The following is a 55,261-nucleotide window of genomic DNA, read 5'->3' on the forward strand; positions in this document are numbered from 1 at the left end:
GCTTGTTGGCAGTTGCATCGTCGGAATGGGTGATATCGCGCGGCTTTGCGCTTGCCACCCCATTATTGTCGGTGATCGTGTTGCCCTTGGCGAACTGACCGCGTGCATCCTGCTCGATGGTGGTCTTCTTGTCTGTTTCGTCTGTTTCGTCTGTTTCGTCTGGTTTGTCGGTATTGGTCATAATGAAACTCCATATGTCTTGTCAGAAATGTGAGGCCTGTCCATACAATGAGAGTGCTTGAAGCAGGGCAAAGGTCTGCTGTGAAAACAAAAAACAGGGCGTCGTGGCGATTACGATTTACAGAACACGGGTTCACTTGCGATGCTCGACTGCGTGTTTTTACGTATTTCCAGACGGAAAACGACGACGACACTTTTGCGCCGAGAAATACGTTAAAACAAGGATTTAGAGCAATGCAGGTGAACCGGATGCGCTTTAGAGAATCGGCTTTCCACCAGTGACGGCGATGGTGGCGCCGGATGTATAGCTTGAAAGCGGATCGGCGAGCATGACATAGGCAGTGGCAAGTTCGGCGGGCTGGCCGGGCCGCTTCATCGGCACGCTTTTCCCGAAATTGCGCACATGGTCTTCCTCGAGTGTCGCTGGGATGAGGGGTGTCCAGATCGGGCCGGGCGCCACGGCATTTGCTCGAATACCTTTCTCAGCCAGCATTTGCGCCAGACCGGCGGTGAAATTCTGGATGGCGCCCTTGGTGGTGGCATAGGCGAGCAGCGAAGGGTTTGGAGTGTCCGAATTGATAGAGGCTGTGTTGATGATCGAACTTCCGGGTTTCATTCGCGTCACGGCAGCCTTTGTCAGGTAGAACATGGCGTGGATATTGACGCGGAACGTTAATTCCCACTCCTCGTCGGAGATGTCGCCAATCTCGCTGAAGCTGGCCTGATGGGCCGCATTATTGACGAGAATGTCGATGCCGCCCAGATCACTCACAACCGTTTCGATCAACCGGCGGCAGTGCTCTGCATTCTGGATGTCACCCCTGATTGCCAAGGCTTTGCGGCCGGCCTGCCGGATCCATTGACAGGTTTCTGCGGCATCTTCTTCCTCGCAGAGATAGGAAATGGCGACATCTGCTCCTTCGCGGGCATAGGCAATGGCAACGGCCCGTCCGATGCCGCTGTCGCCGCCGGTAATCAGAGCCTTGAGCCCCTCCAGCCTGCCGGAGCCGCGATAGCTTTCCTCTCCATGATCGGGGCGTGGCACCATGTCGCCGGTCGATCCGGGCATGGCGATTTTCGGGGTGTCGAAGGGGGGTGTCGGGTAGCGGTCCAAGAAATTGCCCTCATATGCGTTGTTGCATTGAAGACCCGAACAACACCTCCGCCAGCTTGTTCCCGATAAAATCAGAGAGAGAGCATAATACCTGTATGCACGAGGTCGCCCTCCAGACAGTAGCGACCTTCGACCGTAAAGCCGCTTGTAAATTCCGGCGAAAGCGATTTCTTCAGCGTGGCCGTGAAGCGACCGGGGGCGGCGGCGCTGAGATGGATGGAGGCGTCCGCGAACCAGAACATCTCACCCACCAGCGGGTGAAGGCACTTGAACAGGCTTTCCTTGGCGGAGAAAACCAGCGTTGCATGGTATTGCGGACCATGCGGCCAAAAAGAGGGCATGGTTTCTTCCGGATTGAGAATGCTTTTTGCCACGCGCGCTCGCGTTTCCTCACTCATGCAGACTTCGCTGTCCAGCCCGAGGCTGCGGCAGTGAGCCCCGCTTGCCACGACAGCAGCAGCAAAGCCGTGGGTGTGGGTGATCGAGCCGCGCAAGCCCGCAGGCCAGGCCGGGCCGCCAGTATCACTTGCCGGGAGCGCACCCGGAAAACGCCCGGTCAGCGCCTGAATTGCACGGGCAGCGCATAATCTTCCCGCCAGATATTCTGCCTTTCGCTTGGCAACGGCGCGGTCGAGCTTTTCGGGCAGGGCCATGCCGATCTCTTCAGCCACACCATCATGGTAGTCTTCAGGCCGGAAGGTGAGGGCGTGATGGCTTGCTGCTTCTTCAAAAAGGGCAGGCGCTGTCCGGGGAAAAAACATCACCATTCACCGCCGGTTTCCAGCTCGGCTTCCGCCTCTTCTCGCGACATGTCCAGTACCCGGCGGGCGAGGTCGAAGCTGAAGCCGTTGCGGGCAAAGGCAGCCAATTGCCGGGCTCGTTGTTCAAGCCGGTCGCCATGGCGGTCGAAGGGGCCATAGCCACGCTTGCGGGCAAGAATAATGGCGGCACTGACATCGTCTGCGTTTTGCATGGCGCTTTCGACAATTGCCGCCTCTATTCCCTTGGAGCGCAAGCCGTGGGCAATGGCGCGGCTGGATTTGCCCTGGCGGGCCTGTGAGCGAAGTTTCACTTCGGCAAAGTTTTTATCGTTCAATGCGCCAAGCTGCCGGCCATAGGCAATCGCGGCCTCGGCCAGAAGGCTGCATTCCTCGTCGCCGATCTCCTCGAATTTCTGCCGCGCCTTGCGGATGATCTGTTCCCGGAGCTGCTGTTCGCTCAACATGCGTCGGGACAGGCGATAGGCGGCTGAATTTCGTGCCCAGCTTATCCGTCGTGTTTCCACCCCTGTAAATTCCGGCGTGTCGTCCATTCTTCAAGCCCATATTACTCATCATGCCGTCTTTCGGCGCCAGCATATGTCAGCACCATCTGCGAAAAAGAATGATGAGTTTCAATGTGCTTCCTATAGGGCATTTCAAGCAGAAGAGAAACAGGATGGGGCGCGAAGAGCCTTATGCCCTTCGCTGATCCCAGCCATTCCATCTGCATTCATGCCGGCGCTGCCGCCATGGCGCCCATGCGCAAGGCGCCTGCACGTGGGGCTGATTTGGTGCGGGCGGCAGGAATGGGATTTTCCCCATCGATCAGGCCAAGCAGGATAGCTTTGACCACGGCCTGCGTGCGGTTCACCGCCTCAAGCTTCTTCTTTACCGATTCCATGTAGAATTCGACGGACTTTTCGGAAATACCGAGGATCTGGGCAATCTCCCAGGAGGATTTGCCGCGCGAAACCCAGAGGGTCGTTTCGCGCTCACGCGCGGACAGAAAAGAGCGTCGCCGTCCGACATTGCTGACCAGGCGCTCTTCCATGACGATGCGAAGCGCATGGGCGTGGAAGAATTGCGCGATGACATAAAGAAGATTGTCATCCTTGCGGCCGCGGCGCTGCTCCATGCCGCCCTTGGGTGGGATAACCGTCAGCATGGCGACTTCACCATGCTTGGACATCAGCGGAATGGTCAGGCCGTCGCGGATGCCGGCTTCTGCCGCTTCCTTCATCACCTGCCGCTGGCTGGGGGAAAGCGTTGCCATGTCGATGACGCCTTCCCAGCGGAAGGGGGTCTTGCGGCCGAGGCAGCAATCGACCACCGGATCGTGATTGACATATTGACGGGCGACATATTGCGCCATCCACGTGTCCGGATAGCTGAAGATGCCGTAGGTCTGCCGGGCGGAGCCGCCTTCGTAAAGGGCGGAATGCTGAACAATGTGATAGGCAAAATACTGGTAGCCAAGCCGCGAGACCGTTTCCTCAAGCAGAGCCTTCAGCTCGGCAACGGTCTGTGCACTGCCGATCCGGCTGGTGAACTGGTCGAAAACGTCATTGGAATGGACATCGATATACATAAAGCACCCCGTCTGAAATTAAGGAAATGCAAATCGCGCCTCTCAACAGCCTTGGGCGGTACGAAAAAAATCCCGCAACCGGCTGTTTCCCGTCTCTTGCCGTGCAGCGCCCTTAAAAATCCGGGCTTTTGCATTACAATGGCCGCTCATCCTGTGAATGTGCGGAAGGACGAAACAGGCATTTCCAAGTAAAACATAAGCAATTCAAAAAAAGGTATACGCATAAAACGAACCTGCGTTTCGACCGGGTATGGTGATCGATCCGCCTGTATTATGTTGCATAGCACAATGCTTTGCGTAGCCCAAGCCCCCTTGTGCTTTGCGGAGAAAGGCCGTTAATGCCCCGTTAAATTGCAGGTGAATTGCGCAACTGCGCTTGTATAAATTATCGGCTGTGCCTGTCCCGATCGTGCTTCATCGGCATTTCGTCTGCTAAACACGTGAATTCCCGTGGTTCCATGTTGTTGCGTTCATGTCTTCCCGCAGTTGGCGGTCACGGTGACAGAATGAACTTACACGCTATAGATGCAATCCAGAATATCAGATACCGCACAGAAATCTTCTGCTTCGCGTTCAAATTTTCCGCCATTCGCCAGTTTTTTCAACCATTGCACCGCCGCAAGTCCACCCCAGTCTTCCGGCGGACCACAAAGAAGCTCGCTGGTGGTGGCGTGAAGGAGCCGTGTCTCGAAGTTATGGAAGGATCCTGCCATATTGGCGAAGCTCGCGCCCGCCTGTGTGCCGTGGATATCGGCACGAATCACGGCATCCGTTCCGGCATGAAGATGCCAGGAACAGGCAAGACGCAGCATGGTACCATTTTCCGTTCTGAGTTGAGCTGCTGCATGATCTTCTACCGCGCCTCCGGTTTGTGCTCGGTCTTCTGGCGTGAGCAGCGAGCCCCCACTGTGCAGGCTGGCGCAAACCTGCTTTATTTTCGGAAAATCCAGTAACCAGAGCCCCATGTCAACCAGATGCACGCCAAGATCGATGAGGCAGCCGCCGCCGGATTGTGCCTTGTCGAAGAACCAGGACTTGCCCGGACCATAGGCGTTGTGAAAAACTAGGTCGAGGGCAAAGACCTTGCCCAGGCGATCCTCCCTTATCGCTTTCCGGATTGCCTGAAGGCCGCGCGTATGGCGATAGGAAAGATCGAGCCCCAGCAACCGGTCGGCTTTTCTTGCCGTTTCCACAACGGCGCGCACTTCCCCTCCGTTGCGGCCAAGCGGCTTCTGACAAAAGACCGCCTTGCCGCTTTCGAGCGCCGCGATGGCCTGACAGGCGTGCATACCGCTTGGACTGGCGATGACCACAGCGTCAAGATCGGCTTCGAGCAAGGTCTCGAAGGAGGCGGCAATCTCGGCGTCGGGCGCAAGCGTGCGGGCTTTGGCAATCATATCTTCACAGGGGTCTTGCAGCATGGCGGCACGCGCCAGTCCGCTTTTCAAGAGCGCCTCCATGCGGTTGAGGCCGATCCAGCCTGTACCGGCAAAGCCGAGCCGCAGGAGGGACGCAGCAGGTGGGGAGGGCGGCCAGGACGGGATTGTCATGAGAGTTTCAGCCAGGCCTTGAGAAAGCCTTCCGGGCGGTCGCGGGTAGCGTTCAGGGCCACAGCCAGTTCCTCCAGCCCGTAACAATGGGTCAGCAGTGGTTGTGGATCGAACCTGCCCTTGAGCGTTGCCGCGACGGCCTCTTCCATGCCCTGCCTGTATCGGGCGGGGTCACGTTCATGGGCATTGATGACATCCAGCCCGCGCCAGTTCCAGAGCTGCATGTTGATCTGTCGAGGGCCGTCCTGATGATATCCAGCGATGATGAGTCTGCCGCGTTCTTTCGTGAGTTCTGCAGCCAGATCGAGTGGCCAGGCCTTGCCTGTGGCTTCGATGACGATGTCGCAGAAGCGGCCTTGCGTCAGCTCCTGCACCTGTTCAATGATCGCCCAATGGTCATCGAGGGGCAGGCTGTGATGTGCGCCGCAGGTCTGGGCGGTGCGGAGAGAAAATTCGCGCCGTGAGAGCGCAATGACCTCAGCGCCTTCGTTGACGGCAAGCTGTGTCAGAAGGGCGCCGAGGAAGCCGATGCCGATGATGGCGACCGTGTCGCCGGCCTTTATCCGGCTGCGGCGGAAGATGTTCATCGCGCAGCCCAGAGGCTCGCCGGGGAATGGCAGGCCTACCAGTTCATCCGGTAGCTTTACGACGGCTTGCTCCCTGGCAAGGTCATAGTGGGCATAGGCATTGTGTGAAAGGGCGGCCACCCGCTCGCCTGGCCTGATTGCCGTGACATTGGCTCCGACGGCATCCACAACGCCCCAACCTTCATGGCCCAACGCTCCCGGCTCGGTTGGAAAATGCATCCAGTCCGGTCCTGCCCATGGCCCGAGATTTGAGGCGCAGACCCCGCATCCCTCAAGTCTGATGCGAACCTCGTCCACTTCGGGAGAGGGGACGGGCCGGGCCTCCACCCGGACACGGCCCGGGCCGGTGACGATGGCTGCCTGCATCAGCCCGCTTGTGCTGTTTTGATGGTCCATCCCTGTCCTCGCGTGGCTTGAATGACGGAAATCATTGAGAGCCTCCCAACACGCGTCGGGATGTTTCGTTCCGGAAGAAGATGAAGACGTCATAGTCGAAGAAAATGTCTCTGAAGATGAAGAAGTGCGGAACAATCCACCAATGCTCCGGTTCGGACGGCATCAACAACACTTTCGGCAGGTAATTGCACTCCATGTCTCAAACCGTTCTCGTTACTGGTGGATCAGGATTTATTGGTCGTCACGTTGCCGCTGAACTTGTTGAAAACGGCTATAGGACCAGGGTTCTCGATGCGCTGATCGATCAGGTCCATGGTCAGGGGCAGGCCGACCTGCCGCCGGAGGTGGAGTTCAGACAGGGCGATGTGCGCGATGCGGACACTGTGCGCGGCGCGCTGAGGGGGTGCGATGCGGTCATTCATCTGGCGGCGGAGGTCGGCGTCGGCCAATCCATGTACGAAATCACGCGCTATGTCTCCGCCAACGATCTGGGAACGGCGGTGCTGCTGGAAGCCATGATCGGCGCGCCGGTTGAAACGGTGATCGTTGCCTCCTCCATGAGCGTTTATGGTGAAGGTCTCTACCAGGGAGGCGGAGGGCAGCGGCTGGAGCGGGTGCGGCGCAGGCCGCAGGCACTGAGGGCAGGCCGATGGGATCCCGTCGATGGCGAAGGTCACATTCTGTCTCCCATTGCGACGGATGAGGAAAAGCCCGTCGATCTGGCCTCCATTTATGCGCTTACCAAATATGCGCAGGAGCGCGCCGTGCTGATTTTTGCTGAGGCCTATGGCATACGCGCTTCGGCGCTGCGGCTGTTCAACGTGTTCGGAACCGGGCAGGCTCTGGCCAATCCCTATACGGGTGTGCTGGTAAATTTCGCCTCCCGGCTGGCCAATGGCGAACGCCCGATGATCTTCGAAGATGGCCGTCAGAGGCGGGATTTCGTGCACGTTCGAGATGTGGCGCGCGCCTTTCGTCTGGCACTCGAAAACAACAGGGCGAATGGCGAGGTTATCAACATCGGCAGCGGCAAGGCCTATGCCATAGCCGAGATTGCCCGCTTGCTGGCCGATGCAATGGGCGTGCCTCATCTGGAGCCTGACATCGTGAACAAGGCCCGAGCGGGGGATATCCGCAACTGCTTTGCTGATATTTCCAGGGCGCGAGATCTACTGGGTTTCGAGCCGCGCTATCGGCTGGAAGACACTTTGGCGCCTTTTGCTGAATGGGTGCGGGAGGTGGGCGCGGAAGACCGCGGCCCGGATATGCGCCGCCAGCTGGAAGAAAGAGGGCTGGTGTCATGAACCGCCATTCGGAAGATCCGGCCAGGGCGTGCCGCTTCGGTTTCGTCGAATGGTTCCGTCCAGGCGAATATGCCCGTAGCGAAGAGGTGTTGGCGGATATCCTCGCCGCAGGGGCAAGCCATTTGCGCACGCATCTTTCCTGGGCCGAATATCTGGCCCCGGGTGGTGAGGAATGGTTCGACTGGCTCATCCCGCGGCTGGGGGCGGCCATCGATCTTCTGCCCTGCCTTCACTACACGCCGCCTTCCCTGTCACGTACCGGCCGGTCCTCCGGCGCGCCGCGCGTGCTGAAGGATTACGCCGATTTCGTCGATCATATCCTGACCCGGTACGGTGCATGGTTTACTCATGTGGAATTGTGGAACGAGCCGAACAACCTGCTCGACTGGGACTGGCGGGAAGATCCCGAATTCGATCTGTTTTGTGAAATGGTGGGCGCTGCGGCCTATTGGGCGCGCCATCGAGGCTTCAAGCCCGTGCTGGGAGGCCCATGCCCTTTCGATCCCTACTGGCTGAACCTGATGGGTGAGCGCGGCGTACTGGCTGTGGTGGAGGCCGTTGGCTTTCACGGTTTTCCGGGCACATGGGACAGCGAGGCGGCAAGCTGGGGTGGCTGGGATCTGCATCTTGGAGAAATGCGCCAGATCATGGACCGGCATAATCCCAGGGCGGAAATCTGGATCACCGAAACCGGCTATTCTACCTGGCGCAACGATGAACTCGAGCAGGTGCGTCGCTTTGCCAAGGCCATCAATCTGCCCGTGGCGCGCAGCTACTGGTACGGCTATCAGGATGTGGCCCCGGACGTGCCTGTGCAGGAAGGACTGTGGTTCGATCCACGCCATTATCATCTCGGGATCGCCGATCATCAGGGGCATCCCAAGTTGCTGGGAAGGTTGTTGCAGGAAGGCGGCCTGAGCCGTGTCGATGATGTGGCGCGCTTGCAGGGGCCGGGCATCATGCGGCCGGCAAGACCCCTCGTGATAAGCGGGGGTGCGGGCTTCATCGGCAGCAATCTGGCCGACAGCTTTTTGCGGGAGGGACGCGAAGTCATCGTCATCGACAATCTCAGCCGCCCCGGCGTCGATCGTAATCTTGCCTGGCTTGAGGAGCGTCATGGCGGGCGAGTGCATCCTGCTCTCATCGATATTCGCGATCTTCCCGCGCTGGAGCCTGCTTTGGCCGATGCGTCAGCCGTCTTTCATCTGGCGGCTCAAACGGCGGTGACGACCAGTCTCGAGCGGCCGATCGACGATTTCGAAATAAACGCCCGTGGAACGATCAATCTGCTGGAAGCCGTGCGCAAGGCCGGGCGGCAGGCTCCGGTTATCTTCGCCAGCACCAATAAAGTCTATGGCGCGTTGCCGGATCTGGCGATGATCGAGACAGAGGATCGCTATGTTCCAGCCGATCCCATGCTGCGGGCCCATGGCGTCGGCGAAGGGCGGGCGCTGGACTTCTGTACCCCTTATGGCTGCTCTAAAGGTGTCGCCGATCAATATGTGCTGGATTATGCCAAATCCTTCGGGCTGCCTTCAGCCGTCCTGCGCATGAGCTGTATTTACGGGCCGCGCCAGTTCGGTACGGAGGATCAGGGTTGGGTGGCGCATTTTCTCATTCGCGCCCTGTCCGGAGAGGACATCTCCATTTATGGCGACGGCAAGCAGGTTCGTGACATTCTCTTCATTGACGATGCTGTTGCGGCCTATCGCGCGGTCCATGCCGGAATTGCCGAGGTTAGCGGGCGCGCCTTCAACCTCGGCGGCGGTGCTGCCAATGCGGTCAGCCTGAACATGGTGATCCGCGAGATCGACCGGCTGAGAGGGCGCGGGACCGGACGGAATCTCGCGCCCTGGCGGGCCGGAGACCAGCTTTATTTCGTAGCTGATACGCGTGCCTTGCGGGATGCGTTTGGCTGGCGGGCCGCGACGGAGTGGCGGAAAGGTTTGTCGGCCCTGCATGACTGGCTGGTTGAACATCGCTTCCCGCATCTTGCTGAAGAGGGTCGGCGGAGTGCGGCCCGATGAAGGCTTTTCCCAGCCGCATTCTGATGACGGTGGATGCCGTTGGCGGTGTCTGGCGTTATTCTCTCGACCTTGCCGCGGAACTTGGCCGCCGAGGCGTGGAAACCATATTCGTCGGTCTTGGGCCGTCTCCAGAACCTCACCAGATTGCGGAGGCTGCCAAAACCGGCGAATTGCTGTGGCTCGGCCTGCCGCTGGACTGGATGGCAGGCTGTGTGCGAGACCTGGAGAGCGTGGCGCCGATGCTGGCGGAAACCGCGGAACGCTACCAGGTGGATCTGCTCCATCTCAATCTGCCTTCGCAGGCAAGCGGCCTTCATTCGCAAAAGCCGGTGGTTACCGTATCGCATTCCTGTATTCCCACCTGGTCCATGCAGGTCAAGGGGACCCGGCCCCCGCAGAACTGGCATTGGCACGGAGTCCTGAACCGGCAGGGATTGATGCAGGCAACGGCAGTGGTTGCCCCCAGCCATAGCCATGGCCAGGCATTGGAGACGTGTTATGGGCCTCTGCCACATCTTTCCGTAATCGAGAATGCGAGTGCGGTGCAAGCGTCCTGTCGGCAAAGAGATGCTGTGGTGTTTGCTGCGGGCCGCTGGTGGGATGAGGGCAAGAATGGCAGGGTTCTGGATGCCGCCGCCGGACTTTGCGGCCTGCCGGTTCTGATGGCCGGAGAATTACAGGGGCCGGAAGGGCAATCGCTTGTTCTCTCCCACGCCCGCGGACTCGGCCCCATGCCGCATCGGGCCATGGTGGCGGCGTTGGCGCAAGCCGAGATATTTGCTTCTCCCTCGCTTTACGAGCCCTTCGGGCTTGCAGCGCTTGAGGCAGCACGTTGCGGCGTTCCCATGGTGCTGGCTGACATTGCCACCTATCGCGAGCTTTGGCAGGACGCGGCCCTTTTTGCGCCACCCGATGATCCGGACGCCTTTGCTGCGGTAATTCGCGAGTTTCACCAGAGGCCACAGCAGCGGCAGGCGCTGGCAGCAAGAGCGATGTTTCGGGCCGCGGAGTTCACGCTGGCCCGGCAGGCAGATGCCATGCTGGCGCTTTATCGCGGCTGCTCTGGCGCCAAAGCGGCTTCCCCTCTTTGCCTTTCAGCCCGGAGATTGTCATGAGGTTTCTGTTCTATACCCACTCCCTTGTTTCGGACTGGAATCATGGCAACGCGCATTTTCTGCGTGGCGTCATGAAGGAGCTTCTGAAGCAGGGACATGAGGCTCATGCTCTGGAGCCAGAGAATGGCTGGAGCAGGCGCAACCTCGAAAGCGAGCATGGCGAGGCAGCAATCGCGGCTTTCCAGCACGCATTCCCCATGTTGAAAAGCCAGTGCTACGGTCCGGATTTCAACCATGAGGCCACTCTTGCCGGTGCCGATGTGGTGGTGGTGCATGAATGGACAGATCCGGATCTTGTCGCGCGCATTGGCAGGGCGCGCCGTGAGGAAGACTTCACCCTCCTGTTTCACGATACCCATCATCGAGCCGTGTCGGCTGGCGAGGACATGGCGGCACTCGAACTGGCTGATTACGATGCGGTGCTGGCCTTTGGCGAGGCGTTGAGCGAAAGATACCGCAAGGCCGGATGGGGCCGGAAGGTTTTTACCTGGCATGAGGCGGCCGACGATACGCTTTTCCATCCCATGCCCGAGATGGAGCGCCAGGGCGATCTTGTGTGGATCGGCAATTGGGGTGATGACGAGCGCAGCCGCGAGTTGGCTGAATTTTTGCTGGAGCCGGTGGCGAGGTTGAGCCGGGAGAGGGCAGTTCCCGTGCAGGCCGACATCCACGGGGTGCGCTACCCGGCTCTGGCCCTTGATGCTCTTGGAGCGGCGGGTCTTGCCTATCATGGCTGGATTGCCAATGCCGAAGTGCCGCACTGCTTTGCCGCCCATGCCTTCACCATACATGTACCGCGCCGCCCCTATGTTGACCATTTGCCGGGCATTCCGACCATTCGGGTATTTGAGGCTCTGGCCTGTGGCATTCCTTTGCTTTCCGCCCCATGGAATGATTGCGAGGGCCTGTTTACGCCGGGGAAGGATTTTTTGTTTGCCAGAAATTCCGGTGAGATGGCGCGCCTGATGGAGGATCTGTTGCAGGATGCAGCGATGCGGCAAGCCTTTGCCGCCGAAGGGCTGGCTACCATCCGGGCGCGCCACACCTGCCGTCACCGCGTTCTTGAACTTCTGGACATTCTTTCGTCTCTGGGCGTTGACCGGAGGAGCCTGTCGCTTCAGGCCGGGGAGGCAGCGGAATGAAGATTGCCTTTTACGGATCCAGCCTGCTTTCGGCCTATTGGAACGGTGCTGCCACATATTATCGCGGGATAATACGCGCCCTTGCGGCTTTGGGGCATGAAATCACCTTCTACGAACCAGATATTTATGACAGGCAGAAGCATCGTGATATGGATGCGCCCGGCTGGTGCCGTGTGGTCGTCTATCAGCCAACGCAGAGCGATCTGCTAAGAGTGTGTGGCGAGGCTGCCGATGCGGATGTGGTTATCAAGGCAAGCGGGGTGGGTTTTGCCGATGACTGCCTGCCGGGACTGCTGCAACGGCAGGCGCGCCGGGATGCCCTGACGATCTTCTGGGATGTCGATGCTCCGGCGACACTTGCCGAGCTTTTTGCTGCCCCGGAGCATCCCCTGCGCGCTGCACTATCCGGGTTTTCTCTTGTCCTGACCTATGGCGGCGGTGCACCCGTGATTTCGGCCTATCGGGCGCTTGGCGCTGACTGTTGCGTGCCGGTTTACAATGCGCTGGATCCCTCCACGCATCATCCTGTTCTGCCTCGGGCGGAATTTGCGGCGGATCTGGGTTTTCTCGGCAATCGACTGCCGGATCGGGAGGCGAGGGTGGAAAGCTTCTTTCTCGAACCTGCGGCGCGGATGGTGGATCAGCGTTTCCTGCTGGGCGGCTCCGGCTGGGAGGATAAGCCGATGGCGGCCAATATCCGCCGTCTGGGTCATGTGTCTACCCGCGATCATAATGCCTTCAACGTGACCCCCAAGGCCGTGCTGAATATTTCACGCGCCGACATGGCGCGCACCGGCTTTTCTCCGGCCACGCGGGTTTTCGAGGCGGCCGGGGCCGCTGCCTGTCTGATTACCGATCACTGGGAGGGTATTGAGCAGTTCCTGACCCCCGGGGAGGAGGTGCTGGTCGCACGCGACGGGCGCGATGTGGAGGAAATCCTGACCGGGCTTGGCAGGCAGGAAGCCCGCGCCATAGGCGTGAAGGCCCTTCAGCGGGTTTTGAAGGATCACACCTACGACAACCGCGCCCTTGCGCTGCATGAGCTGCTTGGACGCCGAAAGGCGATTTCGGCAGAGCAAAAACGGGAGGGCGTTGCATGAATAAGCCGCTGAAACTTGTATTTATTGGCCTCACTTTGTCGTCTTCCTGGGGGAACGGTCATGCGACGGCCTATCGTTCGCTTCTCGGAGGCCTGAATGCCCTGGGGCATGAATGTCTTTTTCTCGAACGGGACATGCCCTGGTATGCGGCGCATCGCGATCTGCCGGAGGCCTCGTTCTGCCGCCTTGCCTATTATGCCTCCGTGGATCAACTGGGCGAGGTCTTTGCTGACGACATACGCGGAGCAGATGCCGTGATCATCGGTTCATATGTTCCGGATGGGGTGGATGTCATAGACCTCGTGCGGGCAATGGTGCCGGATTGCCTGTGCTTTTACGATATCGATACTCCGGTGACACTGGCGAGGATGGGACGTGAAGAGGAGGATTACATCGCAAGGCGCCAGTTGCCGCTTTTCGATATCTGCTTTTCTTTTTCGGGGGGCCCGATCCTGACCGTTCTCGAACGCGATTTCGGCGTGCAGCGGGCCATGGCGCTCTATTGCTCGGTCGATCCTGATGTCTACCACGCCACTGGCGAGGCTACGGCCTGGGATCTCGGCTATCTCGGCACCTATAGCCCCGATCGGCAACTGGTTCTTGAACGCCTGCTGCTCAGGCCAGCGCGACTTTTGCCGCATCGCCGCTTTGTCGTGGCGGGACCATCCTATCCGGCAGATATCGACTGGCCGGCCAATGTGGAACGGATCGAGCATCTGCCTCCTGAGGCCCATGCTTCCTTCTACAGCCGCCAGCGCTTCACGCTGAACGTGACGCGCGCCGATATGGTAGCGCTTGGCTGGTCGCCCAGTGTTCGCCTGTTCGAGGCCGCGGCCTGCGGCGTGCCGATCATCAGCGATATATGGGAGGGGCTTGCGAGCCTCTTTCCGGAGGGGCAGGCCATAGTGCTGGCAAAGGATACGCAGGATGTGGCCGATGTGCTGGAAACCATGCCGGAAACGTCAAGGCGGGAGATTGCGCAGGAAGCGGCGCACATCGTGCTGACGGGTCATACCGGACATGCGAGAGGGGAAGAGCTGGCGGCTGCGATTTGGGGGTTTCAAGCACTTCCAGCAAAAGTGGGAACCGGTTTTGCGTCCGGAAATGCGTGAAAGAGCTGCATTTCCAGCAAAAGTGGGAACCGGTTTTGCGTCCGGAAATGCGTGAAAGAGCTGTATTTCCAGCAAAAGTGGGAACCGGCTTTGCGTCTGGAACAGAGTAGGGGTGAAATTTGACATCGCCAGCCAACCGGCAAGTGTGAGAGGAGAAGACCATGCTGCAAGGATATGAGAGAGCCCCAAGAACTGTGCTGGTTGCTGGCGGGGCGGGCTTTCTGGGCTCGCATCTTGCCGATGAGTTGCTGGCGCAGGGCTGCCGGGTGATTTGCCTTGACAACTTCCTGACGGGTTCGATGGAGAATATCGCGCCGTTACTCAATCATCCGGCCTTCAGCTTTGTGAAGCATGACGTCTGCGACCCGGTTTTCCTGCCGGAAAAACTCGATGCGATCTACAATCTCGCCTGTGCCGCTTCTCCTCCCAACTATCAGGCCGATCCCATCCACACCATGATGACCAGCGTGATCGGCACACGCAATCTGCTGGCGTTGGCAGAGACAAATAGCGCCCGCTTGTTGCAGGCCTCCACCAGCGAGGTTTATGGCGATCCGGAGCAACATCCCCAGCGGGAAGACTATTGGGGGCATGTGAATTGCACGGGACCGCGGGCCTGTTATGATGAGGGCAAGCGGGCTGCGGAGGCATTATGCTTCGATTTTTTGCGGCTTTCGCGCGTGGATGTGCGCATTGCCCGTATTTTCAACACATATGGCCCCCGTATGCAGCCGGATGATGGGCGGATCGTATCGAACCTGATTGTCCAGGCACTGCAAGGCCGCCCCATGACAATCTATGGTAGCGGCGCACAGACGCGGTCCTTCTGCTATGTCACCGATTTGGTCGGGGGGCTGATGGCTCTCATGGCGATCGACGATAATCCGGGCCAGCCTGTAAACATGGGTAATCCGCAGGAGTTTTCCATTTGCGAGCTGGCCGAGCAGGTCAGAAGGGCAATTCCCCAGGCGGGTGATATCATCCATCGGCCGCTTCCGACCGACGATCCCCGTCGCCGGCGGCCTGACATTACCAAGGCGCAGGCATTGCTGGGCTGGACGCCTAAGGTCTCGCTTGCTCAAGGACTGGAAGCAACAATCGATTGGTTTACCCGGACGCTGCCACGTGCATCCTCTCCGCTTGCCCGAAACGAGCAAGGTCCAGATGCCCTGATCTGCAAATGACAGCCGGTCTTTCGTCCCGAAACACGATAAGGAACCATGCTTAAACGAAACACGGAGCTTCAACGACACACGGAATGACCGTTGATCTTTGTTTTAACCATTACCGGCGGGAAGACCGGATTCCACCTTTCCGCGAAATGCTCTACTGCTGAATCGTACGGGGTGAGGCGTGCTTGCTCTCATTGCTATCGGGGGGACTGAAAAAGGCAAATCCCGATAGCAAAATCAGCAGAAGCGCGAAACAGACAGTCCATTGCTTGCCATTCATCGTGGATTCTTTCGGAAGGATGCTTGCCCGCCTTCAAACGGGCAGCCTGTTCTTCCAACCGTCAGAAGGCTGGACTGTTCCAGCGCTGGTTAACCCGCTTTTCGTGTGGTTAACTCCTCTATGCCTGCCTGGGCTTCGATGCGGTTCCCGCCTGCTGCCAGCCACAGGCCGATGGCGAGCGTGAGCGCGGCGATGAAGAGAAGATAGTAGGCATGTGCCATGGGGTTCCATGCCAGAAGCGTCGAAACGGCAACCGGCGTCAGGCCGCCGAAGATCGCGTAGGAAAGATTATAGGAGAACGACAGGCCGGTAAAACGGACAGGTGCCGGGAAGGCTCGCACCATCACATAGGGAACGGCGCCGACCATGCCAACCGACAATCCCATGACCGCATAGAGACCAAACAGAACGGGAACCGATGTGGCTGCCAGACTGTAGAAGGTGAAGGTTGCTGCGGCAAAAAACAGGCTGCCGCCGATGAACAGCCGTGCCGATCCGATTCTGTCCACCAGCGCGCCTGCCGCAGCGGTGCCGACAATCAGGAACAATGTGCCGAAACTGGTTGCCGCCAGCGCCTGCTGGGCACCGTAACCATAAAGCTTTTGCAGCAATGTCGCGGTCATCAGCGTCGTGACGACAATCCCGGCTGAAAGGATCCAGGTCAGGAGCATGGACAGCACAATGGCGCGGGGATGGTCGCGCAGGACGGCTTTCAGCGGCAATTCGGGCACGGACTTCCGGCTTTCCTGCATTTCGCGAAAGATCGGCGTTTCACTGAGCCAGCGGCGCAGATAGACGGCGACAAGCCCGAAAACGCCACCGAGCAGAAAGGGAATGCGCCAGGCATAGGCAGCCACGTCGTCCGGGGTGAAGGCCGTGTTGATAATGGTGGCAATGAACGACCCAAGCAGGATTCCCAGCGTCAGGCCGGAACACAGAAAGCCGCAAGCAAAACCGACACGGCGGAATGGTACATGCTCGGAAACAAAGGTCCATGCGCCGGGAACTTCGCCACCGATTGCCGCCCCCTGCAACAACCGCATGACGACGAGAAGCAGCGGTGCGGCAACCCCGATGCTGGCATAGGTGGGCATTGCCGCCATGCCCAGCGTGGAAAGCGCCATGAGCAGGATGGAGAAGGCAAATACTTTCTTGCGCCCGAAGATGTCACCGAAGTGGGCAAGGACAATACCGCCCACCGGTCGAACCAGATAACCGGCGGCAAAAATCCCGAATGTCTGGATTGTCACCAGCCAATCCGGCATGTCCGGGGGAAAAAACAGTTTGCCGATCACCGCCGCGAAGAACACGAAAATGATGAAATCGTAAAACTCAAGCGCGCCGCCGAGCGCGGAAAGGCCAAGTGTGCGAAAATCGGCAGAGGTAAGCCGACGGGGCGGCGCGGAAGCGGTGATGGGTGTCATGGAAGCAAAGCCTGTTGCGGGTCAGCCTTGTTCGTTGCGCATTTTACCCTGAATTTCAAGTGGCTAGAGCATTTTCGCAAAAAGTGTAGTCACGGTTTTGCCTCCGGAAATGCGGGAAAACAAAAGCCTGGAGCGCGTCGGGTGGGCCTTTGTTCATCGGACGCGCTCCAGCCCTGCAAGACGCCACTCTCTCCTGCATGGGAATGGGTGTGCGACCCATTGGCTTTCCCGCGGGGCGAAAGGAGAAAGAAAAAGCGGGCGGCGTGCCATCGTCATCGCGCCGCCCGCCAGAAACGCCCCGCCGTGCGGGGCGGGACGATCTGAAACTTTTAATTCCGAGCCCTGCCGGTGTTGCACGGCCACGGCCCCCTGCTTCACCTCAGCTTACGCCTTTCTTGCCAGCCTCCGGCGTGTCTACATATCCGCCAGGCATCGAGGTTACGCGGATCAGGGCCTCCTGGAATGACAAAAGGTGGTCTCGCATTGCCTCGCAGGCTCCCGCGCAATCTCGTGCGGCAATGGCATCGATAATGGACAGGTGCTGCTGGTGGGCCACTTCGGAGGAATGATGCAGGCGTCCTGCTTGTTCCCGCAGCATTCGCCAGCCGTCTTCCTCACGTACGCGGTTCACCAGATCGAAAATGCTCAAAAACAGGGTGTTGCCTGCGCATTGCGCTATGCGCCGATGCAGGCTTCCATCCCATAATTCCTGCGCATCGGCATCGTCGCTTTCAAAAATCCTCGCTGCCAGATGGTACATGGCATCCACATGCTCAGGTGTTGCCCGCAAGGCCGCCAGTTGCGCCAGCTGCGGTTCGATCCGCAGCCGGACTTCCATGACCTCCAGAGGGTCGGCGCCCCGGCGCATTCCACTCTCCAGCAGCGTGTGGTCCACAGGCCTCGCGCCGGCAAACGTTCCGGAGCCCTGTCTTCTCCAAACCAGGCCTTCCGCCTCGAGAACCTCCAGCGCGCGGCGGATGGCCCGGCGGCTGACATTCAGCATTTCCGCGAGGTGCCGTTCTGTTGGAAGACGGGCGCCCGCCTGAAGCCTTTCGCCCACCAGAAGCGCCCTCAGTCCCTCAAGGGCCAGATTTGAGTTTTCCTGTACTGCCGACATTGGTTCGAACCAATTTCCTATTGGTTCAGTAGGCTACGACTTCCCTCCGATGTCAAGTTTTTCCCGCATCGGACCGAAAAGTGGACCCGGTTTTCGGGCAATCCGATGCGGAGATTAAAGCATCGGACCGAAAAGTGGCCGCGGTTTTCGGATAATCCGATGTTTCTGTGCCCTTATTTTCCCGCAGCGGCGTTGATCTTGTCCGTATCGCTGGCCATGGCCTTATAGGTGTCATCCAATGACAGTTCGCCGACGATAAGCTGGCTCATGCGTTGCACGATCTGCTGGTAAAGCGCGGAAGATCCCTTCTTCTTTTCCAGAATGCGCGCGGCGGGCGGGGCATTCTTCTCATTGGCGAGAAAAACCGCCATGGCGGCCTTGGCGTTCTGGTCGGAGAGCTTGTATTGCGGCTTGTCGATATTGGCGCCGGTCAGGATGACGAAATTCTCGGCAATTTCCCGCTGAACCTTCTCGGAGCCGAGGAACTCGATGAACTGGCCGACGGCCTCAGGATATTTGCTTCGCTTGAAGCCGACAATTGCCGTCTGGCCGGGCATGGCAAAGCAGCCGGCATCGCCACATGGTGCGTTCAGGGCTGTCCACTCGAAGGCGTCCCCAATCTTTTTCTGGAAGGGGTTTACCATCCAGTTGCCGGCCAGATAGGTGACGACATTGCCGTTGACGAATTCATCGCCCATGTTCTTGTATTGCGAACCTCCGGCGGCGCCCCACATTTCTTTCGGGAACGAGCCGTTGCGGGTCCAGTCGTAAAGATCGGCGATGTATTTTTTTGCCGCTTCGTCCGGAAAGACGAATTTGTCGTTCACGACATAGTTCGCGCCGTAGGAGAATGCGCCGCCGGAAAAACGATGACCGGAGCGATCCATGGTGAAGGGGATTTGCACGCCGGTCTTTTTGGCGACACGGGCCGAAATCTCGACAATTTCCTTCAGCGTCGCCTTGGGCCCCGGCAATGGTTCGCCCGCCTGCTCGAACAATGTCTTGTTCACGAAGGGCAGGTTGAAGGTCTGCGATGCGATATAGCCGTTAATGGATTTTGGATCGTTGATGCCGGGCATTCGCAGCAGGTTGAGGCTTTCGCCATGCAGCTTTTCATATGTAGCGGCATCCTTCATGAAGGGGCGCATATCGAGAAAATAGGGCGCCAGCTGCCAATCGGTAATCTTGGCCACGTCAGGGCCTTCGCCTACGGCCAATTGCACCGGCAATTGTTTGGAGACGGCCTCATAGCCGGAGGAAACGAAGTTGATCTTCACGTCCGGATGGCTGGCTTCGAACTCCTTGCTGAGTGCGGCCATGCGCTCGACATAGGCCTGATCGTCATCGGTGAAGAGAAAGGTGATCGTCTTGGTTTCGGCCGCCGCCACGGTGGACGCATAGAATGCCACCAGCCCCAGGCCAAAGCTTTTCAAGGAGTATTTCATTTCGCCCTCCAAATGAAAATATTTTCATTTATCCGTCGCTTCTCCTCCTGAAGCTCTGGAATGCGCCAAGTTTTGCGTCTTGACATTAGCTTCGTCAAGCTGTTTGCTCGCCAAAAATTGTCGCTTTGAAGGTTTTTCTTTTTGCAGGCTAATAAGATGAAAAAAATTTCATGATCGAGGGAGGCGTTGCATGAGTGCCTTCTCTACCTGCACGGCGGCCGGACCTGCCCGTCCGCTCTATCGCGTGCAGCGTGGCGAGACGGTCACAGCCTGGATGGTGTCGGGGCTGGTCGCCACGCCATTTCCCGGCGTCGCCGCCCCTGCCGAGGATCGGGTTCGCTATCGTTTCATCAATGGTTTCGTGGATGTGGGCGATCTGCCTTGCCGCAAGGCCTTCTGGTCGAGCATGGTGGGGCGGCACATTTTGCCTGAACGGGAATGGCCGCTGGGGCATGTCAATCTGCCGGGAAGCAATCGCCGGGTGGAGTTCACCCATTTCTGGCATGTGCCGACCCATGTGCGGCGCTGGCTGTCGGGTTGTTTCGTTTCATCGGTGCGCCGGCGTGTTCGTTTCCGTCTGTCCACCTGCGGCGGGGTTCGCATCTGGGTGAATGGCGAGGAGCAGGTGCGCTTCGAGCCTTTTCAGCGCAACCGTGCCTCCGAGATCGAGGTCTCGATTTTGCTTCAATCGGGAGACAACGAAATCCTGCTGCATAGTGAAGACCTCGCCGAACGGGATACAGTCTGGTTTTTCGAACTGGAGCTTCTCGATGAGGAGCCGCTCACGGTTGTTTTGCCAGTTGCCATGGACCAGCAGGAGGCCGAAAGGCTTGAAGCCCTCGTGCGGGATCTGCGACCCTCGCGGGATGTTTTCGTTGGCGAGCCTTTGACGCTCGTCTTCGATGCGCCAGCCTATCGGGATCTGCCGGTTTCGGTTGAAATCTTCAGCCATGGTCATGACCATGCGGTGCTGGCGCGGGAAAAGTTGAGCCTCAAGGCAGGAGAAACCCGCCTTGCCGTGCCGCATCCGCCATTGCCGGATGGCTATCATGGCGTGACCGTGACGGTGGGGGAGGGCGAGGCCTTTGCCCGCCGCAGCATCGATGCCGCCTTTATGGCAAGCCTTGCGGCAAGGCCTGCCCCAGCCTTGCTGGAGGATCGCAAGGCGGAGGCGTTGCGCTTTGCCGCCCGCCATGGCGCACCGCGTATTGGCCGTCTTCTGGCCATGGCTGCCAGCGGTGACGTGGAACAGCAGGCATTTGCCGACATTATGGAGGCAACGCTTGCCTCCATCGACCGGCGTGACGATTGCTCCGATTTCATCATGGTGCCGCTGCTCTGGCTGGTCATGGCTTATCCGGAGACGATTGCTCCGCCGATGATGGCCCGCATTCGCCACTCGGTGTTGAATTATCGCTATTGGGTGGATGAGCCCGGCAATGATGCCATGTGGTTCTGGAGCGAGAACCACGTTCTCTGCTTCCATACCAGCCAGTTGCTGGCGGGGCTCTGGCTGCCGGAGGCGGTGTTTACTGCCTCAGGCCGCAGGGGAAGCGAGCAGGCAGCGCTTGCCGCCAGCCGTCTTGGCCTGTGGTTCGATGCCGTCGAGCCGCACGGATTGGCGGAGTGGAATTCGGCAGCCTATTACCCCATAGACTTCATTGGTCTTCTGGCGATCGAGCATTGGGCAGACAAGACGCTTGCTGGCCGCGCACGTCACTTGCTCGATCTGATTTTCGAGATGGTGGCACTGCATACGCTTGGCGGCGTGCCTGCCGGGTCGCAGGGGCGCTCTTACGACAAGGACTTGCGTGCCGGGCCGCTGACCGAGCTTGCGCCCTTCGCCTGGGTGGCCGCCGGACAGGGCTGGTTGAATGGCGGCGTTGCCTCGCTGCCGATGTTTGCCGCCAGCCGGTATCGTCCGCCCGAAAGGGTGACGGCCTTTGCCGATCTGAAGCCCGGCCGCGCCATCGAGGCGCGTTATACCCAGGGTCTCGAGGCCGCTCACCTCGTGCTTTTCAAGAATGAGGCTGCGCAGCTTTCCACGGTCGTCGATCACAAGACGGGAAAGCCCGGCCACCAGCAGCATGTGCTGGATATTCGCCTTGCAGGACATCCCATGGCGAGACTGTGGGTCAACCATCCCGGAGAGGACGATCCCTGGGGCTCGCAGCGCCCGTCCTACTGGGCTGGCAACGGTATATTGCCACGGGTGGCGCAGCATTGCGATCTGGCCCTCTACATTGCCGATGTTGCCGGTGCCCGTCTTCCCTGGACCCATGCCTATGCCGGGCGGGACGGAATGGACGAGATTTTTCTCGAAGGTGATTGGCTTTTCACCCGTTCGGGCCGTGGCTTTGCCGCCCTCTTTGCCGCCAACGGGCTGGAGGCTGTTGAAAAGGGCGCAACCGCAGGCAGGGAGTTTCGCTCTTCCGGTCCGGTTTGCGGCTGGGCGGCGGTGGTCGGCTCCGGCGATCAAGCCGCCTTCCGGCAGTTTGTCAGCCGCGTGCAGCTGACGGAAACCTGCTTCGAGCCGGAGATAAAGCGATTGACGCTGATCCCGCCGGGCCGGGATGCGGTAAGCCTTGCCTATGATGGCGCCTTGCTGATTGGCGGCGTTCCACAGCCCTTTTCGCATTTCCAGCCAGAGCCGCAGATGACCTATGACAGCGAATTGGCCGGCTTTGCCATTCCACCCTTTTTCGCATGACGGACAGTTCCATGAAGAATGCAAACATCGACAGGCAGGGCCTTCGCAAGACCATTGACGAGGTGGCGGCGGCCTTCAGCCGCCTGAAGGGCATCAAGGAGGGGTTGGGCAGCGAAAGTGCTTCCGGCATCCAGTTCGACGAATGGGACTGGGAGGTGGGCGTGGGTCTTTATGGCTTCCTGCGCCGCGCCATTGCCGCCGATGACAGAAAGGCCCTTGCCGATCTGGTGGACTGGTATGCCATGCAGATTGCCCGTGGCCTGCCGCCGCGCCAGATCAACAGCACCGCCCCCATGTTGCCGCTTGCCATTCTCATCCGCCATGTGGACCGTCCGGATTTTCGCGCGCTTGTGGAGGATTGGGCAGACTGGCTGGTGCATCACCTGCCGAAAACCGAGGATGGCGGCTTTCAGCATGTGGTGAAGGAGCGCCTGAACGAGGGCGAGCTTTGGGACGATACGCTGTTCATGGCAGCCCTCTTCCTGGCGCAGGCCGGTGTGGTGTTCAAGCGCAAGGATTGGGTGGATGAGGCCGTCTATCAGTTCCTCGTCCATGCCCGTTACCTCTCCGATCCGGTTACGGGGCTCTGGTATCACGGCTGGACCTTTCTTGGACGGCATAACTTTGCCCGCGCCTTCTGGGCGCGGGGCAATGCGTGGATAACGGTTGCCATTCCGGAGCTTTTCGCCATCGTGCCGGATCTTGCCGGCAAGGACCGCCGGTTCCTGGCCAATCTGCTGAAAAGCCAGGTGCGCGCGCTCAAGCAATTCCAGCGGCAGGATGGTCTTTTCCATACGCTGCTGGACGACCCCACCTCGCCGACCGAAACGTCGGCGACGGCAGGCATTGCCTATGGCATTTTGCGCGGGATAGAGGCAGGCATTCTCGATGCATCCGACAAGGCTCACGCCGATCTCGCCCTTGCCGCCGTGCTTGGGCAGATCGATGCGCAGGGCGTGGTGCATGGCGTTTCCGACGGCACGCCCATGGGGCATGATCTCGATTTCTACCGCCGCATTCCGAACCTGCCCACCCCTTACGGTCAGGCGCTGGCCATGCTGCTGTTGATTGACGTGATGATGAAGACATCTTGAAAGACCATGCCGATGACAAGAAAGATCGCCCCCCACGACGGGGATAACACCGCCGCCATTCAGGATGCCATCCATGCCGTCAGCACTGGCGGCGGCGGAGTGGTCGTGCTGGAGGCAGGTCTTCACAGTGTCCGGGGCTTGACCCTTGCTTCCGGGGTCAATCTGGTGATTGGCAAGGGCGCGGTGTTGCGGCCCGTGACGGACTATGAAGCCTATGCCGAAACATGCGTCGATGTGATCGCCGAAAAGTCCGACCGCGCCATGATCGTGGCGCGTGGTGCTCAGAACGTCTCCTTGACCGGTGACGGCGTGATCGAAGCAGGCGGCGAAGGCTTCATCATTGGCAATGACGAGGCGGTCGGCACCTTCATTCCGGCAGAATTGCGCCCCCGCGTGCTGGTGATGGAACATTGCCGCAATGTGCGCGTCAGCGGCGTGACGGTGAAGGATTCGCCGATGTGGACGCTGCATTTCGTCAATTGCGATAATTTGCATGTTTCCCATGTCACGGTTGAAAATAATCGCCGCCTGCCCAACACCGATGGCATGGTGCTGGATGCCTGCCGACAGGCGGTGGTGGAGCATTGCAGGATCGCCACCGCCGATGACGGCATCTGCCTGAAAACCAGCGCCGGGCCGGATGGCAAGGCCATCGGCACCTGCGAGAATGTGGTGGTTCGTCATTGCAACGTGTCCAGCCTGAGTTGCGCTCTCAAGCTTGGTACGGAAAGCCATGGCGATTTCACCAATATCGTCTTCGAGGATTGCAAGGTGCTGGACTCCAATCGCGGGCTTGGGATTTTCTCGCGCGATGGCGGGCGGGTGTCGAATGTCCGCTTCTCGCGGATCGCGGTGGATTGCCGCGAAACGCCGGATGGTTTCTGGGGCTCCGGCGAGGCGCTGACGGTGACGGTGGTGGACCGTCGCCCGGAAAAGCAGGCCGGCGCGGTCGTCAATCTGCTGGTGGAGGATGTAACGGGCGTGATGGAGGGGGCAATCACCGCCATTTCGGCCTCTGCCGCCGGTATCCACAATCTCACGCTTTCGCGGGTGAGGGTCACGCAGCGTCCCGGCGCACTCGGCACGGGTCAGCGTTACGATCTGCGGCCGACCAATGCCGATCTTGCCGTCCAGCCGGATGAAGCGGGCCGGGCCAATGCCTACAGGCGCGGTGCCGATGGCCGGATCATCGGCCTTGAGGATTATCCGGGCGGTCTGCCGGGGCTTTATGCGCAGGGCGTGCAGGGCATGACGCTGGTGGAGGTGGAGATCGACCGGCCAGAACCATTGCCCATGGGCTGGAACAGCCAGACGCTGCTGATGGCAGCGGAATAAGTGGCGGGAGGAGGAGATGGGAGCGCTGAAACTCACCGCATTGAACAAGTCTTTCGGGGCTGTCGCGGTATTGCACGATATTCAACTTGAGATTGCCGATGGAGAATTCGTGGTCTTCGTGGGGCCGTCCGGCTGCGGCAAGTCCACGCTGCTCAGGATCATTGCCGGGCTGGAGGACATTACCTCCGGGGGCATCGAGATTGGCGGACGCGACGTGGCAGCGCTTTCGCCTGCCGAGCGCAAGATTGCCATGGTCTTCCAGTCCTATGCACTCTATCCGCATATGAGCGTGCGCAAGAATCTGGCCTTTGGGCTGGAAAATCTGCGATTTAAAAAGGCGGAAATCGACAAGCGTATCGCCGAAGCGGCCCGGATGCTGGCCATTGAGCCCTATCTTGACCGCAAGCCCCGCCAACTTTCCGGTGGGCAGCGACAGCGCGTGGCCATTGGCCGGGCGATTGTGCGCGAACCGGAAATCTTCCTGTTTGACGAACCGCTCTCCAACCTCGATGCCGCATTGCGTGTGCAGACCCGCGCCGAGATCACCAGATTGCATCGCAATATCAAGACAACGATGATCTATGTGACCCACGATCAGGTGGAGGCCATGACCATGGCCGACAAGATCGTGGTGCTGAGGGCGGGCCGTATCGAACAGGTGGGCACGCCGCTCGAGCTTTTCGACCGGCCGCGCAATCTCTTCGTGGCAGGCTTTCTCGGCTCGCCGCGCATGAACATTCTCACGGGCAGGGTGGAGGAGGCCAGGGGCGGCGAGGCACTTATCCGGGTCGCCTCCGGCGCTGTCCTTGCGGCAAAGGTCGATCCGGGCAGCGTCGCGGCTGGTCAGCCTGTACTGATTGGCATCCGCCCTGCCCATTTCGTGCTGGCGCAGGCGGGCCTGCCCTTCATTGTCGATTATTACGAGAGCCTTGGCACCGAAACCTATCTCTACGGTCATCTGGAGCATTTTCAGGAAAAGCGGGAACCGGCTCTCCTTGCGGAAAGGCCTCAAGACAAAGATACCAGCCATTCCGGCAAGAGCGCGCAGATCATCATTCACCGCCCCGGCCATTTCGCGCCAGAGCCTGGAAGCCGCCTGACGGTGATGCCGGAGGCGGGCCGGGTCCATGTCTTCGATCCGGCGAGCGAGCTTTGCCTCTCCAGCGGAGGGACCGTCCATGGCTGTTGATCCCGTTGAAATGGCAGGCCGCGCCGTGGAAAGCGTGATGCGGCTGGTGGAGTGGCCTCTGGGGTGGCTGGAAAGGCTGATGGGCCGCAAGCACATGCCCTACCTGTTTCTGGCGCCCAATCTCATCCTCTTCGGCATTTTCACCTTTCTGCCAATTGCCATTTCCATCGGCTATGCCTTTACCGGCGGCACGGGGCTTTTCGTGACGGATCGGCCCTTTGTCGGGCTCGATAATTTCCGGCAGCTTCTGAACTGTCAGGATTACATGCAGCCCGGCACCTGCCAGGAATCGCTGTTCTGGATCGCCATCTGGAATACACTGTGGTTCGTCGCCTTCAACGTCACCGCCACATTGCTGGTGGCGTTGACGACGGCGCTCATTCTCAACCGGGCCATTGCGGGACGCGGCTTTTTCCGCGCCATGTTCTTTTATCCGGTGCTGCTCTCGCCGGTGGTCATCGGGCTGATATGGAAATGGTTTCTCGACCGTAACGGCCTGCTCAATGCGTTTTTGCAAATGCTGGGCGTGCCGCCGGAGATCTTTCTGCTTGAAGTGGGCTGGTCGCGTTTCTTCGTGGTGGTGGTGTCGGTCTGGTGCCATATGGGCTTTTACACGCTGATCCTGCTGGCGGGACTTCAGGCAATTCCGAAGGACCTCTACGAAGCGGCCGCCATCGATGCCGCCTCGCCGCGCCGGATGCTGTTGCGTATCACCTTGCCGCTGCTTGCCCCCAATCTGCTGGTGGTGCTGATCCTGCTGATGATCCGCTCCGTGCAGGTGTTCGACGAGGCCTGGGTGCTGACCAATGGCGGCGGCCCCGGCACGGCCAACAGCTTCATCGTGCAATATATCTATCAGGTGGCTTTCGGCGGCGATCTTCGCCTGTTCGGCCTTGCCTCGGCGGCATCGGTGCTGATGGGCGCCGTGCTGCTGGTGCTGACGCTGATCCAGCTTCGGCTTGGCCAGAAGATGGAGCAATGACATGGCCAATCTCAATGCAATCGCTTTTTTCACCCGTACCCGTCGTCCCGGCCGTGTCGGATTGACGGACCTCCTCTCCTGGGCATGGCTCATTCTGGGGACGCTCGCCGTGCTGGTGCCGGTCGTCTGGGCGGGGCTCTCCTCGCTGAAGCCGGAGGCGGAAATCACCCGTTTCCCACCGGGCTTTCTGCCAAAAACAACCCGTGAAGTGGTGGTTGCAGGCTATGACAAGCCGTTATCGCTCTTTCGGCTCGATGTGAATGGCGAGACGAAGGACATGGCGATGATCCGCCGAATAGGGCTGAAAGCGCAGCTTGTCGATCCGCAAAATCCGGGTCCGCCGGTCAGCGCCAATGTCAGGGATCTTGCGCCGGTCCAGCGGCTGACCATCGCCACGCAGAACTATTCCGATCCGCTGACGCGCTTCGATTTCCTGACATTTCTGAAAAACTCCGTTTTCGTCACTGTCGTCGCCACGCTGCTGACGCTCATCATCAACGCCATGGCCGCTTTTGCGCTGTCGAAATACCGCTTTCGCGGCGACAAGGCGATTTTCGTGCTGATCATTTCCACGCTGATGATTCCGCTGACGGTGGTGATGGTGCCTGCCTATCTGGTGATTGTCGGCGTCGGGCTGGTCGATAATCTCTGGGGCGTAATCGTGCCAACCCTTGCCACGCCCACCGGCGTCTTTCTGCTGCGGCAATATATGCTGACCATTCCGGATGAGTTAATCGAGGCGGCCCGTGTCGATGCCGCCAGCGAGTTTCGGATTTTCTGGCGCATCATCCTGCCGCTCAGCGCACCGGCGCTGGCGGTGCTGGCCATCTTCTCGGTGCTGTGGCGCTGGAATGACTTTCTGTGGCCGCTGATCGTACTCAGCAGCCGGGAAAACTTTACCCTGCAAGTCGGGCTGAATGCCTTTCAGGGAGAGTTCTCCGTGCAATGGCACTATATCCTGGCCATGACCTTTCTCAGCCTCGCCCCGGTCACGGCGGTTTTTCTTTTTCTGCAAAAATTTATCACCACCGGCATTGCAGGCACGGGCATGAAGTAATCACGCGCGCGGCGATGAAAGGCTGCCGCGGATCACCATGCGGCAGCCAAGTTCCAGCCGGTGGGCAGGCCGCAGGGGATCGTTGGCGATCAGCCGCTGCTCGATCATGTCAAGCGCCGCCGCCCCGAGCCTTTCGGTTGGCAGGTGCATGGTGGAAAGCGGCGGAACCGTGAACTCACCGGGCATGATGTCATCGAAGCCAAGCACCGACATATCTTCGGGCACGCGAATGCCAAGATCCTTCAGGGCCTTGAGGCAGCCGAAGGCCAGATTGTCGGCGGCACAGAAAATCGCCGTTGCGCCGCGCAGGCTGCGGTCTTCGGCAAAAACGGCCCGGATTGCCTTTTCGCCGGCCATCGGCTCGAAGCCTTCCGCCTCGACAATCATGTCGAGAGGGGCGGCAAGGCCTGCCAGAAGGTGGGCGTCGATGAAACCGTCCTGACGCCTGCGAATGGTGGTTCGCCCGGCCCCCCACGTCAGATGAAGAATGCGGCGATGCCCGAGGGAAAGGAGATGTTCCGTGGCCGCGCGTGCTCCAAAGCGGTTTTCGCCCGTCACCGTGTCGAGTTTCATGGACGGGTCTTCCCCGTTCAGCAACACCACCGGCAGGGCAAGCTGCGCCAGCGCGCGCGTCAGCTCCGGCCGGTCTTCATTCAGCACGACGATGGCATCGACATTTTCCGCCTTTGCCAGGCGTTTGATGTCCTGCGCGTCGATGCGCGTTGTTTCGCTGACAAGGGGCACGAGGCGAATGGCGCGGCGTTCGCATTCCTGGCGCAAGCCGTTCAGGATCGTCCAGCTCACGAGGTTGATGTCGCTGCGCGGGGCGGCATCGTGATTGACCGCCAAAAGCAGGGACCGCAGCGAGGCGATCGTGGCTTTGCTGCGTCGCTTTTCCAGGTAGCCGAGCTGGCGGGCGGCGGTCAATATACGGTCGCGCACGTCCTGCGTTAGCGGAGCCGTGCCGTTCAGCGCGTGCGACGCCGTACTGAGCGATACGCCCGCCGCCTCCGCCACGTCTTTCAGCCCAACCTTGCCCTTCACGTCCGCTCCTTCCGCTCTCCCGCCGACTATAGAGACTCAACCAGAATTGGAACGCAAAGCAGTTGCTTAGAGCATAATCCAACCGGAGTGAAACGCGGATCGACAAGATTATGCTTCGAAAAGACAATCTTAGAGCTCCGATCTCATTCAATCAGGTCGAAACGCGCTCTAAGCGCTGAAAAGGCTGGTGAGAGGCATGTGATTCTTGACGATGGGAGATTTCAGCACCACGAAGCTGAAATATTTGTCGATACCGATGTCCATATCGGTCAGCCGCTCCATGATGGTCTGATATTCGCCAATGCCTGCGGTGACGAATTTCAACATGTAGTCATAACCGCCCGAAACCAGATGGCACTCGATAACCTGATCCACTTTTTCCACGGCGGCCAAAAAGCGGGCGAAGTCGATCTGCCGGTGATTCTTCAGGGTGATTTCGGTAAAAACCGTCAGCGTCTGGCCAAGTTTGCTGACATTGATCTGTGCGGAATAGCCCTCGATATAGCCCTCGGCCTGCAATTTCTTAACCCGCATCAAACAAGGGCTGGGCGAAAGATTGACCAGCTCCGCCAGTTCCACATTGGTGATGCGGCCATTCTTCTGCAATTCGTGAAGGATCTTGATGTCGATACGGTCGAGCGTCATGGACGGTCCATTCCTGGCAGGCAAGGCGGCACAAATTCGTTTTCACAAAGCAGCATATTATGCTGAAATGTGCGGTTTCAACTGTTTCCGAAGGCTAATGCTAATCGCTTTCCATGGCAATCGGGCCACTTAAATGGAATGGAGAAACAGCAGGAAATGCCGTTTATCGCAGATTTGCAGAGATCAAACCTCGACGTTCGCGCATAGAATGGCGGTGGTTTCAGGAGATTTATCATGCGTGTGCCGTTGATGAGAATTGAAAGCTCGCCAAGCCTGCCGCAAAGCGCGGATGTGGTGGTGGTTGGCGGGGGGATCGTCGGCACCTGCACGGCCTATTATCTCGCGATGCGCGGGGTAAAAGTTGCACTCGTGGAGAAGGGCTTCATCGGTGCCGAGCAATCCAGCCGCAATTGGGGCTGGTGCCGTCAGCAGAACCGGGATGCCCGTGAACTGCCCATGGCCACGAAAAGCCTCGATCTGTGGGAGGCCATGGCCGGTGAGATTGGCGAAAGCGTCGGATTCAGGCGCTGCGGTCTGCTTTATCTCTCCAATGACGAGGCCGAGATCGCCGGCTGGGCGAAATGGCGTGATTTTGCGGCAAGTGTTGGCGTCACCACCCATGTTCTTTCTGCGCAGGAGGCCTCTGAGCATGGACGCGCCACGGCGAGGAACTGGCGGGGCGGCGTGTTTTCGCCAAGCGACGGCATTGCCGATCCGCAGCGTGCCGCGCCGGTCATCGCGCGCGGCATCATGAAATTTGGCGGCACCGTCCATCAGCGATGCGCTGCACGCGGCATCGAAACCGCTGCGGGCCGGGTATGCGGGGTCATCACGGAAAAGGGCACGATCAAGACCCCGGTTGTGGTCATGGCCGGAGGAGCCTGGGCGTCATCTTTCTGCCACCAACTCGGTATGCGCTTTCCGCAATCGTCGGTGCGATCCTCCATTCTGGCCGTTGACGCTGGGGCGCAGGGCATTCCCGATGCGCTGCATACGGCGCGGGTTTCCATCACGAGGCGGGGTTCGGGCGGCTATACGCTGGCAATCAGCGGGCGGGCAAGCGTAGACCCAACCGCGCAAAACATGCGGTTCGGCAAGACTTTTCTCCCGATGTTCCTGCGTCGATGGAAAAGCCTGAAGCCCGGAACGCTGGAAGGGTTGCGCAGTGGCCATGAAAGCCTCGCCCGTTGGAAGCTGGACGATGTGACACCCATGGAGAAAAACCGTGTGCTTGATCCGCGTCCGGATATGACGCTGATCGGCGAGACCCATCGCCGTGCCATGGAATTGCTGCCGGGGCTGAAGGGAGCAAAAATTGCCGCCAACTGGGCCGGTTATATCGACAGCACGCCCGATGGCGTGCCCGCCGTCGGTGAAATGCCCGGTCTGCCCGGCTTTATTCTGGCGGCGGGCTTCAGCGGTCATGGCTTTGGTATCGGGCCAGGGGCCGGGCACATGATAGCCGACATGATCACCGGCCAAACGCCCATTGTCGATACCCATGATTATCGTCCGGAACGCCTGGAAGGATCGGCATGGGGCAAGGTCGCAGCCTTTTGAAGGGACCGTGCCTATATGCGCTACGCGCATAGCGCATGGCTGGCTTGCGAAAAACTGCCTCGTTTTTGTGCGTAGATCATGTATAACAAAATCATCGAAGCGATGCTCCTCCTCCCGCAAAGCTTCGAAAGCAGGAAAGCTTCTCCTCCTCCCAAAGCTTTCCAGCGGGAACGGCAACACTCCTCCTCCCAGTTGCCGTTCGGTTCTTTTCGGAAAGCCTGCCGCACCTCCTCCCGCGGCAGGCTTTTTCGTTTCCGGCGTTTGGCCGGAAGCCTGTCTATTTTCCCGAAACTACTGCATAATTCCTTAAACCGGAATCGATTTAAGGTGAAAATTATGCAGCAGATTTAAAGTGTTACAGCGTCCTTTGTGCGTTTGTTAACACGCACGGCGTTGTATCGGGCTATTTTCGAAAAAAGCCGAAAAAGCAGAATTCCCGCCACCATGGCCATGAAGAACACGATGGCTTCCCAGCGCCCGGTGGAAAGAGCCGCGATTGCCGGGCCGGGGCATAGTCCGACAAGTCCCCATCCAAGCCCGAAGATGGCTGCTCCGCCAATCAGCCTCCGGTCTATCACCGTCGATTGCGGAATGTGGAACCCCTCCTCCAGGAGGGGGCGTTGCAGGTGGCTGCGCAGCCGGTAAGCCAGTATGGATGGCGTCAGCGCGGCGACGAGGACGAAGGCGAGAGAGGGATCCCAATTTTCATTGAGGGTCAGGAAGCCGAGCACCTTTTGCGGGTTCATCATGCCTGAAAGCGCGAGACCGGCCCCGAAGAGCCCACCGCAGAAAAGGCTGGCAGCAAGGTTGGCAATGATGCGCATCAGCTAGGCTCGCAGAAAAGTGTGAACCACGAAAACCGTGGCGAACGCGACGGCCATGAAGCATATCACGGCGGCGAATGAGCGGCGCGAAAAGCGGCCAAGACCGCAAACGCCATGGCCGCTGGTGCAGCCGGAGCCAAGCCGTGTGCCAAAGCCCACGAGCAAGCCGCCAGCAATCAGCATGGGAATTGAGCCTGTAATCTCCCAATCATCAAGCCCGTTCACCTGCTGAAAAAACCAGGCGCCTGCGAAAATTCCAATCACGAACAGGCTCGCGCGGGGTGACAGATTCAATGCCTGATCCGCAAGCCCGGAAACGCCCGCAATACGCCCATGCAAGAGCAGAAACAGCGCTGCGGAAAAACCGATCAGCAGGCCGCCGCCCACAGCTGAAAGCACCGAAAAATGTGACATGGTGTTGACCGTTTTTTTGATTCAACCTCTGCGATAGATCGGCGCATTTTCGTCCTTTGCCGTGATTCTGGCTATAGCGCTGGAAAAACAAAATCTACCGTTCCTGAACCGGCTTAAAGATGTATATTTAAAAAGTCAAATATATGGAGGCTGTTTCGCTGTAGTACCAATTATGGGTTGTGTTCGGAGCGGGCAATTTCAAGAAATTGCTATTTAAAAACAAAAAACTAGCTGGTATTTTGATTTCTATTAAAATTAAGATGCATTATGATCTAACAGAAGGCTGCAACGTTCCCGTTTTAGGATCTTCGACCGCGCCTTTTAAGGATGACAAGCAGGAATGATGATGACGTATAGGCAAACGGCAGGCTTTGGCGACATGGAACAGATGGGGATTCCGGTTGGTGTTTTGATCCATCGGGCGCCGCAGGCTGCCGAATTCTTGCGGCAGTTTTCCAATGCCAACCGTCTGGTGCTGCTTTGTCAAATTGCGTCAGGCGAGGCCTCTGTCGGGGAGATTCAGGATGCGCTTGGTATAAAGCAGCCAGGGCTGTCGCAACAGCTCAAGGAGCTGCGCCAGGCGGGGCTGGTCAAGACGCGCCGCCACGGCACCACGATTTATTATTCCATCGCCGATGGCCGCGTCGCAATGATGATGAATGCCCTTCATGGAATGTTCTGCGAGGACGTGCCGCCCGGTTCGCTGGAAACGCCTGAGCTGGCGGAAGAGCGGGAATAGGGCATAATCCGATCCGGGCAAAGCGGGGATCGACAAGATTAAAGCATGTCGCGCAAAAGTGTGCAGCGGTTTTGCGATAACGACATGCGACAAAACAATGACGTAAAGCGTCAGGAGCGAATCTGAAAGATCGCGACACGCTTGTCGCTGTCTAATCGTGCCCCGCGATTGAGCCGGGATTTGCCCGTACGGAAAAGCCTTCCACATACGTTTCGATTGCCGCGGGATCGAAGATGTGACCGTCGATGAAGCGGTCCTCTACTGTTGCGCCTTCGCGGCGCAGATCCTGCGTCGCCATGGTGTCGGGAAGGTTCAGGGCCTGCCGGTAGAGATCGGGCCGATAGGCTGCCGCTGCGGTTCTTTGAGCTGTCGGGCTGAACTGTGCCTGTCCCCAGCGGATCATCTGGCTGTAAATCCACAGGGCCTGGCTGGGGCGCGGATAATTGGCGTTTTCGGCATGAAAGCGGAAATAATGGGCAACGACCCGGCGATTGCCCTCAGCATTGAGGTTGAACTGGCCTTCCAGAACATGCCTTATGATGTCTCGCGGTGCGCCGATGAAGCGTTCCTCGGCCAAAAGCATGGCAAGCTCGTCGTGGTGCGCGGGGTCGTCGCACCAGCGCGCCGCCTTGTCCAGCGCCACGATCAACCGCAGCACCGTGTCCTCGTTTTCCGCCGTCCATTCCGGGCGCAGGCCTATGACTTTCTCCGGCGCCGAGGGCCAGATGTCCTGCTTGATGGCGACGATACGGCCTACCCCGCGTTGCGATGCCACCATATTCCATGGCGCGCCAACGCAAAAGCCGTCAATGGCGCCCGCCGCAAGGGCATCGGATGTGAGCGGGGGCGGGACGACGACGAGTTTCACGTCACGATCGGGATCGATGCCGCCTGCCGCCAGCCAGTAGCGAAACTCGTAATTATGTGAGGAGAAAGGATAGGTCACGCCGAGTGCCAGCGGGTTCTGCCCGCTTTCATGCCGCTGCCGGACAAGCTGCGCCAGCGTCCTGGCCAGGCCCAATGCATCGCGCGGGTTTGCGTTTTCCGAAAGCTCCGCCATTTGCCGGTAAAGCTTGACTGACAAGGTAATGGCATTGCCCCCTTGGCCAAGAGAAAACGGTGTGATGGTGGGGGACGGATTGGAGCCAAGCCCCAGCATGGCTGCTACAGGCATGGGCGATAGCATGTGGGCGATGTCGAATTGCCGGAAGGCCAGCCGGTCGCGCACATTGGCCCAGGAAACCTCCTTGACCAGATCTATGGCAAGGCCTTCGGCCGCGGCAAAGCCGATTTCGGCGGCAACAAGCAGCACGGAGGCATCGACGAGGGGAATGAAGCCCGCGCGCAGATGGCGAAGCTCCGGCATCACGCGGGCCGGCGCGGCGAGAGGGGGTGGTGGCAGCTTTTCTTCGGTCATGGTCCGCGTCCTCTGCCCCCGCTACATCAAAAGCCCGGCGGCGGTGACAACGCTCTGGGCAATCTCCGCCAGCTTCTTCTTTTCGTTCATTGCCGTTTGCCGCATGAGTGTGAAGGCTTCCTCTTCTGAAAGGCAGCGCATCTTCATTAAAATGCCCTTGGCGCGTTCAATCACCTTGCGGTCTTCAAGCGCCGTGCGTGCTTGCGCCAGTTCCGTCTGCAATTTCTCGAAGGCGCGGAAGCGGATGACGGCCATATCGAGGATCGGCTTGACGCGCTCCTTTTTCAGGCCATCGACGATATAGGCCGAAACGCCGGCCTCCACCGCCGCGGCGATGGATTGGGTATCGGCCCGATCCACGAACATGGCAATGGGGCGGCTGATACTGCGCGAAAGCTGGAAGAGATGCTCCAGCATATCCCTGTCGGGGTTTTCCAGGTCGATGATGATGACGTCCGGCGCGCTGCTTTCGATGATCCGGGCAATTCCCTTTACCGTGTGAACAATGGTGACATGGCTATGCCCTGCCTCCCGCAGGCCCTCCTCGATGATGGAGGCGCGGATGGCATTTTCATCGATTACCAGAATTTTCAATTCGTCATGGGTCACGGTCATCAGGTAGAGCATTTCCGGGAAAAGTGGAACCCGGTTTTCCGTCCGCAATCCCATGATAAATCATCAATTTGGGTGCCGTTTGCGGTTCTTGCCCCGGCCTTCTGTTTTCGCGACTGCATAATGCCTTGGATCGGAATCGATTTGGGATAAAATTATACAGTAAATAGAGTGCGTTACAGTGTCCCTTGTTCGTTTGGTAAAAAGCAGGGCGCTGAAATTTTCACCCGAGAGAAATTCCGGCGAATACGGGTTCACCTGCATTGCTCTATCGTCTTGTTTCGGCGCATTTGCGGACGCAAAACCAATTACACTTTTGCTGTAAATGATCTAGGGTGTGTGTGGATTCGACGTTGGGTGAGGCGAAAACGGTGATTTGCGAGAACCGGAGCGGAGTGTACTTAATGTACATGAGCCCAGGTAAGCGCAGAAAATTGCCGTTTGCAGCCCGCCCAACGTTAAATACCCACACACCCTAAACCGATTCCGGTTTCAGGCGTTATGCGTTAAGTTGCACAAGTCCTGTATCTGGCGATTGGCGAGGTAACAGAAGAGGCAGCTTGAAGTTCATGGAGAGGGGAGTGGATGAATGGCGCGAGTGCACAGTCCGGCCGAGGATAACAGACGGTCGAAAGTCGCTCACATGATCGGTTTTGCCGCATTTCTGCTTGGGCTGGGGATTTCGTCCTTGAGCACTGGCCCCGCCATGGCGGGAGATTGCTCCAGCGGGCCAACGGCAAAGGTGGACTGGTCCGAGTGCCGCAAACGTCAATTGATGCTGGGGGGGAGCCAGCTTGACAACGCCAATCTCTATGATGCCGATCTGAGCGCCACCGACCTATCCAATTCCAGCCTGCGGGAATCGAACCTTGAAAAGGCTACGCTGATCCGCGCTTCTCTGGCCAATGCCCGCGCTGAAGGCGCGCGCTTTGACCGGATCGAAGCCTACCGCGCGGAAATGGGAAGACTGGCTGCCGACGGGGCAAGCTTCGTTGCTGCCGAGATGCAAAGGGTCAACCTTGCAGGCGCCAGCCTTGTGACGGCAGATTTCACCAAAGCGGAACTGGGACGGGCCAATTTCGACAAGGCTGACATTTCCGGAGCGCGGTTCCGGCTGGCCAACCTGTCTCGCGCCGTGCTGAACAATGCGGTGGTAAAGCAACCCATTGCCTTCGAAGAGGCATTCATGTTCCGAACCCGGATAGAAGGGGTCGATCTTTCGTCCTCCACGGGATTGGAGCAGGATCAGATAAATCTGGCCTGCGGCGACAGCCGCACACGCCTGCCGCCCGGCCTTAACGCGCCGTCCAACTGGCCGTGCCCGGCAGATTGAGGAGCAGTGTGCGGGTGATGAAGTGCTCTTACTTCTTGTTTCGGCGCATTTCCGGACGCAAAATCGACTACACTTTTGCTGGAAATGCTCTAACTCCGGTTTTCCTTTTCCTGCCAGCGGCGCCTTGCGCGCCACAATGCCGTTGAATCGGCATAGCCGGCGGATTGGGCGGCGCGTTTGTGACTGCTGCCCTGTTGCGACAGATGCAGTTCGGCAATGACCTGACGGTGTTCCTGAAGCAGGTCGCGCAAACTCGTGCCTTCCTCGCTCAGCTTGCGCTGGAGCGTGCGAGCAGAAAGGTTGAGATCGGCCGCGACAGAGGCAAGGGTGATTGTTTTGTGTCCCAGTGAAATGGCAATGAGCGCTTTGACTTTCCCGGTCAGGCTCTTGGAATGGCCGTCTGCCTGAACGAGATCGCCGATATGGCGTTCCAGAACACTTAAAAGTGCCGTATCTTCCAGACGATGGCATTTTTCGGCCTGATTGCGCTCTGTCACCAGTCGATTGCAGGGCTGATCGAACAGGAGGGGTGCGCGAAACAGGGACTGAAGCGCCCTCACGTCACGTGGCGCGCAATGCTCGAAATGCACTTCCAGCGGCCTCCAGCCCGGCGAAAAGCAGCTGCGGACAAGCTGGCAACTGGCTGCCATGGTAAACTCGCTTTCCTGGCGGCGTGGCCATAAGGCCGGATCGGCCAGATCATAGGTCCAGATGAGACGGTCGCCATCCTCGATCAGGCCGGTATTGGTTCCTCCCTGGATGCCATTGACATATTTTGACAGTTTCTCCAGCCCATTGCGAATGCTGGCTGAAAGAGCAAAGACCATGCCCGTGGGGCCGGCATCTGCGGGCCGGAAGGCAAAACCCAGCCGGGCACCGAAGCAGGGATCGCGGACAAGCAGGGCCGCCTCTTCGAAGAAAGCGACATAACGCGACATCGGCACCAGTGCGTAAGGATCTTGCAGCTGGCTGCGCATGATGCCGTGGCTGGCCATCAGCAGATCGGTTTTGCCGGTCATGGCATCAAGCCTCTGCACGATCGGCAACAGGACAGAGGCGCGAATGGACGCAATTGGCGGCATTGCGCTGCCTAAACTGGTTGCACTTGCCATTTAATCCGTCTCCAGCTCCGGTGTTGGCGTGAAGGATCGAAACATTGGCGCAACAAGCAATTTCAGTGCCATCCAATCCCGAACATGATTGATGAAAATCAACCGGAAGGCGGTCTCGCGAGCCGTTTTCATAACAAAGAGCTGGAACGTCCGGTTTGCCGGCCGTGCCAGGAGGGGTTTTCATGACATCACAAACCGGCCTTTCCTCCGAGGGCAAGCTGTCGAAAAATTCCGTCGGCCTTGCTCATATCGTTTTCTTCGTCGTGGCTGCCGCAGCACCGCTGACGGCGGTCGTCGGCGCCACGCCGGCGGCCTTCGCCTTCGGCAATGGCGCGGGTGTTCCGGGGGCCTTCGTGCTGTCCGGTGCGCTTTATCTGCTGTTTGCCGTGGGTTTTGCCACCATGAGCCGTTATGTCGGCAGTGCGGGTGGCTTTTACACCTATATCGCCCAGGGACTGGGCAAGCCTGCCGCCATTGGCGGGGCGATGATGGCGCTGGTGGCCTATAGCGCCATCCAGCTCGCCGTCTACGGGCTGTTCGGGGTTTTCATGGTGGGAGCCATGCAGCCCCTGGGTATCGAGGCGCCATGGTTCGTCTGGTCTTTCGTGCTGCTTGCCATCGTTCTGGTTTGCGGTCAGCGCAATATCGCCTTTTCCGGCGCCATTCTCGGGGTCTGCATGATTGGCGAGATCGTCATCCTGCTGCTGCTGGATCTCGCCATTCTGCACCACGGCAGCGCAGGCGGTTTCAGCCTGTCCTCTTTCACGCCGTCGGTCGTATTCCAGCCCGGTCTCGGCGTGGCGCTGGTCTTCGTTCTCGGCTCTTTCATCGGCTTCGAGGCAACGACGATTTTCGGTGAAGAGGCGGAAAATCCCGACAGGACCATTCCGCGCGCGACCTATCTGGCCGTGATCCTGATTACCGGCTTCTACGCCTTTTCCACCTGGGCCATCGTGCAATATTACGGTGCGGATAAGGTGCAGGAAGCTGCCGCCGGCAATATCGAAGGCTTTTATTTCCAGGCTGCCGAAACCCTGCTGGGGAGCTGGTCGGTGCAGGCCATGAATGTGCTGCTGATTACCAGCCTGTTTGCCTGTGTCCTGTCTTTCCATAACACCATCAACCGCTATTTCTTCGCTCTCGGGCGGGAAGGCGTCATTCTGCGGGCGCTCGGCGCCGTTCATGCCCGTCACGGTTCGCCGCATGTGGCAGGTCTCGTGCAAAGCGGTCTTGCCGCGATCGTCCTGGGGCTTTTCGTAGCCGCAGGGGCCGATCCTTATGCCGTGGTCTTTTCCTGGATGGCGGCGCTTTCTGTCATCGGCATTCTGGCGGTACAGATCATGGTGTGCCTTGCGGTCGTGATGTTCTTTCGCAAGATGGAAAATCGACCGGATGTCTGGAAGGTGCTGGTGGCGCCGCTTGTCTCCCTGATCGGGCTTGCGGGCGGACTGCTTCTGGTGATCGGCAACCTCTCGCTTCTGGCCGGTTCCGACAGCATGATTGTCCAGGCCTTTCCCTATCTCATGCTGCTGGTCGGTCTGGTTGGTGCGGCTTTCGCTCTTCAGATCAAGGGGTCGCGTCCGGAGCTTTATGCCGCGCTTGGAAAGGCATTCGAATGACGACGCTTCGCCACCTTTCGCAAGAACGGCTTTTGAGCCTGCTTCTTCCGTTGCTCTGCGTTGCAACGCTTACCGTTGCCATCGAGACCCACCGGCTTTGCGATTTCTTCTGCGTGCACGAGGCCCTGTCGGCAGAGACCCCGATGCCTGCGGACATCTGCTCCAGCAGTACGATGCGAACGCGCTGAATAGCTCCACCATCGAGCGCTCCTGCGGGGCGCCCTTTCATCCATTCTCTTCAAACACGGTCCGCATTTTTTGCGACCCTCCTGCTCAGGACATGTAAACTCATGGACGCTCGTGTTTCCCTAACACACCCTCTCGATCCGCTTTCCCTTGCTGAAATTTCCCAGGCCGTTGCCCTTCTCAAAGAACAGCGGCAACTGCCGGACACCATAAGATTTCCCATCATCAGGCTCGAGGAGCCGGATAAGGCCGCCCTTGCCGCCTACAGGCAGGGCGAGAAACTGCCGCGCCTGGCTTTCATTCTGTCGCTCGATCTAACCTCGGGCGAGACCTTCGAATCGCTTGTGGACCTGACGGCCGAATGCGTTACCGCGCATGAGCGGTTGCCGCTCGAACAGGCGCCCTATGGGCAGGCGCCGATCATGCTGTGCGAATTCGAAGCCATTGAAGCCATTGTCAAAGCCGATCCGGCCTGGATTGCGGCGGTGAAGAAACGCGGCCTGACCGACGAGGATATTCCGCTCATTCAGGTGGATCCTTTCTCGTCGGGCTATTTCGGGCGGGAATTCGAGCGCGGCAAGCGCATCGTCCGGGCGGTTTCCTTCTGGCGCGGACATGAGCGCGACAATGCCTATGCCCACCCCATCGAGGGCGTGGTCGCGGTGGTGGACCTTGTCGAGAACAAGGTGGTCGATTTGCATGACGATGAGAAAATCGTGCCGGTGCCGAAGAAAAAGCGCAATTACGGGCGCGAAACCTTTCCCGTGACCCGCGCCGATCTCAAGCCGCTCAACATCGTACAGCCGGAGGGCGCAAGCTTTACCGTCGATGGCTGGAAGGTCGAGTGGCAGGGCTGGAGTTTTCGCGTCGGCTTCACATCCCGCGAGGGTCTGGTGCTGCATGAATTGTCGATGAAGGAGGGCGAAAGGCAGCGTCCCGTCATCTTCCGCGCTTCGGTGACGGAAATGGTGGTGCCCTATGCCGATCCCAGCGCCAATCATTACTGGAAAAGCGCCTTTGACGCAGGGGAATACGGCCTGGGCCGCCTGGCCAATTGCCTGGAACTCGGCTGCGACTGCCTTGGCCACATCCATTATTTCGATGTGCCGGCAGCCGACGATTTCGGCCAGCCCTTCGTGATGAAGAACGCCATTTGTATGCATGAGGAAGACTACGGTATTCTCTGGAAACACTACGAATTCCGCAACGGAATTTTCGAAGTTCGCCGTTCCCGCCGTCTGGTCATCTCCTTCTTTGCAACTGTGGGCAATTACGACTACGGCTTCTACTGGTATCTCTATCAGGACGGCACGATCCAGCTTGAAGCCAAGCTGACCGGCATCATCCAGACCGCAGCCGTGGCGACGGGAGAAACCTACCGATGGGGCGGCATGGTCGATGACAATCTCGGCGGGCCGACGCACCAGCACTTCTTCAATGCCCGCCTGCACATGGACATCGACGGCGGCGGCAATACGGTCACGGAGCACGAATTCCTGCCGCGTCCGTGGGGTGAGGACAACCCTTATGGCAATTCCTTCGATGTGACGACGAAAGTGCTGAAGCGCGAGCGTGACAGCCCGGCCATCGCCAATGGTGAAACGGGCCGTTACTGGAAGGTGCAGAACCCTAACGTCAAAAACAGCGTGGGCAAGGCGCCCGGTTACAAGGTGGTGGTCATGCCCTCGCCTGTCATGCTGGCGCAGGATGATGCAACGGTGGCGCAGCGCGGCGGCTTTGCCAAGAAACACATATGGGTGACGGCCTATGATGCGAAGGAAAAATATGCCAGCGGCGATTATCCCAATGTTCATGCTGGCGGAGACGGCCTGCCGAAATATGTGCAGCAGAACCGTAATATCGAAAATGCCGATGTCGTGTTGTGGCATTCCTTCGGCCACACCCATGTCTGCAAGCCGGAGGATTTTCCGATAATGCCGGTGGAATATGCGGGCTTTACCTTAAAGCCGAACGGCTTCTTCTCCGCCAACATCGCCATGGACCTGGCGCCGGAGAAGAATGGTCACAGCGTCGATAACCGCGAAAACTGCTGCGGTGGAGAGCCCGCCGAAACGAAAAGCGCAGGCTGCTGCAAGGCCTGATAGCGGTGATCTTGGAGATGGCTCCGATGTGAAGCATGTGTCGGGCGATGTTAGGACGCCAATCTGATCCAATCAGATCGGCGCTCTAACCATCTATTTTTGAGCAATATTTCATCGGCCCTCATTTCACTCCGGTCGAATTATTTTTTAGAGTGCCCGATGATATTCCACCATTCGGGCGCGGCTGAGAATGAGTTCCAGCCGCCGCTCGTCCATGACATGCAAAAGCACCCGCTTGCTCCACGGCCCGTCTTGCAAGCGAAACAGAAAGCAGCCCCGCCCGAGGGGTTTGAGCGGCATCTGGCGCCGGGTCGGGCCGATGCCCATTGTCACCGTGCCGTCCTGCAATATCAGGCTTGCACCTTCCGGGCTTTCCCAGCGGCCGTAAAGGGCGGGGTCAAGCGGTTCGTCGAAGGCGGGCAGAAAGCGCCGTGTGGCATGGCCGATGTCGCCAATGATTGCATCGTAGCGCATGGTAAGCCGCAAGGGCGAGGTGGAGGAGCGGGAAGAAACCCAGCCATCACCGTCGTCATAAAGCGCATCTTCCGCATCGAGAACTGCGGCCGTCGCACCCTTGACGACCAGCCAGGACGCGATGTCTTCCTCCAGATAAAACCCGTCTTTCAGCCGCGCGGCGGGGCTGGGCAAGGGCAGGCCATGCAATGCGGCCATGGCCTCCTGCGCGATCTTCGAGCCATTGGTGTCTTCGCGGTTGGACACGATGACGAAGCCGAGGCTCTTTTCAGGATCCAGCAGGAAACAGGTTTTATAGCCAGGATGCGAGCCGCCATGGCCGATAAACCGGCGTTTTCCCAAAATCGTTTCGGCAATGCCCAATCCATAGCCGCTGGCGCGGCCATTCTTCAGCAAGCGGCGCCCGGCCAGCCGGTCCAGCACCTTGCCTTCCACCAGCAGCGCTTCAAGCCAGCGGGCAAGGGAAAGGGCGCTGCCCGTCATGCTGCCGGAGGCGGAAATGTGCAGGCCTGCCGCCGACAATTGCCATTTTTCGCCATCATGCCAATAGCCGGGGACAAGGCCCGACACCGGATCGTGCCATACATCGGGTGCGTCGAAAATGGCACCGACGTCCCGGCCCGCAGCGCGGATATAATCCTTGAAAAACAGTCCCTTGCGTTCAAGAACCGCCTCCACCAGCCGGTAGCCGGTGTTGGAATAGGAAATCTCGGTTCCCGCTTCGAAATTCAACCGCGTCTGGCGGGCAAGAAAGTCGAGAAGCGGTTTGGCTTCCGTGCTGGTATAGACGGAGAGGCCGAGCAGGGTCAGGCATTCGCGGGTGTCCGGCAGGCCGCCGCTCATGTCGAGCGCCTGACCGACGGTGACATCGGCGAGCGGAGACTTCAACGCCGCGAGATGATCGCCCAGCTGGTCCTCAAGCGAAATCAGATGCGGATTGGCCAGCACCATGGAGCAGAAGGCATGTTTGGTGACAGAGGCGTAGCGCACGACCGTCTCGGCCGTAAACGGCTGAAGCGTCGCAAGACTTTCCACCCCGCCTGCCAAGGCAAAGCGTATGCCCTGCCGGTCAAATCCGATGACGGCGCCGCCCGGTTCATCGGCCTGCCAGCCGCGGACAAAGCCTTGCGCCTTTTCCTGCGCTTTTTGCCAGTTCAGTTCATTCGTCATGCGTCACCTGTATTCGTTTGCCGGTTTGGTTAGCAGGATTGATGGCGATGACCAATGCTGTTTGGGCATTTACAGCGCCGTGCGTTTTATCAAGCGCACAAAGGACGCTGTAACACTTTAAATCTGCTGCATAATTTTCACCTTAAATCGATTCCGATTTAAGGAATTATGCAGTAACCCATCTGATCGCAAGGGCAGGAAAATGCTTCAAACTTGCCGGTTCGGGCGTTACACAGAGGCCTGCTTGAAAGGAAATATCCATGTCTTCTGCCCTCACGCCGCTGTTCTTCGATGGACATAACGATACGCTGCTGCGCCTGCTGCATTCCGGCAAGGCGGATCCGGCGGGACGCTTTCTGCAAGGCGATGGCGAGGGGCATATCGACCTGCCACGGGCCATATCGGCAGGGTTGGGCGGTGGTTTATGCGCGATTTTCGTTCCATCGCCAGCCGGTCTGGATGCGGAGAAAAATTTTCTGCCGCCCGCTCAGCCGGAGGCGCTGAACAGGACGCTGGCCATGGCGCGGCTGTTGTTCGAGATCGAAGCCAGATCGGCGGGCGGGGTCAGTGTTTGCCGTTCGGCGGCAGATATTCGCGCCGCCTTTCAGCGCCAAAGCTTTGCCGCTCTGCTGCATATCGAGGGTGTTGAGGCAATCGGTGCCGATCTCGATGCGCTTTACGTGCTGCATCAGGCGGGCCTTCGCTCACTCGGACCAGTGTGGAGCAGGCCGAATATCTTTGCCCATGGCGTGCCGTTCCGCTTTCCCGCGTCACCCGATATTGGGCCGGGCTTGACCGAGGCGGGCAAGGATCTTGTCCGCGCCTGCAACGAGCTGAAGATCGTGATCGATCTCTCGCATATGAACGAGCAGGGCTTCTGGGACATCGCCAAACTCAGCACGGCTCCGCTCATCGCCACCCATTCCAATGCCCATGCGCTCTCGCCCCACAGCCGGAACCTGACGGATCGCCAGCTCGATGCCATTCGTGATTCGCGCGGCGTGGTCGGGGTGAATTTCGGCGTGCTGTTCCTGCGGGACGATGGGGTAAAGAACCCCGAGACGCCGCTCGACATCCTGTTGAATCACATCGATTATCTGGTGAAACGCCTCGGCGTGGACCATGTTGCGCTGGGCTCGGATTTCGACGGCACCACCATCCCCGCCGCCATGGGCGACGTAAGCGGCCTGAGGCTGATTGCCGAAGGTCTCGTTTCTCGCGGTTATGATGCGGAAACCATTGATAAAATCTGCCACGGCAATTGGCTCTCCGTGCTGGAGCGCAGTCTCGGCGCTTGACGGCGGGGCTTTTTTGGCCTTACGATTTGTGCATTCACCAGGGGTGTCCCGCAAGGGGCTGAGATTCCGCTGGGCGTGAGAAATCATGCGGCGCGGTGACCCGTTGAACCTGATCCAGTTCATACTGGCGTAGGGACGGTGCATGTGCGCGAAAGCCGGAATCCCGTAACAGGATCCGTCAGCGTCATTTCATCATTCCGGCGGTCATGACTGGGTCTCCAAACAAATTTGGAGCCTCGAAAATGAATATTGCCCCTTCTTTCCCCACTCCCGACGTCACGACGGGTCCGCTTCCCGCCTCCACGAAAATTCACATTGCCGGGGAGTTGCATCCCGACATTCGCGTGCCGCTTCGCCAGATCGCGCTGCACCCCACATCGGGCGAGCCGCCGGTCAATGTCTACGACGCCTCCGGCCCCTATACCGATCCGGCCGTAACAATCTCCATCGATGCCGGTCTGCCGAAACTCCGGCGCGACTGGATCGTTGCGCGCGGCGATGTGGAGGCCTATCAGGGCCGGATCGTCAGACCGGAAGACAATGGCTTTGCCCAGGGCGACAAGCTGACACCGGAATTTCCAGCGCTTCATGAGCCGCTTCGGGCTAAAGCGGGCAAGGCCGTGACGCAGCTGGCCTATGCCCGCGCCGGGATCATCACGCCGGAGATGGAATTCATCGCGATCCGCGAGAATTTGGGCCGCAAGGCTGCGAAAGAAAAGCTGGAAAGGGATGGTGAAAGCTTCGGCGCACATATTCCGGATTATGTGACGCCGGAATTCGTGCGGCAGGAGGTGGCTGCCGGCCGCGCCATCATTCCCGCCAATATCAACCACCCGGAAAGCGAACCGATGATTATCGGCCGGAATTTTCTGGTGAAGATCAATGCCAATATCGGCAATTCCGCCGTAACCTCCTCCATGGCGGAAGAGGTGGAAAAAATGGTCTGGGCCATTCGCTGGGGTGCGGATACGGTGATGGACCTCTCGACGGGCCGCAATATCCACAATATCCGCGAATGGATCATTCGCAATTCGCCGGTGCCGATCGGTACGGTGCCGCTCTATCAGGCGCTGGAAAAGGTCGGCGGCATTGCCGAAAATCTCACCTGGGAGGTGTTCCACGATACGCTGATCGAGCAGGCGGAGCAGGGGGTGGATTACTTCACAATCCATGCGGGCGTGCGGCTGGCCTATATCCCGCTCACCGTCAATCGCGTCACCGGCATCGTTTCGCGCGGCGGGTCGATCATGGCGAAATGGTGTCTGCATCACCACAAGGAAAGCTTCCTCTACGAGCATTTCGAGGAAATCTGCGATATTTGCCGCGCCTATGACGTATCCTTCTCGCTGGGCGACGGCCTGCGCCCCGGCTCGATTGCCGATGCCAATGACGCGGCGCAATTTGCCGAACTCGAAACCCTGGGCGAACTGACGCAGATTGCCTGGGCCAAGGATTGTCAGGTGATGATCGAAGGCCCTGGCCATGTTCCCATGCACAAGATCAAGGAGAATATGGACAAGCAGTTGAAGACCTGCGGCGAGGCGCCTTTCTACACGCTCGGCCCGCTGACCACCGATATTGCGCCGGGTTACGACCACATCACCTCCGGCATAGGTGCGGCCATGATCGGCTGGTTCGGCACGGCCATGCTCTGCTACGTCACGCCCAAGGAGCATCTGGGGCTTCCGGATCGCAATGACGTGAAAACCGGCGTCATCACCTACAAGATCGCCGCCCATGCCGCCGATCTCGCCAAGGGGCATCCGGCAGCACAGGTGCGGGACGATGCGCTGTCGCGGGCGCGCTTCGAGTTCCGCTGGGAAGACCAGTTCAACCTGTCGCTCGACCCGGATACGGCACGCTCCTTCCATGATGAGACATTGCCGAAGGAGGCGCACAAGGTGGCGCATTTCTGCTCCATGTGCGGGCCGAAATTCTGCTCCATGCGCATTTCCCACGACATCCGCGCCGAGGCGCAGAAGGAAGGGCTGGAGGCCATGGCGGCGAAATATCGCGAGGGCGGCGATCTCTACATGCCGCTTGCGCATTCGGGAGAATGACATGACCATTCTGATCAAGGGGGCCGGCGTCGCCGGCCTCACCGCCGCCTTTGAGCTGGTATCCCACGGCTTCAGGGTGGAGGTTTACGAAAAAGCGGAGGAGGTTGGTCATGGTGCCTCCCATTACGCAGGCGGCATGTTGGCGCCCTGGTGCGAACGGGAAACGGCGGAAGAGGCGGTGTTGACACTGGGCCAAAGCGCTGCCGACTGGTGGGAAAAGGCGCTGCCCGGTCAGGTCAGCCGCAAGGGAACGCTGGTGCTTTCCACTGAGCGCGACCAAAGCGATCTGAAGCGCTTTGCGAGCCGCACGACGGGCCATCAATGGGTGGACGCCGCAGGCATCGCGGCCCTGGAACCGGCCCTTGAGGGTCGTTTCAATCGGGGTCTGTTTTTCGCGGGCGAAGCGCATCTTGATCCGCGAAGAGCATTGCAGGGCCTTTATGCTGCGCTTCTTGCCAGTGGTGTTCGCTTTCGATTTGGCGCGGAACCGGCAGGTCTTTACGCCTGCACCATCGATTGTACGGGCGCTGCGGCCATGGGCAATCTTTCCGGCCTGCGCGGGGTGCGGGGGGAGATGATCTACCTTGAAACGAAGGAGGTCACTCTTTCGCGCCCTGTCCGTCTGCTGCATCCGCGCCATCCGCTTTATATCGTGCCGCGTGACGGCCATCGCTTCATGGTGGGGGCGACGATGATCGAGGCGGACGATGGCGGGCCGATCAGCGCCCGTTCGCTGATGGAATTTCTCAATGCCGCCTATGCCCTGCATCCGGCCTTCGGCGAGGCGCGCGTGGTGGAAACCGGCGTCGGCATCCGCCCGGCTTTTGCCGATAACCTGCCGCGTGTGGTTAAAACACAGCAAGGCTTTGCCATTGCGGGACTGCACCGGCACGGCTTTCTGCTGGCGCCTGCCATGGCGCGGCAGCTGGCCGAGAAGCTGTCCGTCAATGACCGAAGGAAAAGCGCATGATCGGCGTGATCGTCAATGGCGAGGCGCAGGATTGCGCTGCCCGTACTCTTTCAGATTTGCTCGCCGAGCTTGCTTATGAAGGTGAATGGCTGGCCACCGCCGTCAATGGCGAGCTGGTGCATCGCGAGGAGCGGGCGGATTGGTCACTCAAGCCGGGAGATCGGGTGGAAATCCTGTCTCCCATGCAGGGAGGTTGATATGCTGACCCTCTATGACCGGCAGGTTTCGTCCCGGCTGCTGCTTGGCACGGCGCGCTATCCATCGCCTGCCATTCTGGCGGATGCCGTCCGCCGTTCGGCAACGGAGATCGTCACTGTATCGCTGCGCCGGGAAATGGCGGGGGGCAAGGCGGGCGGAGCGTTTTTCGAGCTGATCGGCGATCTCGGCGTTCATATCCTGCCGAACACCGCCGGATGCCACAGCGTTTCAGAGGCTGTGCTGACGGCGAAAATGGCGCGCGAGGTTTTTGCCACCAACTGGATCAAGCTGGAACTGATCGGCCATCACGATACGCTTCAGCCCGATGTCTTCCAGCTGGTGGAGGCGGCGAAAATCCTCTGCGACGAGGGGTTCGACGTCTTTCCCTATACCACCGACGATCTGGTGGTGGGAGAGCGGTTACTCCGGGCTGGCTGCAAGCTCCTGATGCCCTGGTGCGCGCCGATCGGCTCTGCCATGGGACCGCAGAATGTGGCGGCGCTCAAATCCATGCGGGCGGAGTTTGCCGATGTTCCGCTGATTATCGATGCGGGTATTGGCCGCCCCTCCCATGCCGCGCAAGTCATGGAGCTGGGTTACGATGCCGTTCTGCTCAATACGGCCGTCGCAAATGCGGGCGATCCGGCGTTGATGGCAGAGGCCTTTGCGCGGTCCATCCATGCCGGGCATCTCGCCTTTCAGGCAGGACCTCTCGAGCCGCGCGATATGGCTGTTCCTTCCACTCCCGTTATTGGCAAGGGCGTTTTTGCATGAAGCTCGATCCCTTTTATCTCATCGTGGACAGCGCCGACTGGATCGAGCGCCTCGTCCCGCTTGGCGTCAAGCTTGTGCAATTGCGCATGAAGCATGTGACGGACGATGAATTGCGCGGCCATATCCGCCGCGCAAAGGTGGTCTGCGCCGCCCATGGCTGCCAATTGATCGTCAACGATTTCTGGCAGGTTGCGATCGAGGAAGGCTGCGATTTCATTCATCTGGGGCAGGAGGATCTGGCCCTTGCCGATCTTTCGGCCATTCGCGCCGCCGGGGTCAGGCTCGGCCTTTCGACCCATGACGAGGCGGAGCTTGAAACGGCGCTGGCGGCGAGGCCGGATTACGTGGCGCTTGGCCCCGTCTGGCCCACCATGCTCAAGCAGATGAAATGGGCGCCGCAGGGTCTGCCCCGGCTTGCAAGCTGGAAGGAAAAACTGGGCGAGCTGCCGCTCGTTGCCATCGGCGGCATCACGGTCGAGCGGCTGGCGGATGTTTTTGCCCATGGCGCCGACAGTGCCGCCGTCGTTACCGACATTACCCGCCATGCGGACCCGGAGGCCCGCACGCTGCAATGGCTGGCCGCGACGAAGGGCGAGAGGCGGTGATCCGCCTCTCAACTCTCTTTCAAATAGCGGTTTTAAGGGCATTTTCCATGTAAAGGGCGCGCAGCCGCTTCACCACCGGGCCGGGCTTGCCATCGCCCACGGGCCTGCCATCGAGACTGGTGATCGGCACCACGAAATTCGATGCGCTGGTGAGAAAGGCCTCCACGGCGGCAAAGGCCTCTTCGACGCTGAATGGGCGCTCTTCCACGATCAAGCCCTGTTCTGCCGCCACTTGCAAAAGTGCGGCGCGGGTGCAGCCGGGAAGCGTGGTGTTGCTGTTGGCGCGGGTGATGATCCTGCCGTCGGCGGTCACGATATAGGCTGTGGAGGAAGCGCCTTCGGTGACGAAGCCGTCTTCCACCATCCAGGCTTCGTCGCAGCCTGCATCTGCGGCAATACGCTTTGCCAGAACCTGCGGCAGCAGGCACACACTCTTGATGTCGCGGCGCTCCCAACGCTGGTCGGGCACAATCTTCACCTTCAGGCCGGTTTCCAGGATCTTGCCGTGGTCGAGTTTCTTGGCCTGGGTGAACAGCACCAGCGTTGGTTGCAAGCCTTCAGACCACAGGAAATTACGATCTTCGGCCCCCCTTGTATATTGCAGATAGATCAGGCCCTCCGTGAGCCCGTTTTCCTGCATCAGGCGGCGTTCGATGGCAACGATCTCCTGCGTCGAAACCGGCAGGAAGCCGCCGATCTCCTTCACGCTGCGCTCCAGCCGCGCCATATGCAGATCGCTGTCGATGAGTTTGCCATCAAGAACGGCGGTGACTTCATAAATGCCATCGCCGAACAGAAAGCCACGGTCGAAAACGGAAATTTTGGCTTCGTTCTCCGGCAAAAATTCGCCGTTGATATAGACAATGCGAGGGGAGGGGGCGGACATGAAAACTCCTGATGGTCAGTCTTTGTCGGATAGGATTTTGCGCAGCGCCTCCAACGATAGGGCCGCAATTCTCGAAGGCTTGCCACTGGCAGCATTATAACCGCTCATAGGCGTGGCCATGGTCAGCGAATTGAGGATAGCCTCCTCGGATGCCTCGATCATCGCTTCAAACAGCGGCGAGATGGCGTCATTGGAAAGATCGGGATAGGCGTGCAGGCCCTTGCGCCGCTCCGGCGTTCGCCGCACCGTCTCAGCCGTGGAGAAGGCCAGCGCATAATCGCCCGAGCCGTTACTGAGGGCTGCACCCGTGCGGGCAAGCCCGCCAAAGCAGCGTTCGGCAAGGCGGGTGAGGTTGCGGGCGCAAAGCGGTGCATCGGTGGCGGCAATCATCACGATGGAGCCATCCCGGTCATGGGAGGCATCGACGGCAACAGGCCTGCCATCTATGCGCAAATGCCCGCCAAAATTCGACTGCACCAGAATGCCCAGCGTGTATTGCTCTTTGCCGATTGCCACCAGCCGGGAACTGGTGCCGATCCCGCCCTTCAGTCCGAAGGCAACGGTGCCGGTGCCCGCGCCGACAGCCCCTTCCGCCACTGGTCCGGCTTGCGCGGCATCGATGGCGGCCAGCATGTCCTCAACATCCGGGCGTGGGGCGCGAATGTCGTTCAGGCGGGCATCATTGGTTTCTCCCACCACGGCGTTGAGCGATACCACCTTTTCATTCCCCGGACATGCCATCACATGCCGGTTGATCGCCTCGATGGCGCGGCCTACCGCCAGGGTATTTGTCAAAAGGATCGGCGCTTCGATTTCGCCAAGCTCCTTGATCTGCGTGGAGCCTGCAAATTTGCCATAGCCATTCAGCACGGCAAAACCTGCCGGTACCTTGTCCTGAAACAGATTGCCTCCATGCGGCAGAATGGCTGTTGCGCCCGTGCGGGTGCGCTCACCCTCTATCAACGTGACATGCCCAACCTTGACCCCCGCTACATCGGTGATGGCATTCAGGGGGCCCGGTGCATATTGGCCGGTTATCACTCCAAGCTCACGAAGGCGCTGTCTTTGCATAGGGTGTCGTCTGCCTCGAAGCCAACCGCTGAAGAAAGGTGGCTTTTTCAATTCGGGCGGACAATAAACCGAATATGCCGGAAGGGAAGGCACATTTCGCACCATTCCCTCTGCCATTTGACATCACATGTTCATGAATTCTCAAAGGGCCTATTGCTTCAGGGCACTGTCCCAATGCTCGTCGGCCTTGCCATCCACAAACCGCCAGCTATCGAACCAGGTGGTGGTGTAGGTTTTTGACGGGTCCTTCGGATCCTTCATTTCGCGCGGAAAGGCTACGGTGACAAGATCGCCCTCCGCGACCACCGACACGATTTTCGTCTGCATTTTTTCCGGGATAGGCTTCGGCGTGACCTTCAGCACCTTCGTGAAATAATCCACCACACCCTGACGGCCCGATGCGGCATTCGGATTATGCTGGATGTAGCGCTCCGTTAAATATTGATCAGCACGATCCCAATGCCCGGCCTCCAGCAATTCCTTGATGATCCTGTAGGTCGTCTGCTTGTTCCGGTTCAGCACCGGATCGGGGCTGGTAAAAAGCGCATCGGAATTGGCAACGCCAACCACGGGTTCTTGCGAGAGCGCAGGCCCGGCGAGGCTGAAGACGAGTGCGGTGAATATAAGATGAAGCTTCAATTCCTTTACCTCCGGCTGGACATGATGGTTCAGAGATAAAAGCCTGATGATTTCCCGCAAGACGGCAGAAGTTCTGCCCATAGGCAGCTTTACGGAACTATTCCATCTCCGCCCTGATCTCTTCGCCATGCTCCCCAAGGCGCGGCGAGCGCCGGCCAATGGCCAGTTCCGCATTGGAAAAGCGGATTGGCGTGCGCAATCCCGGCACGCCTCCGGCGTCGATTTTCATGCCGCGATGGATAAATTGCGGATCGGCAAACAGGTCTGCGACGCTGTTGATCGGACCGGCGGGAACGGTCGCCTTTTCCAGCGCGGCCAGCAGGTCATCGCGCCGGAACTGTTGCGTTTTGTCCTGCAACAGATCGGTCAGCTCGCCACGATTGGCCACGCGGGCAGCATTGGTGGCGAATTTTTTCTGTTCCGGCAGATCAGGCAGCCCCAACACCCGGCACAGCCGCGAAAACTGCGCATCATTTCCGCAGGCGATGATGATATGGCCATCGGCAACCGCGAAGGTCTGATAGGGGGCTATATTGGGATGGGCATTGCCCATGCGCTTGGGCAGAATACCGGAAGCGGCATAATTCATGGCCTGATTGGCTAAAACGGCAGCCATGCAGTCAAAAAGGGCCATGTCGATGAACTGACCTTCGCCGGTCTTTTGCCGCTGCGCAAGGGCCGCCTGAATGGCGATAACGCCATAAAGTCCGGTGAAAATATCGGCGAAGGCTACCCCCATCTTCTCGGGCGGGCCATCTGGTTCGCCAGTCAGGTCCATGATGCCGCTCATGCCCTGGATCATGAAATCATATCCGGCACGTTCGGCATAGGGGCCGTCCTGTCCGAAACCGGTAACGGAGCAATAGATCAGCCGTGGATTGAGTTCCTTCATGCTCTGGTAATCAAGCCCGTATTTCTTCAGGCCGCCGACCTTGAAGTTTTCGATCAGCACATCCGCTGCCACGATCAGGCGGCGTACGGTTTCTAGGTCTTCGGCCTTGGTAAGATCGGCAATCAGCGAGCGTTTGCCGCGATTACAGGCATGGAAATAGGCGGCAGAGCGCTCCATGCCATCGTCAATGAAGGGAGGACCCCATTTGCGGGTGTCGTCTCCCTGCGGGCTTTCCACCTTGATGACGTCGGCGCCAAGATCGGCAAAGGTCTGGCCAATCCACGGGCCGGCCAGAATACGCGCTAGTTCAACGATCTTCAGACCGGCAAGAGGGGCGTTGCTCATGGCGTTGCTCAAAAAAAGGCCTGAAGGCCGGTTTGCGCCCTGCCGAGGATCAGCGCATGAACATCATGCGTGCCCTCATAGGTGTTGACCGTTTCCAGGTTTTGGGAATGGCGCATCACGTGATATTCGCTCTGGATGCCGTTACCGCCATGCATGTCGCGGGCCATGCGGGCAATATCCAGCGCCTTGCCGCAATTGTTGCGCTTGACGAGCGAGATCATCTCCGGCGCGAATTTTTGCTCATCCATCAGACGCCCCACCCTGAGCGATGCTTGCAGTCCCAAAGCGATTTCCGTCTGCATGTCGGCCAGTTTCTTCTGGTAAAGCTGCATGGCGGCAAGGGGCTTGCCGAACTGCCTGCGGTCCAGTCCATACTGCCGCGCCCGGAACCAGCAATCTTCTGCGGCCCCCATCACGCCCCATGAAATGCCAAAGCGGGCACGGTTGAGGCAACCGAACGGGCCCTTGAGGCCGGATACATGGGGCAGCAGGGCATCCTCGCCCACGTCCACGTTATCCATTACGATTTCCCCGGTAATCGAGGTTCGAAGCGACAGCTTTCCACCGATCTTGGGTGCCGAAAGCCCCTTCATGCCCTTCTCAAGGACAAAACCACGAATTTCCCCTCCATGGGCCTCGGACTTGGCCCAGACCACGAAAACATCGGCGATCGGTGCGTTGGAGATCCACATTTTCGCGCCACGCAGCCGGAAGCCGCCTTCGATTTTTTCTGCCCGCGATGTCATGCCGCCGGGATCGGAGCCGGCATCCGGTTCGGTCAAGCCAAAACAACCGATCAACTCACCCGAGACCAGCCCAGGCAGATATTTGGCCTTCTGCGCTTCCGAGCCATAGGTGAAGATTGGATGGATCACCAGCGAGGACTGAACGCTCATCATCGAGCGAAATCCGGAATCGACGCGCTCTACCTCTCGCGCAACCAATCCGTAACTCACATAATTCGCGTTGGCTGCACCATATGTATCGGGAAGCGTGACGCCCAGCAGACCGGCGCGCCCCATCAGCGGGAAAAGCTCTCGCCCGCATCCTTCATTCAGATACATATCCTGAACGCGCGGCATGAGCTCCGCCTTGGCAAAGGCCGCTGCCGCATCGCGGATCATGCGCTCCTCGTCGGAAAGTTGATCTTCAAGCAGGAAGGGATCGTTCCACGCAAAGCTCATAATCGACCTCGTCAGATGATTTGCGCCATTGTGGCAAAAAATCGGCTGGCTGAAAACGATTCCGCGAGCGATGTGCAAGAGGCGTGACGAAATATCACGGGGAGGCTCCAGCAAAGAACGCTCCCATCAGATCGGCGCTCTGATGTTTTCTTTTTACAGCATAATCTTGTCGATCCTCGTTTCACTCCGGTCGGATTATGCCCTAACCACCATTAACGAGCGCAAGGATGAGCCGTTGTATATTGCCGCCATCCTTCATTTCTTCCTGTTCGAAAATCCGGTCCTTTTCTCTCTTCCTATCTGAAATTTCCTTGAGCCGCCGGTTCAACTCCTGCCGGATCTTCTGGCACTGGGGGTCATTCTCCACGCGCAGACCCAGGCTGGCCGCCTCTATCTCAGCCGTCATCGTTCTTATATGCTGCCCATGAACCTTTTCGTGCGCGGTAATTCCGGAAATGAAAGCCTGCCAGTGAGACCGGACTGTTCTATCAAGCGAAGCAGGCTCGCGAGGCAGCGTATAGGTAATCACCAGATTGGGGACCGCGCGCGACAAAACGCAAGCCGAGCCGTCTTGCGTATAATCACGGCTCCATGTCAGCTTGAAAGTCGTATGGGCAATCACGCGCGTTTGCCCGATGAGCGGCCCTTTCTCGCCAATCGATGCATAAAGCTCAGGGCCCGTGCTGCCGGAAATGCTGTAGGGCTGAATAACCTCCCGGCCGCCATTAAAGGCTGAGGCTACGGACGCTGGGGCAACAAGAAGCAAGGCTAACGCGCTGCGCAACATGGAGAAACCTGACGATGAATTGAAAGTCGAATCAGAAAACGCAATCATACCAGAGCGATAGACGGTTTTCGCGCCAAGGGCGCAAATTTCCGAAAATTTCATGTTGACTTGCCGGGCGGCTGGGACTAGAAACCGCTTCACGAGACGACGGCAGCGGCGCTTCTGGCGGCGGGATAGTTTGTCTCTGGTTTTTCCGGCTGACGCGAGTTGGTATGACTGGTCCAGGGATGGATTGGTTCGGATGAGTTTTGACACGTTGATGTGTCTGTTATTTGACAATTGAATAGAGAAGAAAGAGAAACGTGGACGGCGGTTTCTGCGAGTTGGGGTTTGTGCCCTGACATTGAAGACAGAAGGCCCTTCACGTTTTGAAGCAAGGACACTGCTCTTACTTTTTGGAGTGAGAGAGGTGAGTTCTTGTCAATTTCGAGACAGTGATCGGCCAGATTGAATTCTCAACTTGAGAGTTTGATCCTGGCTCAGAACGAACGCTGGCGGCAGGCTTAACACATGCAAGTCG

General features: G+C 59.0%; 49 protein-coding genes, 1 rRNA gene and 1 riboswitch (1 of these 51 running past the window's edge). Of the genes, 26 read left to right on the forward strand and 24 right to left on the reverse strand.

The genetic code is table 11. The annotated features are described in order from the left end of the window. The 7 genes from T424_RS0109930 to T424_RS0109965 all read right to left on the reverse strand — a co-directional run. A protein-coding gene (locus T424_RS0109930) for a hypothetical protein (RefSeq protein WP_245269508.1) crosses the window boundary here: on the reverse strand, positions 1-181 show its 5' portion. It extends 86 nt beyond the left edge of the window; 181 of the gene's 267 nt are visible here — the first part of the coding sequence; the start codon lies at positions 179-181; its stop codon lies off the left edge, out of view. Positions 182-436: 255 nt separating this feature from the next. Continuing rightward, the gene (locus T424_RS0109935; RefSeq protein WP_037067272.1) at positions 437-1,294 is read right to left on the reverse strand and encodes an SDR family oxidoreductase; all 858 of its coding nucleotides are present in this window, start codon (positions 1,292-1,294) and stop codon (positions 437-439) included. Positions 1,295-1,365: 71 nt separating this feature from the next. After that, the gene (locus T424_RS20705) at positions 1,366-2,061 is read right to left on the reverse strand and encodes a 4'-phosphopantetheinyl transferase family protein (RefSeq protein ID WP_051558907.1); all 696 of its coding nucleotides are present in this window, start codon (positions 2,059-2,061) and stop codon (positions 1,366-1,368) included. Further along, positions 2,055-2,606 (reverse strand): regulatory protein RecX, encoded by a 552-nt coding sequence (locus T424_RS0109945; protein ID WP_037067275.1) that lies wholly within the window; start codon positions 2,604-2,606, stop codon positions 2,055-2,057. Before T424_RS0109945 ends, T424_RS20705 begins: the two co-directional genes overlap by 7 nt. Positions 2,607-2,785: 179 nt before the next feature. Beyond that, positions 2,786-3,643 carry a helix-turn-helix transcriptional regulator gene (locus tag T424_RS20710; protein ID WP_051558908.1) on the reverse strand — a complete coding sequence of 286 codons (858 nt, stop codon included), beginning with the start codon at positions 3,641-3,643 and terminating at the stop codon, positions 2,786-2,788. A 512-nt stretch (positions 3,644-4,155) separates the two neighbouring features. Continuing rightward, a complete protein-coding gene (locus T424_RS0109960) occupies positions 4,156-5,193 on the reverse strand; it encodes a Gfo/Idh/MocA family protein (RefSeq protein WP_051558909.1) in 1,038 nt (345 codons plus the stop codon). Beyond that, positions 5,190-6,176, reverse strand: a complete 987-nt coding sequence (locus T424_RS0109965; protein ID WP_027487593.1) for an MDR/zinc-dependent alcohol dehydrogenase-like family protein — start codon at positions 6,174-6,176, stop codon at positions 5,190-5,192. The genes T424_RS0109960 and T424_RS0109965 overlap by 4 nt, the downstream gene beginning before the upstream one ends. 194 nt (positions 6,177-6,370) lie before the next feature. Between T424_RS0109965 and T424_RS0109975 the strand changes: the two genes are divergently transcribed. From T424_RS0109975 to T424_RS0110005, 7 genes are all read left to right on the forward strand, one after another. Further along, on the forward strand, positions 6,371-7,480 hold the full coding sequence (locus T424_RS0109975; protein ID WP_027487594.1) for an NAD-dependent epimerase/dehydratase family protein: 1,110 nt from the start codon (positions 6,371-6,373) through the stop codon (positions 7,478-7,480). Further along, positions 7,477-9,507 (forward strand): NAD-dependent epimerase/dehydratase family protein, encoded by a 2,031-nt coding sequence (locus tag T424_RS0109980; RefSeq protein WP_027487595.1) that lies wholly within the window; start codon positions 7,477-7,479, stop codon positions 9,505-9,507. The genes T424_RS0109975 and T424_RS0109980 overlap by 4 nt, the downstream gene beginning before the upstream one ends. Continuing rightward, the gene (locus T424_RS20715) at positions 9,504-10,622 is read left to right on the forward strand and encodes a glycosyltransferase family 4 protein (RefSeq protein ID WP_245269509.1); all 1,119 of its coding nucleotides are present in this window, start codon (positions 9,504-9,506) and stop codon (positions 10,620-10,622) included. The genes T424_RS0109980 and T424_RS20715 overlap by 4 nt, the downstream gene beginning before the upstream one ends. Next, complete coding sequence (locus tag T424_RS0109990) at positions 10,619-11,764, forward strand: CgeB family protein (RefSeq protein WP_027487596.1); 1,146 nt, start codon at positions 10,619-10,621, stop codon at positions 11,762-11,764. Before T424_RS20715 ends, T424_RS0109990 begins: the two co-directional genes overlap by 4 nt. Further along, positions 11,761-12,864 (forward strand): CgeB family protein, encoded by a 1,104-nt coding sequence (locus T424_RS0109995; protein WP_027487597.1) that lies wholly within the window; start codon positions 11,761-11,763, stop codon positions 12,862-12,864. Before T424_RS0109990 ends, T424_RS0109995 begins: the two co-directional genes overlap by 4 nt. Next, entirely contained in the window at positions 12,861-13,976 is a 1,116-nt protein-coding gene (locus T424_RS0110000) for a CgeB family protein (RefSeq protein ID WP_027487598.1), read from the forward strand. Before T424_RS0109995 ends, T424_RS0110000 begins: the two co-directional genes overlap by 4 nt. A gap of 161 nt (positions 13,977-14,137) precedes the next feature. Continuing rightward, complete coding sequence (locus T424_RS0110005) at positions 14,138-15,160, forward strand: UDP-glucuronic acid decarboxylase family protein (RefSeq protein WP_027487599.1); 1,023 nt, start codon at positions 14,138-14,140, stop codon at positions 15,158-15,160. A gap of 357 nt (positions 15,161-15,517) precedes the next feature. Here T424_RS0110005 and T424_RS0110010 read toward each other — a convergent pair whose 3' ends face one another. From T424_RS0110010 to T424_RS0110020, 3 genes are all read right to left on the reverse strand, one after another. After that, complete coding sequence (locus tag T424_RS0110010) at positions 15,518-16,852, reverse strand: MFS transporter (protein ID WP_027487600.1); 1,335 nt, start codon at positions 16,850-16,852, stop codon at positions 15,518-15,520. 379 nt (positions 16,853-17,231) lie between these two features. Then, positions 17,232-17,969: a FadR/GntR family transcriptional regulator gene (locus T424_RS20720; protein ID WP_051558910.1), complete on the reverse strand. Its 738-nt coding sequence runs from the start codon at positions 17,967-17,969 to the stop codon at positions 17,232-17,234. A gap of 173 nt (positions 17,970-18,142) precedes the next feature. Further along, complete coding sequence (locus tag T424_RS0110020; RefSeq protein WP_027487601.1) at positions 18,143-19,414, reverse strand: ABC transporter substrate-binding protein; 1,272 nt, start codon at positions 19,412-19,414, stop codon at positions 18,143-18,145. A gap of 190 nt (positions 19,415-19,604) precedes the next feature. Here T424_RS0110020 and T424_RS0110025 point away from each other — a divergent pair, with 190 nt between their 5' ends. From T424_RS0110025 to T424_RS0110050, 6 genes are read left to right on the forward strand one after another with little or no spacing between them, the layout of a single operon-like run. Then, entirely contained in the window at positions 19,605-22,124 is a 2,520-nt protein-coding gene (locus T424_RS0110025) for a hypothetical protein (protein ID WP_027487602.1), read from the forward strand. Between the two features lie 11 nt (positions 22,125-22,135). Further along, positions 22,136-23,218 (forward strand): beta-galactosidase BglB, encoded by a 1,083-nt coding sequence (gene bglB, locus T424_RS0110030; RefSeq protein ID WP_027487603.1) that lies wholly within the window; start codon positions 22,136-22,138, stop codon positions 23,216-23,218. Between the two features lie 6 nt (positions 23,219-23,224). After that, positions 23,225-24,553, forward strand: coding sequence for a polygalacturonase PglB (gene pglB, locus T424_RS0110035; protein ID WP_027487604.1), 1,329 nt, complete (start codon positions 23,225-23,227; stop codon positions 24,551-24,553). Between the two features lie 16 nt (positions 24,554-24,569). Next, entirely contained in the window at positions 24,570-25,742 is a 1,173-nt protein-coding gene (locus T424_RS0110040) for an ABC transporter ATP-binding protein (RefSeq protein WP_027487605.1), read from the forward strand. Continuing rightward, positions 25,732-26,724, forward strand: coding sequence for a carbohydrate ABC transporter permease (locus T424_RS0110045; protein ID WP_027487606.1), 993 nt, complete (start codon positions 25,732-25,734; stop codon positions 26,722-26,724). Before T424_RS0110040 ends, T424_RS0110045 begins: the two co-directional genes overlap by 11 nt. A 1-nt stretch (position 26,725) precedes the next feature. Beyond that, positions 26,726-27,781 carry a carbohydrate ABC transporter permease gene (locus T424_RS0110050; RefSeq protein WP_027487607.1) on the forward strand — a complete coding sequence of 352 codons (1,056 nt, stop codon included), beginning with the start codon at positions 26,726-26,728 and terminating at the stop codon, positions 27,779-27,781. On the opposite strand, the gene T424_RS0110055 is transcribed toward T424_RS0110050, so the two are convergent. Continuing rightward, positions 27,782-28,825: a LacI family DNA-binding transcriptional regulator gene (locus T424_RS0110055; RefSeq protein ID WP_027487608.1), complete on the reverse strand. Its 1,044-nt coding sequence runs from the start codon at positions 28,823-28,825 to the stop codon at positions 27,782-27,784. Between the two features lie 168 nt (positions 28,826-28,993). After that, positions 28,994-29,470, reverse strand: coding sequence for an Lrp/AsnC family transcriptional regulator (locus T424_RS0110060; protein ID WP_027487609.1), 477 nt, complete (start codon positions 29,468-29,470; stop codon positions 28,994-28,996). 234 nt (positions 29,471-29,704) lie between these two features. Between T424_RS0110060 and T424_RS0110065 the strand changes: the two genes are divergently transcribed. Continuing rightward, entirely contained in the window at positions 29,705-31,030 is a 1,326-nt protein-coding gene (locus T424_RS0110065; RefSeq protein WP_027487610.1) for an NAD(P)/FAD-dependent oxidoreductase, read from the forward strand. 347 nt (positions 31,031-31,377) lie between these two features. Here T424_RS0110065 and T424_RS0110075 read toward each other — a convergent pair whose 3' ends face one another. Beyond that, positions 31,378-31,848, reverse strand: coding sequence for a DUF6691 family protein (locus T424_RS0110075; protein WP_027487612.1), 471 nt, complete (start codon positions 31,846-31,848; stop codon positions 31,378-31,380). A 9-nt stretch (positions 31,849-31,857) separates the two neighbouring features. Beyond that, positions 31,858-32,268: a YeeE/YedE family protein gene (locus tag T424_RS0110080; RefSeq protein ID WP_027487613.1), complete on the reverse strand. Its 411-nt coding sequence runs from the start codon at positions 32,266-32,268 to the stop codon at positions 31,858-31,860. 346 nt (positions 32,269-32,614) lie between these two features. Between T424_RS0110080 and T424_RS20725 the strand changes: the two genes are divergently transcribed. Next, entirely contained in the window at positions 32,615-33,007 is a 393-nt protein-coding gene (locus T424_RS20725) for an ArsR/SmtB family transcription factor (protein WP_084268468.1), read from the forward strand. Between the two features lie 151 nt (positions 33,008-33,158). Here the strand turns inward: T424_RS20725 and T424_RS0110090 are convergent, their stop codons facing one another. Together T424_RS0110090 and T424_RS0110095 are read right to left on the reverse strand one after the other, a co-directional pair. Further along, entirely contained in the window at positions 33,159-34,424 is a 1,266-nt protein-coding gene (locus tag T424_RS0110090) for a CmpA/NrtA family ABC transporter substrate-binding protein (protein WP_027487614.1), read from the reverse strand. A 21-nt stretch (positions 34,425-34,445) separates the two neighbouring features. Continuing rightward, positions 34,446-35,033 (reverse strand): ANTAR domain-containing response regulator, encoded by a 588-nt coding sequence (locus tag T424_RS0110095; protein WP_027487615.1) that lies wholly within the window; start codon positions 35,031-35,033, stop codon positions 34,446-34,448. A gap of 592 nt (positions 35,034-35,625) precedes the next feature. Between T424_RS0110095 and T424_RS0110100 the strand changes: the two genes are divergently transcribed. Then, entirely contained in the window at positions 35,626-36,369 is a 744-nt protein-coding gene (locus T424_RS0110100) for a pentapeptide repeat-containing protein (RefSeq protein ID WP_407921390.1), read from the forward strand. An 89-nt stretch (positions 36,370-36,458) separates the two neighbouring features. Here the strand turns inward: T424_RS0110100 and T424_RS0110105 are convergent, their stop codons facing one another. After that, a complete protein-coding gene (locus T424_RS0110105) occupies positions 36,459-37,481 on the reverse strand; it encodes an AraC family transcriptional regulator (RefSeq protein WP_027487617.1) in 1,023 nt (340 codons plus the stop codon). A gap of 182 nt (positions 37,482-37,663) precedes the next feature. Here T424_RS0110105 and T424_RS0110115 point away from each other — a divergent pair, with 182 nt between their 5' ends. The 3 genes from T424_RS0110115 to T424_RS0110125 all read left to right on the forward strand — a co-directional run bounded on the left by T424_RS0110115 (position 37,664) and on the right by T424_RS0110125 (position 41,388). Next, positions 37,664-39,100 carry an APC family permease gene (locus tag T424_RS0110115; protein ID WP_027487618.1) on the forward strand — a complete coding sequence of 479 codons (1,437 nt, stop codon included), beginning with the start codon at positions 37,664-37,666 and terminating at the stop codon, positions 39,098-39,100. Continuing rightward, positions 39,097-39,288 carry a hypothetical protein gene (locus tag T424_RS0110120; protein ID WP_027487619.1) on the forward strand — a complete coding sequence of 64 codons (192 nt, stop codon included), beginning with the start codon at positions 39,097-39,099 and terminating at the stop codon, positions 39,286-39,288. Before T424_RS0110115 ends, T424_RS0110120 begins: the two co-directional genes overlap by 4 nt. A 102-nt stretch (positions 39,289-39,390) precedes the next feature. Beyond that, positions 39,391-41,388 carry a primary-amine oxidase gene (locus T424_RS0110125; protein WP_027487620.1) on the forward strand — a complete coding sequence of 666 codons (1,998 nt, stop codon included), beginning with the start codon at positions 39,391-39,393 and terminating at the stop codon, positions 41,386-41,388. 147 nt (positions 41,389-41,535) lie between these two features. Here T424_RS0110125 and T424_RS0110130 read toward each other — a convergent pair whose 3' ends face one another. Next, positions 41,536-43,032 carry a serine hydrolase domain-containing protein gene (locus T424_RS0110130; protein WP_027487621.1) on the reverse strand — a complete coding sequence of 499 codons (1,497 nt, stop codon included), beginning with the start codon at positions 43,030-43,032 and terminating at the stop codon, positions 41,536-41,538. A gap of 260 nt (positions 43,033-43,292) precedes the next feature. Between T424_RS0110130 and T424_RS0110135 the strand changes: the two genes are divergently transcribed. The 6 genes from T424_RS0110135 (at position 43,293) to T424_RS0110160 (ending at position 48,937) form a co-directional block, all read left to right on the forward strand. Then, the gene (locus T424_RS0110135) at positions 43,293-44,330 is read left to right on the forward strand and encodes a dipeptidase (protein WP_027487622.1); all 1,038 of its coding nucleotides are present in this window, start codon (positions 43,293-43,295) and stop codon (positions 44,328-44,330) included. A 29-nt stretch (positions 44,331-44,359) separates the two neighbouring features. Further along, positions 44,360-44,484, forward strand: a riboswitch (TPP riboswitch). Between the two features lie 88 nt (positions 44,485-44,572). Continuing rightward, positions 44,573-46,390, forward strand: a complete 1,818-nt coding sequence (gene thiC / locus T424_RS0110140; RefSeq protein ID WP_027487623.1) for a phosphomethylpyrimidine synthase ThiC — start codon at positions 44,573-44,575, stop codon at positions 46,388-46,390. Between the two features lies 1 nt (position 46,391). Next, entirely contained in the window at positions 46,392-47,360 is a 969-nt protein-coding gene (thiO, locus tag T424_RS0110145; RefSeq protein WP_027487624.1) for a glycine oxidase ThiO, read from the forward strand. Continuing rightward, the gene (gene thiS / locus T424_RS0110150; protein ID WP_027487625.1) at positions 47,360-47,557 is read left to right on the forward strand and encodes a sulfur carrier protein ThiS; all 198 of its coding nucleotides are present in this window, start codon (positions 47,360-47,362) and stop codon (positions 47,555-47,557) included. The genes thiO and thiS overlap by 1 nt, the downstream gene beginning before the upstream one ends. A gap of 1 nt (position 47,558) precedes the next feature. Continuing rightward, positions 47,559-48,332 carry a thiazole synthase gene (locus T424_RS0110155; protein ID WP_027487626.1) on the forward strand — a complete coding sequence of 258 codons (774 nt, stop codon included), beginning with the start codon at positions 47,559-47,561 and terminating at the stop codon, positions 48,330-48,332. Continuing rightward, the gene (locus T424_RS0110160; protein WP_027487627.1) at positions 48,329-48,937 is read left to right on the forward strand and encodes a thiamine phosphate synthase; all 609 of its coding nucleotides are present in this window, start codon (positions 48,329-48,331) and stop codon (positions 48,935-48,937) included. The genes T424_RS0110155 and T424_RS0110160 overlap by 4 nt, the downstream gene beginning before the upstream one ends. Positions 48,938-48,956: 19 nt before the next feature. On the opposite strand, the gene T424_RS22525 is transcribed toward T424_RS0110160, so the two are convergent. From T424_RS22525 to T424_RS0110190, 6 genes are all read right to left on the reverse strand, one after another. Continuing rightward, complete coding sequence (locus T424_RS22525) at positions 48,957-49,823, reverse strand: D-amino-acid transaminase (RefSeq protein WP_027487628.1); 867 nt, start codon at positions 49,821-49,823, stop codon at positions 48,957-48,959. Positions 49,824-49,838: 15 nt separating this feature from the next. Further along, positions 49,839-50,894, reverse strand: a complete 1,056-nt coding sequence (locus tag T424_RS22530) for a DmpA family aminopeptidase (protein WP_027487629.1) — start codon at positions 50,892-50,894, stop codon at positions 49,839-49,841. Between the two features lie 150 nt (positions 50,895-51,044). After that, positions 51,045-51,533 carry a nuclear transport factor 2 family protein gene (locus tag T424_RS0110175; protein ID WP_027487630.1) on the reverse strand — a complete coding sequence of 163 codons (489 nt, stop codon included), beginning with the start codon at positions 51,531-51,533 and terminating at the stop codon, positions 51,045-51,047. A gap of 97 nt (positions 51,534-51,630) precedes the next feature. Continuing rightward, on the reverse strand, positions 51,631-52,770 hold the full coding sequence (locus tag T424_RS0110180) for a CaiB/BaiF CoA transferase family protein (protein WP_027487631.1): 1,140 nt from the start codon (positions 52,768-52,770) through the stop codon (positions 51,631-51,633). Positions 52,771-52,778: 8 nt separating this feature from the next. Next, positions 52,779-53,954: an acyl-CoA dehydrogenase gene (locus T424_RS0110185; RefSeq protein WP_027487632.1), complete on the reverse strand. Its 1,176-nt coding sequence runs from the start codon at positions 53,952-53,954 to the stop codon at positions 52,779-52,781. Positions 53,955-54,156: 202 nt separating this feature from the next. Beyond that, on the reverse strand, positions 54,157-54,741 hold the full coding sequence (locus T424_RS0110190; protein WP_027487633.1) for a DUF922 domain-containing Zn-dependent protease: 585 nt from the start codon (positions 54,739-54,741) through the stop codon (positions 54,157-54,159). A gap of 456 nt (positions 54,742-55,197) precedes the next feature. Between T424_RS0110190 and T424_RS0110195 the strand changes: the two genes are divergently transcribed. Then, positions 55,198-55,261: ribosomal RNA gene (locus tag T424_RS0110195) — 16S ribosomal RNA — on the forward strand; the annotation flags it as partial.

Origin of the sequence: Allorhizobium undicola ORS 992 = ATCC 700741 (genome assembly GCF_000621665.1) — a bacterium.
GTDB lineage: Bacteria > Pseudomonadota > Alphaproteobacteria > Rhizobiales > Rhizobiaceae > Allorhizobium > Allorhizobium undicola.

Coding starts and splice junctions, on each gene's coding strand:
- T424_RS20705 (WP_051558907.1), bottom strand. CDS start 2,061: ATGGTGATGTTTTTTCCCCGGACAGCGCCTGCCCTTTTTGAAGAAGCA.
- T424_RS0109945 (WP_037067275.1), bottom strand. CDS start 2,606: ATGGACGACACGCCGGAATTTACAGGGGTGGAAACACGACGGATAAGC.
- T424_RS20710 (WP_051558908.1), bottom strand. CDS start 3,643: ATGTATATCGATGTCCATTCCAATGACGTTTTCGACCAGTTCACCAGC.
- T424_RS0109960 (WP_051558909.1), bottom strand. CDS start 5,193: ATGACAATCCCGTCCTGGCCGCCCTCCCCACCTGCTGCGTCCCTCCTG.
- T424_RS0109965 (WP_027487593.1), bottom strand. CDS start 6,176: ATGGACCATCAAAACAGCACAAGCGGGCTGATGCAGGCAGCCATCGTC.
- T424_RS0109975 (WP_027487594.1), top strand. CDS start 6,371: ATGTCTCAAACCGTTCTCGTTACTGGTGGATCAGGATTTATTGGTCGT.
- T424_RS0109980 (WP_027487595.1), top strand. CDS start 7,477: ATGAACCGCCATTCGGAAGATCCGGCCAGGGCGTGCCGCTTCGGTTTC.
- T424_RS20715 (WP_245269509.1), top strand. CDS start 9,504: ATGAAGGCTTTTCCCAGCCGCATTCTGATGACGGTGGATGCCGTTGGC.
- T424_RS0109990 (WP_027487596.1), top strand. CDS start 10,619: ATGAGGTTTCTGTTCTATACCCACTCCCTTGTTTCGGACTGGAATCAT.
- T424_RS0109995 (WP_027487597.1), top strand. CDS start 11,761: ATGAAGATTGCCTTTTACGGATCCAGCCTGCTTTCGGCCTATTGGAAC.
- T424_RS0110000 (WP_027487598.1), top strand. CDS start 12,861: ATGAATAAGCCGCTGAAACTTGTATTTATTGGCCTCACTTTGTCGTCT.
- T424_RS0110005 (WP_027487599.1), top strand. CDS start 14,138: ATGCTGCAAGGATATGAGAGAGCCCCAAGAACTGTGCTGGTTGCTGGC.
- T424_RS0110010 (WP_027487600.1), bottom strand. CDS start 16,852: ATGACACCCATCACCGCTTCCGCGCCGCCCCGTCGGCTTACCTCTGCC.
- T424_RS20720 (WP_051558910.1), bottom strand. CDS start 17,969: ATGTCGGCAGTACAGGAAAACTCAAATCTGGCCCTTGAGGGACTGAGG.
- T424_RS0110020 (WP_027487601.1), bottom strand. CDS start 19,414: ATGAAATACTCCTTGAAAAGCTTTGGCCTGGGGCTGGTGGCATTCTAT.
- T424_RS0110025 (WP_027487602.1), top strand. CDS start 19,605: ATGAGTGCCTTCTCTACCTGCACGGCGGCCGGACCTGCCCGTCCGCTC.
- bglB (WP_027487603.1), top strand. CDS start 22,136: ATGAAGAATGCAAACATCGACAGGCAGGGCCTTCGCAAGACCATTGAC.
- pglB (WP_027487604.1), top strand. CDS start 23,225: ATGCCGATGACAAGAAAGATCGCCCCCCACGACGGGGATAACACCGCC.
- T424_RS0110040 (WP_027487605.1), top strand. CDS start 24,570: ATGGGAGCGCTGAAACTCACCGCATTGAACAAGTCTTTCGGGGCTGTC.
- T424_RS0110045 (WP_027487606.1), top strand. CDS start 25,732: ATGGCTGTTGATCCCGTTGAAATGGCAGGCCGCGCCGTGGAAAGCGTG.
- T424_RS0110050 (WP_027487607.1), top strand. CDS start 26,726: ATGGCCAATCTCAATGCAATCGCTTTTTTCACCCGTACCCGTCGTCCC.
- T424_RS0110060 (WP_027487609.1), bottom strand. CDS start 29,470: ATGACGCTCGACCGTATCGACATCAAGATCCTTCACGAATTGCAGAAG.
- T424_RS0110065 (WP_027487610.1), top strand. CDS start 29,705: ATGCGTGTGCCGTTGATGAGAATTGAAAGCTCGCCAAGCCTGCCGCAA.
- T424_RS0110080 (WP_027487613.1), bottom strand. CDS start 32,268: ATGTCACATTTTTCGGTGCTTTCAGCTGTGGGCGGCGGCCTGCTGATC.
- T424_RS20725 (WP_084268468.1), top strand. CDS start 32,615: ATGACGTATAGGCAAACGGCAGGCTTTGGCGACATGGAACAGATGGGG.
- T424_RS0110090 (WP_027487614.1), bottom strand. CDS start 34,424: ATGACCGAAGAAAAGCTGCCACCACCCCCTCTCGCCGCGCCGGCCCGC.
- T424_RS0110100 (WP_407921390.1), top strand. CDS start 35,626: ATGGCGCGAGTGCACAGTCCGGCCGAGGATAACAGACGGTCGAAAGTC.
- T424_RS0110105 (WP_027487617.1), bottom strand. CDS start 37,481: ATGGCAAGTGCAACCAGTTTAGGCAGCGCAATGCCGCCAATTGCGTCC.
- T424_RS0110115 (WP_027487618.1), top strand. CDS start 37,664: ATGACATCACAAACCGGCCTTTCCTCCGAGGGCAAGCTGTCGAAAAAT.
- T424_RS0110120 (WP_027487619.1), top strand. CDS start 39,097: ATGACGACGCTTCGCCACCTTTCGCAAGAACGGCTTTTGAGCCTGCTT.
- T424_RS0110125 (WP_027487620.1), top strand. CDS start 39,391: ATGGACGCTCGTGTTTCCCTAACACACCCTCTCGATCCGCTTTCCCTT.
- T424_RS0110130 (WP_027487621.1), bottom strand. CDS start 43,032: ATGACGAATGAACTGAACTGGCAAAAAGCGCAGGAAAAGGCGCAAGGC.
- T424_RS0110135 (WP_027487622.1), top strand. CDS start 43,293: ATGTCTTCTGCCCTCACGCCGCTGTTCTTCGATGGACATAACGATACG.
- thiC (WP_027487623.1), top strand. CDS start 44,573: ATGAATATTGCCCCTTCTTTCCCCACTCCCGACGTCACGACGGGTCCG.
- thiO (WP_027487624.1), top strand. CDS start 46,392: ATGACCATTCTGATCAAGGGGGCCGGCGTCGCCGGCCTCACCGCCGCC.
- T424_RS0110155 (WP_027487626.1), top strand. CDS start 47,559: ATGCTGACCCTCTATGACCGGCAGGTTTCGTCCCGGCTGCTGCTTGGC.
- T424_RS0110160 (WP_027487627.1), top strand. CDS start 48,329: ATGAAGCTCGATCCCTTTTATCTCATCGTGGACAGCGCCGACTGGATC.
- T424_RS22525 (WP_027487628.1), bottom strand. CDS start 49,823: ATGTCCGCCCCCTCCCCTCGCATTGTCTATATCAACGGCGAATTTTTG.
- T424_RS22530 (WP_027487629.1), bottom strand. CDS start 50,894: ATGCAAAGACAGCGCCTTCGTGAGCTTGGAGTGATAACCGGCCAATAT.
- T424_RS0110180 (WP_027487631.1), bottom strand. CDS start 52,770: ATGAGCAACGCCCCTCTTGCCGGTCTGAAGATCGTTGAACTAGCGCGT.
- T424_RS0110185 (WP_027487632.1), bottom strand. CDS start 53,954: ATGAGCTTTGCGTGGAACGATCCCTTCCTGCTTGAAGATCAACTTTCC.
- T424_RS0110190 (WP_027487633.1), bottom strand. CDS start 54,741: ATGTTGCGCAGCGCGTTAGCCTTGCTTCTTGTTGCCCCAGCGTCCGTA.